General features: G+C 49.8%; 57 protein-coding genes and 3 tRNA genes (2 of these 60 cut by a window edge). 9 read left to right on the top strand and 51 right to left on the bottom strand.

Features of this window, described 5'->3' with window-relative positions:
- The 6 genes from C6I21_RS11875 to C6I21_RS11850 form a co-directional block, all read right to left on the bottom strand.
- Positions 1–354, bottom strand: partial view of a superoxide dismutase gene (locus tag C6I21_RS11875; RefSeq protein WP_105959697.1) — the 5' portion only. The gene continues 255 nt to the left of window position 1, outside the view; only the first 354 of its 609 coding nucleotides appear in the window; the start codon lies at positions 352–354; its stop codon lies off the left edge, out of view.
- A 105-nt stretch (positions 355–459) separates the two neighbouring features.
- A complete protein-coding gene (locus tag C6I21_RS11870) occupies positions 460–798 on the bottom strand; it encodes an iron-sulfur cluster biosynthesis family protein (RefSeq protein WP_105959696.1) in 339 nt (112 codons plus the stop codon).
- A gap of 101 nt (positions 799–899) precedes the next feature.
- Positions 900–992 (bottom strand) — tRNA-Ser (locus C6I21_RS11865).
- 4 nt (positions 993–996) lie between these two features.
- Positions 997–1,073, bottom strand: a tRNA-Ile gene (locus C6I21_RS11860).
- Between the two features lie 12 nt (positions 1,074–1,085).
- Positions 1,086–1,162 (bottom strand) — tRNA-Met (locus C6I21_RS11855).
- 126 nt (positions 1,163–1,288) lie between these two features.
- A complete protein-coding gene (locus C6I21_RS11850; protein WP_105959708.1) occupies positions 1,289–2,917 on the bottom strand; it encodes a Na/Pi cotransporter family protein in 1,629 nt (542 codons plus the stop codon).
- 312 nt (positions 2,918–3,229) lie between these two features.
- Between C6I21_RS11850 and C6I21_RS11845 the strand changes: the two genes are divergently transcribed.
- Positions 3,230–4,006: a DUF1189 domain-containing protein gene (locus tag C6I21_RS11845; RefSeq protein ID WP_181186228.1), complete on the top strand. Its 777-nt coding sequence runs from the start codon at positions 3,230–3,232 to the stop codon at positions 4,004–4,006.
- A 51-nt stretch (positions 4,007–4,057) separates the two neighbouring features.
- Here C6I21_RS11845 and C6I21_RS11840 read toward each other — a convergent pair whose 3' ends face one another.
- Positions 4,058–4,705, bottom strand: a complete 648-nt coding sequence (locus C6I21_RS11840) for an NfeD family protein (RefSeq protein ID WP_105959694.1) — start codon at positions 4,703–4,705, stop codon at positions 4,058–4,060.
- A gap of 101 nt (positions 4,706–4,806) precedes the next feature.
- A complete protein-coding gene (locus tag C6I21_RS11835; RefSeq protein WP_105959693.1) occupies positions 4,807–5,751 on the bottom strand; it encodes a DUF1002 domain-containing protein in 945 nt (314 codons plus the stop codon).
- A 242-nt stretch (positions 5,752–5,993) separates the two neighbouring features.
- Here C6I21_RS11835 and ispG point away from each other — a divergent pair, with 242 nt between their 5' ends.
- Both ispG and C6I21_RS11825 read left to right on the top strand, forming a co-directional pair.
- The gene (gene ispG / locus C6I21_RS11830) at positions 5,994–7,118 is read left to right on the top strand and encodes a flavodoxin-dependent (E)-4-hydroxy-3-methylbut-2-enyl-diphosphate synthase (RefSeq protein WP_105959692.1); all 1,125 of its coding nucleotides are present in this window, start codon (positions 5,994–5,996) and stop codon (positions 7,116–7,118) included.
- A gap of 126 nt (positions 7,119–7,244) precedes the next feature.
- Positions 7,245–7,829 (top strand): 5' nucleotidase, NT5C type, encoded by a 585-nt coding sequence (locus C6I21_RS11825; RefSeq protein ID WP_105959691.1) that lies wholly within the window; start codon positions 7,245–7,247, stop codon positions 7,827–7,829.
- A gap of 103 nt (positions 7,830–7,932) precedes the next feature.
- On the opposite strand, the gene C6I21_RS11820 is transcribed toward C6I21_RS11825, so the two are convergent.
- The 4 genes from C6I21_RS11820 to C6I21_RS11805 are packed head-to-tail and all read right to left on the bottom strand — an operon-like array spanning position 7,933 to position 10,867.
- Complete coding sequence (locus C6I21_RS11820; RefSeq protein WP_105959690.1) at positions 7,933–8,358, bottom strand: Fur family transcriptional regulator; 426 nt, start codon at positions 8,356–8,358, stop codon at positions 7,933–7,935.
- The gene (locus tag C6I21_RS11815; RefSeq protein ID WP_105959689.1) at positions 8,355–9,212 is read right to left on the bottom strand and encodes a metal ABC transporter permease; all 858 of its coding nucleotides are present in this window, start codon (positions 9,210–9,212) and stop codon (positions 8,355–8,357) included. Before C6I21_RS11815 ends, C6I21_RS11820 begins: the two co-directional genes overlap by 4 nt.
- On the bottom strand, positions 9,213–10,052 hold the full coding sequence (locus C6I21_RS11810; RefSeq protein ID WP_105959688.1) for a metal ABC transporter permease: 840 nt from the start codon (positions 10,050–10,052) through the stop codon (positions 9,213–9,215).
- Positions 10,049–10,867: a metal ABC transporter ATP-binding protein gene (locus C6I21_RS11805; RefSeq protein WP_105959687.1), complete on the bottom strand. Its 819-nt coding sequence runs from the start codon at positions 10,865–10,867 to the stop codon at positions 10,049–10,051. Before C6I21_RS11805 ends, C6I21_RS11810 begins: the two co-directional genes overlap by 4 nt.
- Positions 10,868–11,102: 235 nt before the next feature.
- Between C6I21_RS11805 and C6I21_RS11800 the strand changes: the two genes are divergently transcribed.
- On the top strand, positions 11,103–12,641 hold the full coding sequence (locus tag C6I21_RS11800) for a Ppx/GppA family phosphatase (protein WP_105959686.1): 1,539 nt from the start codon (positions 11,103–11,105) through the stop codon (positions 12,639–12,641).
- A gap of 138 nt (positions 12,642–12,779) precedes the next feature.
- Positions 12,780–14,846 carry an RNA degradosome polyphosphate kinase gene (locus C6I21_RS11795; RefSeq protein WP_105959685.1) on the top strand — a complete coding sequence of 689 codons (2,067 nt, stop codon included), beginning with the start codon at positions 12,780–12,782 and terminating at the stop codon, positions 14,844–14,846.
- Between the two features lie 108 nt (positions 14,847–14,954).
- Here C6I21_RS11795 and C6I21_RS11790 read toward each other — a convergent pair whose 3' ends face one another.
- The 5 genes from C6I21_RS11790 to C6I21_RS11770 all read right to left on the bottom strand — a co-directional run bounded on the left by C6I21_RS11790 (position 14,955) and on the right by C6I21_RS11770 (position 19,981).
- Entirely contained in the window at positions 14,955–15,665 is a 711-nt protein-coding gene (locus C6I21_RS11790; RefSeq protein ID WP_245411626.1) for a lytic transglycosylase domain-containing protein, read from the bottom strand.
- A 100-nt stretch (positions 15,666–15,765) separates the two neighbouring features.
- The gene (locus tag C6I21_RS11785) at positions 15,766–16,653 is read right to left on the bottom strand and encodes a metal ABC transporter permease (RefSeq protein WP_105959684.1); all 888 of its coding nucleotides are present in this window, start codon (positions 16,651–16,653) and stop codon (positions 15,766–15,768) included.
- Positions 16,650–17,402, bottom strand: a complete 753-nt coding sequence (locus tag C6I21_RS11780) for a metal ABC transporter ATP-binding protein (protein WP_245411625.1) — start codon at positions 17,400–17,402, stop codon at positions 16,650–16,652. Before C6I21_RS11780 ends, C6I21_RS11785 begins: the two co-directional genes overlap by 4 nt.
- A 349-nt stretch (positions 17,403–17,751) precedes the next feature.
- Entirely contained in the window at positions 17,752–18,654 is a 903-nt protein-coding gene (locus C6I21_RS11775; RefSeq protein WP_105959682.1) for a deoxyribonuclease IV, read from the bottom strand.
- 13 nt (positions 18,655–18,667) lie between these two features.
- Complete coding sequence (locus tag C6I21_RS11770) at positions 18,668–19,981, bottom strand: DEAD/DEAH box helicase (RefSeq protein WP_105959681.1); 1,314 nt, start codon at positions 19,979–19,981, stop codon at positions 18,668–18,670.
- A 266-nt stretch (positions 19,982–20,247) separates the two neighbouring features.
- Here C6I21_RS11770 and C6I21_RS11765 point away from each other — a divergent pair, with 266 nt between their 5' ends.
- Together C6I21_RS11765 and C6I21_RS11760 are read left to right on the top strand one after the other, a co-directional pair.
- On the top strand, positions 20,248–20,748 hold the full coding sequence (locus C6I21_RS11765; protein ID WP_105959680.1) for a CarD family transcriptional regulator: 501 nt from the start codon (positions 20,248–20,250) through the stop codon (positions 20,746–20,748).
- Between the two features lie 70 nt (positions 20,749–20,818).
- Positions 20,819–21,778 (top strand): 4-hydroxy-3-methylbut-2-enyl diphosphate reductase, encoded by a 960-nt coding sequence (locus C6I21_RS11760; RefSeq protein WP_105959679.1) that lies wholly within the window; start codon positions 20,819–20,821, stop codon positions 21,776–21,778.
- A gap of 119 nt (positions 21,779–21,897) precedes the next feature.
- On the opposite strand, the gene C6I21_RS11755 is transcribed toward C6I21_RS11760, so the two are convergent.
- The 23 genes from C6I21_RS11755 to C6I21_RS11645 form a co-directional block, all read right to left on the bottom strand.
- Positions 21,898–23,016: a Nif3-like dinuclear metal center hexameric protein gene (locus C6I21_RS11755; RefSeq protein ID WP_105959678.1), complete on the bottom strand. Its 1,119-nt coding sequence runs from the start codon at positions 23,014–23,016 to the stop codon at positions 21,898–21,900.
- A complete protein-coding gene (locus C6I21_RS11750; RefSeq protein WP_105959677.1) occupies positions 23,013–23,720 on the bottom strand; it encodes a tRNA (adenine(22)-N(1))-methyltransferase in 708 nt (235 codons plus the stop codon). The genes C6I21_RS11755 and C6I21_RS11750 overlap by 4 nt, the downstream gene beginning before the upstream one ends.
- A gap of 135 nt (positions 23,721–23,855) precedes the next feature.
- Positions 23,856–24,218, bottom strand: a complete 363-nt coding sequence (locus tag C6I21_RS11745; protein ID WP_105959676.1) for a c-type cytochrome — start codon at positions 24,216–24,218, stop codon at positions 23,856–23,858.
- A 136-nt stretch (positions 24,219–24,354) separates the two neighbouring features.
- Positions 24,355–25,065, bottom strand: a complete 711-nt coding sequence (locus tag C6I21_RS11740; RefSeq protein ID WP_181186227.1) for a glycerophosphodiester phosphodiesterase — start codon at positions 25,063–25,065, stop codon at positions 24,355–24,357.
- Between the two features lie 17 nt (positions 25,066–25,082).
- Positions 25,083–25,619 carry a hypothetical protein gene (locus C6I21_RS11735; protein WP_105959674.1) on the bottom strand — a complete coding sequence of 179 codons (537 nt, stop codon included), beginning with the start codon at positions 25,617–25,619 and terminating at the stop codon, positions 25,083–25,085.
- A gap of 394 nt (positions 25,620–26,013) precedes the next feature.
- On the bottom strand, positions 26,014–27,129 hold the full coding sequence (gene rpoD, locus C6I21_RS11730) for an RNA polymerase sigma factor RpoD (RefSeq protein WP_105959673.1): 1,116 nt from the start codon (positions 27,127–27,129) through the stop codon (positions 26,014–26,016).
- A gap of 24 nt (positions 27,130–27,153) precedes the next feature.
- The gene (gene dnaG / locus C6I21_RS11725; protein ID WP_105959672.1) at positions 27,154–28,941 is read right to left on the bottom strand and encodes a DNA primase; all 1,788 of its coding nucleotides are present in this window, start codon (positions 28,939–28,941) and stop codon (positions 27,154–27,156) included.
- Positions 28,942–29,409, bottom strand: a complete 468-nt coding sequence (locus tag C6I21_RS11720; RefSeq protein ID WP_181186226.1) for a DUF188 domain-containing protein — start codon at positions 29,407–29,409, stop codon at positions 28,942–28,944.
- 90 nt (positions 29,410–29,499) lie between these two features.
- Positions 29,500–30,312, bottom strand: coding sequence for a pyruvate, water dikinase regulatory protein (locus tag C6I21_RS11715; RefSeq protein ID WP_105959670.1), 813 nt, complete (start codon positions 30,310–30,312; stop codon positions 29,500–29,502).
- A gap of 12 nt (positions 30,313–30,324) precedes the next feature.
- Complete coding sequence (ccpN, locus tag C6I21_RS11710; protein ID WP_105959669.1) at positions 30,325–30,957, bottom strand: transcriptional regulator CcpN; 633 nt, start codon at positions 30,955–30,957, stop codon at positions 30,325–30,327.
- Between the two features lie 24 nt (positions 30,958–30,981).
- Positions 30,982–33,048, bottom strand: a complete 2,067-nt coding sequence (glyS, locus tag C6I21_RS11705; protein ID WP_105959668.1) for a glycine--tRNA ligase subunit beta — start codon at positions 33,046–33,048, stop codon at positions 30,982–30,984.
- Positions 33,041–33,925, bottom strand: a complete 885-nt coding sequence (gene glyQ / locus C6I21_RS11700; RefSeq protein WP_105959667.1) for a glycine--tRNA ligase subunit alpha — start codon at positions 33,923–33,925, stop codon at positions 33,041–33,043. Before glyQ ends, glyS begins: the two co-directional genes overlap by 8 nt.
- 282 nt (positions 33,926–34,207) lie before the next feature.
- Positions 34,208–34,963, bottom strand: coding sequence for a DNA repair protein RecO (gene recO / locus C6I21_RS11695; protein ID WP_105959666.1), 756 nt, complete (start codon positions 34,961–34,963; stop codon positions 34,208–34,210).
- A gap of 26 nt (positions 34,964–34,989) precedes the next feature.
- Positions 34,990–35,898: a GTPase Era gene (gene era / locus C6I21_RS11690; protein WP_105959665.1), complete on the bottom strand. Its 909-nt coding sequence runs from the start codon at positions 35,896–35,898 to the stop codon at positions 34,990–34,992.
- On the bottom strand, positions 35,891–36,289 hold the full coding sequence (locus tag C6I21_RS11685) for a cytidine deaminase (RefSeq protein WP_105959664.1): 399 nt from the start codon (positions 36,287–36,289) through the stop codon (positions 35,891–35,893). The genes era and C6I21_RS11685 overlap by 8 nt, the downstream gene beginning before the upstream one ends.
- Positions 36,290–36,301: 12 nt before the next feature.
- Complete coding sequence (locus C6I21_RS11680) at positions 36,302–36,697, bottom strand: diacylglycerol kinase (protein ID WP_245411624.1); 396 nt, start codon at positions 36,695–36,697, stop codon at positions 36,302–36,304.
- Entirely contained in the window at positions 36,684–37,145 is a 462-nt protein-coding gene (gene ybeY / locus C6I21_RS11675) for an rRNA maturation RNase YbeY (RefSeq protein ID WP_105959662.1), read from the bottom strand. The genes C6I21_RS11680 and ybeY overlap by 14 nt, the downstream gene beginning before the upstream one ends.
- Positions 37,146–37,147: 2 nt before the next feature.
- Positions 37,148–39,331 (bottom strand): HD family phosphohydrolase, encoded by a 2,184-nt coding sequence (locus C6I21_RS11670; protein WP_105959661.1) that lies wholly within the window; start codon positions 39,329–39,331, stop codon positions 37,148–37,150.
- Positions 39,332–39,343: 12 nt separating this feature from the next.
- Positions 39,344–40,318 (bottom strand): PhoH family protein, encoded by a 975-nt coding sequence (locus tag C6I21_RS11665; protein WP_105959660.1) that lies wholly within the window; start codon positions 40,316–40,318, stop codon positions 39,344–39,346.
- Between the two features lie 598 nt (positions 40,319–40,916).
- Positions 40,917–41,390 (bottom strand): hypothetical protein, encoded by a 474-nt coding sequence (locus C6I21_RS11660; RefSeq protein ID WP_105959659.1) that lies wholly within the window; start codon positions 41,388–41,390, stop codon positions 40,917–40,919.
- Between the two features lie 28 nt (positions 41,391–41,418).
- Positions 41,419–42,438, bottom strand: coding sequence for a flotillin-like protein FloA (floA, locus tag C6I21_RS11655; protein ID WP_105959658.1), 1,020 nt, complete (start codon positions 42,436–42,438; stop codon positions 41,419–41,421).
- A gap of 23 nt (positions 42,439–42,461) precedes the next feature.
- The gene (locus C6I21_RS11650) at positions 42,462–43,778 is read right to left on the bottom strand and encodes an NfeD family protein (protein ID WP_105959657.1); all 1,317 of its coding nucleotides are present in this window, start codon (positions 43,776–43,778) and stop codon (positions 42,462–42,464) included.
- 159 nt (positions 43,779–43,937) lie between these two features.
- Positions 43,938–44,312: a hypothetical protein gene (locus C6I21_RS11645; RefSeq protein ID WP_105959656.1), complete on the bottom strand. Its 375-nt coding sequence runs from the start codon at positions 44,310–44,312 to the stop codon at positions 43,938–43,940.
- A gap of 133 nt (positions 44,313–44,445) precedes the next feature.
- On the opposite strand from C6I21_RS11645, the gene C6I21_RS16575 reads away from it, so the two are divergent.
- The gene (locus tag C6I21_RS16575; protein ID WP_181186225.1) at positions 44,446–44,835 is read left to right on the top strand and encodes a hypothetical protein; all 390 of its coding nucleotides are present in this window, start codon (positions 44,446–44,448) and stop codon (positions 44,833–44,835) included.
- Positions 44,836–44,936: 101 nt separating this feature from the next.
- Here the strand turns inward: C6I21_RS16575 and C6I21_RS11640 are convergent, their stop codons facing one another.
- The 11 genes from C6I21_RS11640 to lepA all read right to left on the bottom strand — a co-directional run bounded on the left by C6I21_RS11640 (position 44,937) and on the right by lepA (position 56,825).
- Positions 44,937–45,383 (bottom strand): GatB/YqeY domain-containing protein, encoded by a 447-nt coding sequence (locus C6I21_RS11640; protein WP_105959655.1) that lies wholly within the window; start codon positions 45,381–45,383, stop codon positions 44,937–44,939.
- A gap of 13 nt (positions 45,384–45,396) precedes the next feature.
- Positions 45,397–45,570 (bottom strand): 30S ribosomal protein S21, encoded by a 174-nt coding sequence (rpsU, locus tag C6I21_RS11635; protein ID WP_105959654.1) that lies wholly within the window; start codon positions 45,568–45,570, stop codon positions 45,397–45,399.
- Positions 45,571–45,662: 92 nt separating this feature from the next.
- Positions 45,663–46,997: a tRNA (N(6)-L-threonylcarbamoyladenosine(37)-C(2))-methylthiotransferase MtaB gene (mtaB, locus tag C6I21_RS11630; protein ID WP_105959653.1), complete on the bottom strand. Its 1,335-nt coding sequence runs from the start codon at positions 46,995–46,997 to the stop codon at positions 45,663–45,665.
- 5 nt (positions 46,998–47,002) lie between these two features.
- Positions 47,003–47,737 carry a 16S rRNA (uracil(1498)-N(3))-methyltransferase gene (locus C6I21_RS11625; protein ID WP_105959652.1) on the bottom strand — a complete coding sequence of 245 codons (735 nt, stop codon included), beginning with the start codon at positions 47,735–47,737 and terminating at the stop codon, positions 47,003–47,005.
- Positions 47,737–48,687: a 50S ribosomal protein L11 methyltransferase gene (prmA, locus tag C6I21_RS11620; protein WP_105959651.1), complete on the bottom strand. Its 951-nt coding sequence runs from the start codon at positions 48,685–48,687 to the stop codon at positions 47,737–47,739. The genes C6I21_RS11625 and prmA overlap by 1 nt, the downstream gene beginning before the upstream one ends.
- Before the next feature lie 18 nt (positions 48,688–48,705).
- Positions 48,706–49,827 (bottom strand): molecular chaperone DnaJ, encoded by a 1,122-nt coding sequence (gene dnaJ / locus C6I21_RS11615; RefSeq protein ID WP_105959650.1) that lies wholly within the window; start codon positions 49,825–49,827, stop codon positions 48,706–48,708.
- Between the two features lie 337 nt (positions 49,828–50,164).
- Positions 50,165–51,991, bottom strand: a complete 1,827-nt coding sequence (gene dnaK, locus C6I21_RS11610) for a molecular chaperone DnaK (RefSeq protein ID WP_105959649.1) — start codon at positions 51,989–51,991, stop codon at positions 50,165–50,167.
- 32 nt (positions 51,992–52,023) lie between these two features.
- A complete protein-coding gene (grpE, locus tag C6I21_RS11605; RefSeq protein WP_105959648.1) occupies positions 52,024–52,611 on the bottom strand; it encodes a nucleotide exchange factor GrpE in 588 nt (195 codons plus the stop codon).
- Between the two features lie 17 nt (positions 52,612–52,628).
- A complete protein-coding gene (hrcA, locus tag C6I21_RS11600) occupies positions 52,629–53,657 on the bottom strand; it encodes a heat-inducible transcriptional repressor HrcA (RefSeq protein WP_105959647.1) in 1,029 nt (342 codons plus the stop codon).
- 94 nt (positions 53,658–53,751) lie between these two features.
- Complete coding sequence (hemW, locus tag C6I21_RS11595; RefSeq protein ID WP_105959646.1) at positions 53,752–54,921, bottom strand: radical SAM family heme chaperone HemW; 1,170 nt, start codon at positions 54,919–54,921, stop codon at positions 53,752–53,754.
- A 77-nt stretch (positions 54,922–54,998) separates the two neighbouring features.
- On the bottom strand, positions 54,999–56,825 hold the full coding sequence (lepA, locus tag C6I21_RS11590) for a translation elongation factor 4 (RefSeq protein ID WP_105959645.1): 1,827 nt from the start codon (positions 56,823–56,825) through the stop codon (positions 54,999–55,001).
- Between the two features lie 185 nt (positions 56,826–57,010).
- Here lepA and rpsT point away from each other — a divergent pair, with 185 nt between their 5' ends.
- Positions 57,011–57,130, top strand: the start of a protein-coding gene (gene rpsT / locus C6I21_RS11585; RefSeq protein WP_105959644.1) for a 30S ribosomal protein S20. Its footprint extends 147 nt past the window's final position; the window shows 120 of its 267 coding nt (coding positions 1–120); it begins with the start codon at positions 57,011–57,013; its stop codon lies off the right edge, out of view.

Genomic DNA, 57,130 nt, shown 5'->3' with positions numbered 1-57,130 from the left:
TTCTTCTTTAAATTTGTCAAAGCTTCCAAATTCCTGATCGATAGCTGAAGCCAGGTCTCCGGATGGAGCTCCACCGCCGTCCGGCGACATAAGCTGCCAGAACATTGTGTGGTTATAGTGACCGCCGCCGTTGTTACGGACCGGTCCGCGTACGTTTTCCGGAAGAGCGTTCAGATCGGAAAGCAGCTCTTCGATGTCTTTGTTCTGCAGATCGCTGTGACCTTCCAGTGCATCGTTAAGCTTTGTTACATACGTGTTATGGTGTTTGCCGTGGTGGATCTTCATTGTGTCCTCATCGATATGAGGCTCCAGTGCGTTGTGTGCATAAGGTAGTTCTGGTAGTGTAAAAGCCATTTCCTAATCTCCTCCTTATATTGTACGTTCACAAAAGTGTCAATGACTCCTGCGGAATCTACATTACCAAATATTCCACACCCGTTCAAACATTAAACCTCCGAATTATCCCTGAAGCCGCATCCGCGGACTGAGAATTTCATTTTTCGTCTGCAGCGAAAGTGTTCCGGAAACTTCTCTGTACGTAAGCTGAAGGGTATCTTCATAAAGCCATTCCACCCCGCCGGAAATGCAGACACGTATATCATCAAAGGGGCTCTGCAGGAAAACAGCATCTTCCGGAACATTCTCCTGCTTTATTTGGTACAATTCGTGGGAGCCACAGGAAATGCAGTCCGTTTCTTCTGTAGAATAGTAGATAAACAGGACATCATTCGTTTCTTTCCAGCGCTCTGTTACATACGCTTCGGCATCAGGCGTCATTTTCAGCTCCACGTCCATCATCCCCTCTCTTTTCCATCATAGTAAAGTTTTCTTCTGCATGCGAACATGACGCACAAAAATCCCGCCTCCTTTGTGGAAGCGGGATATGCAGTATGTAATTCTGGCGGAGGAGGGGGGATTCGAACCCCCGCGGGCCGTGAAGCCCCTATCGGTTTTCGAGACCGACCCCTTCAGCCGGACTTGGGTACTCCTCCATAATGGTGGACCCTGCAGGACTCGAACCTGCGACCGGACGGTTATGAGCCGTCAGCTCTAACCAACTGAGCTAAGGGTCCTGAACTATGTAATGGTAGCGGCGGAGGGGATCGAACCCCCGACCTCACGGGTATGAACCGTACGCTCTAGCCAGCTGAGCTACACCGCCTTATAACAGACAAATAATATCTTAGCACGCAATAAAAGAAAGCGTCAAGAAGTAATTTACATTTTGCAGAATGAGAGAAAAAAGAACACCGGAAAACGTAAATCCGGTGTTCGTGCAGCCTCCTTATCAGGAAGCTTCCTCTTCTGCCACAGCTTCTGCAATATTTACAGCATGGTCCCCGATCCGTTCAAGGTTACTGATCATATCGACAAACACGATACCGGCAGATCCGTCACAAAGACCGTCGTTCAGACGCATGATATGCTTTTTACGCAGTTCGCGCTCCATTTTATCAATCTGCTCTTCTTTGAGAATGGCCGCACGGGCTTTTGCAATGTCATCATCTTCGAGAGATTCGAGTGCTTCTTTAAACGTATTAAGTGTCAGCGTAAACATCTCCTCCAGGTCTTCCAGTGCAGAGGTGGAGAGCTTCACTTTATTGGTAATCTGGTATTCCTTCAGTTCCACGAGATTCTCCATGTGGTCACCGACGCGCTCAATATCGCGGACGGTATCCATCAGCATGGAGTGCATCCGTGAATCTCCTGCTGTCAGGGAATTTGCAGAAATCTGCGTTAAATACTCGGTAATTTTTTTATCCAGGTTGTTGATCGCATCTTCAAACTGATACGTCAGCTCTGCATGCCGCTTTTGATTCGTTTTTACAAAAGACGATGCTTCATTCAGACCCTGGAAAGACAGCTCACCCATGCGGAGCGTCTCCCGTTTCGCCTGGGAAAGCGCAATCGATGCGGACTGCTGGATAATACTCGGATCCAGATGCTGCGCTTTGTATTCGATGATCGTTTCCTTGCCGGGGATCAGCTTCGTGACGATCCAGGCAAGTGCAGCAACGAACGGCAGCTGGATAAGCACATTGGAAATGTTAAATATACCGTGTGCGTATGCGATTGTCATCCGTGGATTTAAATCCAGCAGAGAAGAAAGGTAGGCTACGAAATTCGTAAACGGCACGAGCAGGATGAGTACAAGGACCGTACCGACGACATTGAAAATAACGTGCGTCATCGCAGCGCGCTTTGCTGCTACAGAAGCACCCAGTGCCGCAATGACTGCTGTAATCGTCGTTCCGATGTTGTCACCGAACAGAACAGGCAGTGCAGCGTCCAGCGTCATGGCGCCGTCCTGGAAGAGCTGCTGCAGCATGCCGATGGCAGCTGATGAACTCTGTACACTGACGGTAAAGATTGTACCGATTAATACACCGAGGAGCGGATTGTTACTCATAGAAATCGTCAGCTCAGTAAAGGCTTCCACTTCACGCAGCGGATAAAGACCTTCACCCATCAGCTCCAGCCCGTAAAACAGGGCACCGAAGCCGAAAAATACCTGACCGAAATTGTTTATTTTTTTATTTTTGAAGAAGAAAATTAGTAATGTACCAAATGCCATAATCGGCAGTGAGTAAGCCCCAAAGTCAAGACCGATGATAAAAGCCGTCACGGTTGTCCCGATATTGGCTCCCATAATAACTCCGATCGACTGGCGGAGAGTCATGAATCCGGCATTCACGAGCCCGATAGCCAGAACAGTCGAGCCGGTGCTCGTCTGGAGCAGTACAGTGACAACAATACCGGTGAAAACACCCATTATCGGATTGCTGGTGAATTTATCCAGCAGATCCCGGAGTTTGTCTCCGGCCACCTTCTGCAGGCCGTCCCCTAAATATTTTATACCGAATAAAAAGATTCCGAGTCCCCCGAAGAAGAGGAACAGCAGCTCCTGGAGCGTCATAAATAAATCCCCCTGAATACGCAGATTTTCTTTCAAGCCGTGTTTCATCCTACACAAGGTTTGTAAATTATAAATTAATACTTTGTAAAGAAATTATTAAGATTCTATATAAGCGGTTTCTTTTTCTCAGCGCATTACGTTCAAAAAGGCTCATGAGCCTCTTTTCACTGGGTATTCAGCTATTCAAGAACATCAGGGAAAATCCAGCTGCAAAATTAACTGCATCAATTCTTCTGCTGTGAGTTGTATGGAGCAGCCGGCTCCGATAAAATGAATAAGGGTTCTACTATTTTTGAAAGGAAGCGTTCTGACATGTCTATTTTCCAGCAGCTGATTAAAAGTATTTATTCACCGGAAACCATCGCCAAATTCCGGATGGCTAAAATCGGACGCACCATCGGCTATGTATTTCTATTAATGCTCATAGCTTCCATCCCGATGATTATCTCGATCTCGATGTTTATGAGCGGACTGTTTCAGGCAGGAGACCAGTACCTTGATGACCTTCCTGACTTCAGCATTGAAAACGGCACACTTCAGTCAGACGAAGATGCTCCTGTTATCGATGATGACGATGATATGACCGTCATTTTTGATTCTACGGGAGAACTTCAGGTGGAGGATCTCGAGGAATACGGAAACCTGGTCGCGCTTCTCGAACGGGAACTTGTTTTCGTTGCAGGCGCCAACGCAGATGTGATTGCCTATCAGGATTTCGGCATTGATTTCAGCAAAAGCGACCTGACCGGATTCTACTCGACACTGAGTGACCTGTCCTTCCTTATCATCGGACTCGTTATCGTCGTTGTGTATCTGTTCAATACAGGGCTGAAATTCATCGGTATTTTCACGCTTTCTTTGATTGCCCTTGCGATGAAGTCCTCCCAGGCCCCGCAGCTAAAGTACCGTCACTGCTGGGTTCTTGCCGCTTACACGGTTACGCTGCCGACACTTTTGTTTGCGCTGCTCGAAGCGCTCGGCATACTCATTCCATTCCAGTTCGTGATCTACTGGGTCATTGCCGCTGTCATGATGAACCTTGTACTCCGGCATGTACCGAAACCGAAGGAACCACAGATGCCGCAGTAGGCAGAAACATAAACAGGCCGCTTCCGGAGATGCCGGAGGCGGCCTGTTTTATTATTCAGATGCTTTATTTTCCTGCACCGGCCGGACGAGGATACGCGTACCGTCCGCTGCATCAACGATGACACGGGTTTCCGGCTCCAGCCACTGGTTATCGGTTGTGGCACTGTAGAGTCTGCCGTCCACGTCGATCGTTCCTGTCGGCCGGAACGGTGTTTTCGTTACAGCCTCTTTACCTACGAGTTCCTTATACGTTTCATTGATTGAATTATACCCGTCTTCACTTGTCAGCCTGTCCGAGAGCATCATTTTCTTCCACATCGTGCGGGAAGGAAAGACTTTCGTAAATAAATACGAGGCGGGGGCGGCAAACACGAATGCCATCGCTGCCATAAAACCGTACGTAAAGGATGGCGCCGGAATGGCGAGACCGAAAATCATCAGAAGAATACCGACTCCTGCGATCGTGCCGTCCGTTGTTACTTTTCCATCAAAAATAATCAGTGCCAGTCCGGCTGCATACAGGATAACGATCCACATCCCGTCCGTGCCGTCAAGATGATACGAGAAGTACAGTGTCATCAGCACAATTCCTACAACACCAAATAGTCCGCGCACGCGCACCATAACTTCGCCAAAGATAAAAAGTGTAGCCAGAAATACGACAAGAAAACCAAATACCGCAGTATCAAGCAGTTCCATTGTGCAACACATCCCTTTTCTTCCGGCTTGATAATACCAGTTTACCAGAAGTGTTATTGTAATAGCACGTACGAACCACTGCGTGAAAAGGTTTCATTTTTTTACGACTTCAGACCGCCCGCATCTCTGCTGTCTGCCCGGGCTGTATTCTCAGATTCCGTATCCGTTCCGCCGAACAGACTGGTGATCCAGTCCAGAACCGCCTGGAAGAAATCGACGATGGATTGAATGATGCTCTGACCTTCATCGCTTTCCATGAAACCACTAATATTATCCCGGACGCTGTCGATCTGACCGCGGACCTGATCCCAGTCGATATTAAGCCCCCGGATCCGCTCAAACAGCGCTGTAAGGCTGTCCAGCTCCTGCTCCGTAAGCTCAATCCCCATTTCTTCAGCCAGACGCTGGATCAGTGCACGAAGATCCTCCTCGGTCTGGATATCTTCTTCTGCAATGCCTTCTTTAATCCGTGCCATCAATTCGGTCGCTTCTTCCACACCGTACTTTTCTCCAAGCTCCGCCGTGCGGACAAGCTCCTCATTCGCTGTCTGCTTCTGCTCCTCAGGAATCTCCTCGTCCGTTGACGCTTCGTATGCTTTAATGAGACCTGTCAAAGCACCGGTTCCCGAGACATCGAACGGCGCTGTAACATACACCGAAGCATCTTCCACGCCTGCGGTGATCAGCGCGTTTGCATACATTCCCTCAGAGACCCAGGTAATCCTGTTCGTCTCTACATCCATTCCTGTCCCTTCCTCCATCATCGTGATTTTGGAGGAGGAAAGTGCCCGGGTGCCGATTACTCCGGCATCAATATAGTCACCAAGGTATTGATGTTCTTCTTCATTTGTCACGGTAACTACTTCCGCTGCTTCCGCTTCCGTAATATCCATTTCCTCCAGTAAATCTTCTCTCTGAGCCGGAGTCAGGTCTTCACCGAGCGTAACGATTTCATCGCCGGGCGCAGCATCTGCGCCGGCTGCCTGCGGCAGAACACCTGCCAGAAGCGATACTGCTGTTATGGTAAGTAATCCTTTTTTCCACATTGTAATCTCTCCCTGTAAATGTCATTCGAAAAGCCCTCTCCATTATAGGCTTTTCTCTTTCTGAAATATAGACGCTTTTTCTCTGTCCAAGGTTTCATCCGCCCGAAAGAAAGCATACCTTCACATTGTTTTTACAAAAGGATAGCATGCTTGTGCTTGTAACATCAGGTGCGGGTTGTTACAATTAGCCTTGACAAACTGCGACCTATCGTTTGAATCCTATAAAGGGGCGATGATGTTACATGAACGAAATCACTCACCGTAAAAATACCCGTCCGGTCAAGGTCGGTCCACTCACGATCGGCGGCAGCGACGAAGTCATCATGCAGAGCATGACGATGACTAAGACGCATGATGTCGAAGCGACCGTGGCGGAAATCAACCGTCTGGAAGAGGCCGGCTGTCAGATTGTCCGGGTGGCCTGCCCGCACATGGAAGATGCTGAAGCTATTCCAGAAATTAAGAAGCGGATCAACATTCCGCTTGTTGTCGATATTCATTTTGACTACCGTCTGGCGCTTAAAGCGATCGAAGGCGGCGCGGATAAAATCCGGATCAACCCCGGCAATATCGGCCGGAAAGAAAAAGTGGAAGCTGTCGTCAACGCAGCGAAAGAGAAAGGTATACCGATCCGCATCGGCGTCAATGCCGGTTCTCTGGAAAAGCGGATTCTTGATAAATACGGATATCCGACTGCAGACGGCATGGTGGAAAGTGCCCTGCACCATATCAAAATTCTTGAGGATCTCGACTTCCACGACATTATCGTGTCGATGAAAGCTTCCGACGTCCACCTTGCTATTGAGGCTTACGAGAAAGCAGCACGCACATTTGATTATCCGCTCCACCTCGGCATTACCGAATCCGGAACATTGTTTGCCGGAACGGTGAAAAGCTCTGCAGGTCTCGGCGTTCTTCTGCAGAAAGGAATCGGCAGTACGATGCGTATCTCCCTGAGTGCAGATCCGGTCGAAGAAATCAAAGTTCAGAAAGAACTTCTGAAAAGCTTCGGGCTGGCAGCCAATGCCGCAACACTCGTTTCCTGCCCGACATGCGGACGAATCGAAATTGACCTGATCAGCATTGCCAACGAAGTGGAAGAGTATATCCAGAGCGTTCATGCACCGATCAAAGTTTCTGTTCTCGGATGTGCAGTAAATGGCCCGGGTGAAGCAAAAGAAGCGGATATCGGCATCGCCGGTGCCCGCGGAGAAGGCCTTCTCTTCCGTAAAGGGAAAACGATCCGGAAAGTACCGGAAGAAATCATGGTTGATGAATTGAAGAAAGAAATTGATATTCTCGCTGAAGAGCACTATAAGAAGCAGCGGGAGGAAAAAGAGAAAGCGGAAGCAGAACAAAACGCGTAACATTTCGTTCACTGCCTTCAGGCAGAAGCTGGCATAGCAGCTTCTGCCTTTTTTCTATTCCTCCCTCCCCTCTGTACGAATCGACATTTCTATGAGATAATGCTCTTTGAAATGAGGTGAGCGTAAATGAACAGATACCGCTTTGGAATTGACATCGACGGCACCGTTACCGACCCGGCGACGTTTATTCCTCACTTAAATAAACACTTTAATAAAAATTTAACGCTTGAAGATATCGTCGATTACGATCTGACGAAAGCACTTGAGGTCGATGAGAAGGAGTTCGCAGAATGGATGGAAAAGCATGAACCGATGCTCTACCGGACATCCATCATCGCGGAACGTGCGAAAGAAACACTGATGAGCTGGAGCAGACATGCCGAACTTTTTTATATCAGCGCCCGCCCTCATTCACTTTATGAAGTGACAGAGGAATGGTTTCACCGCATGGAGCTTCCCTACGATCATATCGAACTGCTTGGGCAGCACGATAAATTGAACGCGGTGGAAAAGCATGAAGTCGATATCTTCTTTGAGGATAAACACGACAATGCAGTAAATATTGCCGAAACATTCAACATCCCTGTCGTGTTAATGGAGACTCCCTACAACCAGATGGCGGTTCCTAACAATGTGCATCGGGCCCGGAACTGGAAACACGCGAGAACGCTCGTCGATTCTATCTTCTCCTCCGTGCAGCCGGAGAAATAACAAAGCGGTACGTTCCTGATTCACTTCAGGTCCGTACCGCTTTTTACGTATGAGCAGATGAACGTGGCGCGCTGAATAAGCTTATTCAGCGTGGAATATGCTACTACCCAGCCTCTGTCTGCCGGCACTCCCGGCAGTATCCGTATATTTCAAATTTATGATCCACTACTTCAAATCCCGGTGCAGAAACCGCTGCGGCCTCCATCGGACAATGGTGAATGTGGCTCGTTCTTCCGCACTCCAGACAGATAATATGATGATGGTGATGCGTTGTCGCGCAGTTGAACCGAAACCGCTTTTCTCCATCCAGCTCCGTTGCCTCGAGAATCCCGAGATCCGTAAACAGCGATAAATTCCGATAAATAGTATCAAAACTCATGCCGCCGTATGTCGGCTTCAGTGCCTCTAAGACATCTTTCGCAGCAAGATAACGGCTTTCATCTGCAAACAGCTGAAGCATATCGCGGCGCTTGTCTGTATATTTATGCCCTTCTTCTTTCATTATGGCAATGGCTTCATTGACATTCATGTGATTCTCTCCTCTCCAAGTCCGGTTCTCCCCCGCACGAAAGCAGACACGAGAGCTGCAGTAAACAGGAGGAGCCCACAGACAACAATCATTCCACCCGTAGCTACGTCGAGGTAATACGAGGCTGTAATGCCCCCCAGTACAGATGCTTCTCCGAACAGTATACCAAGCAGAAGCATGCGGCGAAAGCTTTTTGCTATGAGGTAGGCAGCCGCCGTCGGCAGAATAATCAACGCGCCGACGAGCAGAATACCGACGATTTTCATCGACAGCGCAATAACAAGCGCCAATAGAAGCGTAAACACCATATTTACACGCTGCACCGGAACACCTGTAACTGAAGCAAACTCCTGATCAAACGAAATCGCAAGAAGTTCTTTGTAGAACAGCAGCATGAGCAGAAGGGTTACGGCACCAACACCGATGGTGAACCAGACATCCTCCTGACGCACCGTTAAAATAGAACCGAACAGATAGCTGTACCACTCTGCATAGCTTGTGGGCACCAGACTCATCAATACAGCACTTGCTCCAACGGCAGCGGAAAGTAGAATGGGCACCGATACTTCCTCAAATGCACGATACATCCCCCGGAGCCGCTCAATAATGAACGCGCCGAAAATCGCTGCCAAGAGACCTGTATACAGAGGATTCAGCCAGCTGAAAACAGCTGTGACCTGCATGAGAACAAGCCCTGCTGTGATCCCTGTTAGTGTGACGTGAGACAGTCCTTCGGAAATAATGGTCATCCGGCGTACAAATAAAAATGCTCCAAGCACCGGACTTAAAAACCCAATAACCATTCCTGCAAACAGCCCGCGCTCCAGAAAGGACCAGTCCTGAATCCATTCCATTTAGACCGCCTCCTTTCCTGCCGCCTTGGATACAGCGATTGATAAAACGAGAACAAGTGTATTCAGCAGAACGATCGTCCCGCCTGGAGCCGTATCCAGATAAAAAGCAGCAAAAAGACCGGTAAGCACACATACCTCTCCGATGACAGCAGCGTAAATAAACAATTGTTTAAATGATCCTGCAAAACGCATCGCAGCTGCCACAGGAAGGGTCATTAATGCCGAGACTAACAGAATGCCGACAATCTGCATGGACAGTCCTATGACGAGCGCAGTCATCACAATAAACAACGCATGAATACGCTGTCTGGGAATGCCGGAAGCAACGGCCTGTTCTTCATCAAAGCTGAGAAAAAACAGTTCTTTATAAAAAAGAACGAGAAGAAGCAGCACAACGCTGCTCAGGATAAGAATAATGAAAAAATCCGTTCTGGAAACAGCACTCACACTGCCGAACAAATAAGAAAACAAGTCCGTGTTAAACCCGTCAGCAAGCGAAATAAATACGACACCGACGCCTATCGCTCCGGAGAGAATAATTGTAATCGCAGCTTCTTTATAATGCATGAAAATACGGCGGAGCCTGTCGATCAGCACAGACCCGCCAACGGCAAATACCATTCCCATATAGACCGGATTCCAGGCGGCCGCAGGAGGGTGCCACCGCCCGATCAGAAGACTAAAAGCGATGCCTGTGAGTGTAATATGCGACAAAGCATCCGCCATTAAAGACATCCGGCGCACGACAACAAAAACACCCATAACCGGTGCGAGGACACCGATCATCATGGACGTGAACAAGGAATAGCGGAGAAATTCATATGTCCAGAATGCACTCATCCCGGCCGCCCTCCGTGCAAGTCATCGTGATCATGATCATGGCTGTGGTGATGGTGGTCATGGTTATGCTCAATCACGTTGACCTCGTGCCCATACATCCGGTTCATTAGTTCCTCCCGGTTTTCTTCATAGTCGACAATACCGCCATGGTAATGGAGACATTTGTTGAGGCAGGCAACATCCGTTACATAACTGCTCATCGCTCCGATATCATGTGTGACCAGAATGAGCGTCATTCCCTGCTGTTCATTTAATTCTTTAAGCAGTGTATAAAAATTCTGCACGGATTCGGCATCCACACCAACGGTAGGCTCATCCAGAATCAGCAGCTCTGGATCGCTGACGAGCGCCCTGGCGATGAAAACCCGCTGCTGCTGGCCGCCGGAGAGCTGACCGATCGTTTTATTTTTATATTCACGCATCCCTACCTTCTCCAGAGCTTCCTCCACACGCTGACGGTCCTTTTTGGTAAGAAACCGAAAGAGACCCTTTTTTCCATACAGCCCCATCGATACAACTTCTTTTACCGTCGCCGGAAATCCACTATTAAAACTGGCCGCTTTCTGGGATACAAAACCAACACGGCTCCAGCCTCTGAACCGGCGGTGGTCTTCTCCGAAAAGCTGAATGGTTCCATCCTGCTGTTTGTGCAGGCCGAGCAGCAGTTTAATCAACGTCGATTTCCCGGACCCGTTCGGGCCTACCAGACCGAGAAAGGAACCTTTTTTTACATGCAGACTAATATCGTCGAGCACGTTCTGCCTTCCGTATTTAAAGGATACATGATCCATCGCTACAATTTCTTCTGTGCTCATAAGCTCTCTCCTCCTTTCGTTTCCACCCTGCTGGTACCATTACCTGCGGATGCTGCTACTATTTAAATGAAATAAATAATTTGTTTTTGAATAGTAATTATTCCGATTTGATCGTCTTATAGTATAACGGATGAAATTCGTCCTGTAAAATGTCTGATTCGCTTGACTCAAGGTCGCAGGAAAAATCATTTGCCGGTATAATGGAAACCAAAGGAAGATGAAGGAGGTTTTTTTCATGGCAATGCAGCAGATCGGTATTATCGATATGGGATCCAACTCCGTTCGGTTTGTCGTGTATGAAGTAGATGAACAGGCGTGCTTCCGGGAAGCACAGAATTTAAAAGTAACCGCGCGGCTCAGTACATATATTGATGAAGATGGAGCGATGACGGATGAAGGAATCCAGGTCATTTTGGACACACTCGACAAATTCGCCCTTGTCGCTGAAAATTATGAATTCACAAGTATCCGGGGTGTAGCGACAGCTGCGGTCCGTAATGCGTCCAATCAGGATGAAATTATGAATGCAATCGCGGCTCACTCCGACTTTCCTTTCGAAGTGCTCTCCGAAGAACAGGAAGCGTATTACGGGTATCTTGCGGTCACTAATTCCACCGATATCAATGAAGGACTGACAATTGATATCGGCGGCGGAAGTACTGAAATTACGTATTTTCAGGACAGGGAATTAAAGCATTCACACAGCTTTCCCTTCGGTGCGCTGACACTGAAAAAACAGTTTGTTGCAGGGGACACACCGACGGAAGCGGAATGGAAAAAACTGTGCCGCTTTCTTGAAGAATCGTACCGGTCACTCGATTGGGTGCCCGACCGCGAAGTCCCGGTGATCGGAATTGGAGGCTCTGCGCGGAACATTGCCCAGGTCCATCAGGATGAAATTTCCTATCCGATCTCCGGCCTCCACCAGTATAAAATGGAAGAGGACGATATGGAGGATGTTATCGAAGATCTGCGGAATATGTCGCTGAAAAAGCGGGAAAAGCTGGATGGTTTATCAAAAGACCGGGCGGATATCATCCTCCCTGCCGCCGCTGCCATGCAGGTGCTGATGGACACGTCGGACGGTGGAGCGTTCATCGTCAGCAGCCGCGGACTCCGCGATGGTCTGTTCTTTGAACAGATGCTCTCCGCGATCGAAGTCACCCACTTCCCAAACGTGAAAGAAGAAAGTTTCTATCAGCTCAGCAACTATTACCGCCTGAACACTGTTCTTCAGAAGCGGATATCGATTTTGTCGGCCTTTCTCGCGGACGAACTTAAAAAACATCAGCTGGTTGATCTGGACGATCAGGAACTGCATCTCCTGCGGCTCGGCGCCAACGTGTTCTATATCGGCGGAGCGATCCATGCTGAATCGAAAAGTCAGCATTCCTTCTACCTTCTGACAAATCAATCCATCGATGGGATGTCTCATATGGAGCGGCTGGCTGTTGCCTTTACGGCATCGTTCAAATCCCGCTCCCAATTAAAACAGTTTGCGAAGCCGTATAAGAAATGGGTGGATAAAAAAGAGTTGAAACGGTTTGAACTGCTCGGTGCGATCAACCGCATCTCCCATGCTCTGAATACATCCGAGCAGAGCGTTACGACTCGAATGGAAATCGTTCATGCCGGCCGGCACAACCTTACATTAAAAGTTTACTATACAGGCGACGCCTTCTTTGAAGAGGCCGATGCGAATAAATACAAAAAGCACCTGGAACGGCCGCTCAAACGAAGTATTGAATTTATTTTTGAAGAAGAACAATCTTAACACTGGGTTAACAACTGTCTGCTACACTGAAAAAAGCATTTCTTCCAGGCCGCCCCCGCCGCTTGATGACGGGAGCCCGGAGAAACATAGCGCCGGCTGACCGGCCAGCGCAAATTTTTAAAGAAATGAGGGCAGCAGATGACCGAACAGCCATTTCAGGATCCATCCTATTATCATAACCGGGAACTCAGCTGGCTCCGCTTTAACGAGCGGGTGCTTGAAGAAGCCGCCGATACGTCAAATCCGCTGCTGGAGCGGCTGAAATTCCTGGCCATTTTCAGCTCCAACCTGGACGAATTTTTCATGGTTCGGGTAGCAGGATTAAAAGATCAGGTGAAAGCAGGATATAACCGGCCGGAGAACAAAACGGCATTGACTCCGAAGCAGCAGCTGGAACGGATCGCCTCCTCCAATCAGACGCTCGTTGCAAGGCAGTATCACCTTCTCCAGCACCACATTCTTCCGGAGCTGAATGACAAAGGGCTGATGTTTTTAACGCCGGAGGAGCTTAATGAGGAAGAATATCACCGGATGCACGAGCATTTCAAAAATTATATTCTGCCAGTCCTCACACCGCTTGCTATCGACGCGTACAGACCTTTCCCGATGATCTCCAATAAAAGCCTGAATCTTGCAGTCGTGCTGGAGCAGGAAGGTCCGCGGAGGCTCGCGATTGTGCAGGTCCCGTCGGTGTTAAGCAGAGCAGTGCCTGTTGAAGAGGACGGCACCCGCTTTGTATTAATGGAAAATGTCATTGCCCATTTCATCGATCACCTGTTCACCGGCCACACGATTCTTTCGGTCTCCCCATTCCGTATTACCCGGAATGCGGACCTGACGATTCATGAAGAAGGAGCCCGGGACCTGCTCCGGGAGATTGAAAAAGAGCTGAAGAAACGAAAGTGGGGCGCAGCCGTTCGTTTTGAAATGGAAAAAGACCGGATGGATCCAAACGTTCTATCCCTTTTAACCGACGTCCTGGAGCTGGACCGCGATGATTTCTATGAAGTTGACGGCCCCCTTGATTTGTCCTTTTTCTTCGCCTTTTACAGTGGACTGGCTCCGCGTTTTGACGAGCTAGCTTATGAGACTGCCATCCCGCAGCCGCCGAAAGACCTCGTCGGCGAAGAAAACATCATGGATGCGATGCTGAAAAAGGATATTTTCCTTCATCACCCTTACGAGTCATTTCAGCCCGTCGTCGATTTCATCGCTCAGGCCGCAGAAGATGAGCAGGTCCTTGCGATTAAGCAGACGCTTTACCGCGTCAGCGGGGACTCTCCTATCATTGCTGCACTCGCCCGGGCAGCGGAGCTCGGCAAGCAGGTCACCGTTCTTGTCGAACTGAAAGCCCGTTTTGATGAGGAAAACAACATTCAGTGGGCCAAGCAGCTCGAGAAAGCGGGCTGTCATGTGATTTACGGTATTACGGCACTGAAAACCCACAGCAAAATTACACTCGTCGTCCGGCATGAAAATGAAAAAATTCAGCGTTTTGTCCATCTGGGCACCGGCAACTACAATGATTCTACGGCGAAACTTTACACGGATATGGGCATGCTTACGACGCGCAGCAGTTACGGCATTGATGCCACCAATTTCTTCAATTACCTGAGCGGATTCAGCTCCAAGCCGGACTGGAAAGAAATCGCCACTGCTCCCTTTGAGATCCGGGAAGCATTCCTGGATATGATTGATAAGGAAATTGCGTCGCATAATGAGAACGGAAACGGAAAAATCACGGCCAAGATGAACTCATTGACCGATAAACCGATCATTATGAAACTATACGAGGCAAGCTGCGCCGGAGTGGAAATTGAACTGATCATCCGCGGCATCTGCTGCCTGAAACCCGGTATTCCCGGTGTCAGTGAAAACATCACCGTCCGGAGTATTCTCGGCCGTTTTCTGGAGCACAGCCGTATCTTTTATTTTTACCAGAATGGAGAAGAAGCCATCTACCTTTCATCCGCTGACTGGATGACACGGAACATGGAGAAACGAATCGAAATTGTCTTCCCGGTGTATGAAACACATGTGAAAGCACGGGTGAAGGAAGTTCTGGATCTCTCTCTGGATGATAATCAAAAAGCACGTGTCATGAATACGGATGGTACGTATAACTATGTCAAAAACGAAAAGCCGCCGCTTAACAGTCAGCTGGAATTTCAGCGCCTTGCTGCAGCTCAGTCAGAAGACAGCTGATCGTCTAAAACGTTAACTAAACAGCAGGGAGATTTACGGCCTGCTGTCAAAGAAGAAGCCCTCCACCTTCGCGGCAGAGGGCTTCTTTTTTATTGGTTATTTCTAATTTCAGCGCAGTGCCGTTTCCATCGCCTCTGCTTTTTCCTGAATCTCTACAGCATACCAGCTGGCTGCATCCCCGTTTTCCTGGACATACTGCTTCATCCCGCTCATACCGCGGTGGTAGGCTGTGAGTGCTTCGTCCCAGTTTCCTTCGTATCTGTCGTGCAGGTAGGAAAGGTACGTCACTGAAAGCTGAATCGCATACTGCGGATCAAACAGAAGTTCTTTTTCATACGGAAGGCCGGCCATCTCGGCAATCCACGGCCCGGTATTCTCCATGAACTGAGCCATGCCATATGCGTGGCCATATTGCGTCTCCGGACCTACAAGTTCAGGATCAAACGTATCTCCTGTTTCGACCCGGAGCAGTTCGTATACGACAAATGGGTCGATATTCTGCTTCTCTGCTTCCAGGGCAAGCAGAAGCCCCCAGTCTTTTTCAAACGCGCCTTCACTGTCTTCATATACATGAGCAGCAAACATCCCTGCCTGCTCCCAGTCTGCATGTCCTTTTACTTCATAACCATCAGGCAGGCCGGAAATTTGTTCTTCCAGCTCTTCCATATGCTCATTCACGCGCTCCTGAGCGTCTGTTGATTCAGCAGTTTCAAGCTCGGAAATCTGCTGCTGGGTTTCCATATATCCGGATCCCAGAAGTAGCGACGCGGCCGTGAACAGCAGCGCTGTTACAGCCATCGCTGCAAACGAAAATCGCATGAAATATCCTCCTTTTACTGTATAACAAACCAAAATAATAAGTTCAGGTAGTCATACTATAGGAGAAGCGCTTGGAATGCAAGAAAAAACACCTGCCGAATTAGGCAGATCGACCCCCGGCTGCAGATGAATCTGCCTGCGGACGGCGCATGGCTTTCACGATCAGACCGTATTTAGGCCCAAATAGAAAAGCTGCAGCAAAAAAGGAAGTGGCTGCAAGAACGATCGATGCTCCTGAAGCAACATCATACAATACAGAGAAATAGAGCCCAATGACAGCAGACATGGCTCCAAAACCTGCGGAGAGAGCGATCATGACCGGAAATCGATCGGTCAGCAGGTATGCCGTCGCTCCTGGCGTAATCAGCATCGCGACGACCAGAATGATACCAACAGTCTGAAGCGAAGCGACCGTCACCAGCGACAAAAGAAGCATAAACAAGTAGTGGATCCACCGGACCGGAAGACCGGAAGCTTCCGCCATCGTTGCATCAAATGTCGTCAACAGCAGCGGACGGTAGAAAAGCGCCACGGCGATCAGTACAACGATTCCGATGACGAACGTCGTAATGACATTTGCATTGGATACAGCCAATACATTACCGAACAGATAATGCATCAGGTCAATCGAAGTACCACTCAGCGAGGTCATCGCTACGATACCAAGTGCAAACATTGCCGTAAACATAATTCCTATAGACGAATCCTCTTTAATGCGGCTGTTCTGTGAAATAAATCCAATGGCGAGAGCGGTCAGCACACCGGTGATAAACGCCCCGAGAAAGATGCTGCTTCCGATCATATAAGCAAAGACAACGCCGGGAAGAACGGCGTGGGAAATCGCATCCCCCATCAGTGCCATTCCGCGGAGAATGATAAAACAGCCGATCACGCCACAGATGATACCGACGAGAACAGCAGTTATAAGGGCAGTCTGCAGATAGCCGTAATTGGCCAGCTGGTCAAGAAATACCGTTATTCCGTTCATCTTCCTGCCACCACCAGACCGTTTTCCCCGCCGAAGACAGCAGCACTTCCTCCGTAGGCTTTTTTCATGTTTTCCTGTGAAAACACATCCTCTACGTTCCCGGAAGCAACGACAGTCTGATTCAGGAGAACCAGCTCATCAAAATATTCCTGCACTTTACTTAAGTCATGGTGAATCACGACAAGAGTTTTTCCCTGTTGTTTAAGTTCGTTTAAAATGCCGGAGATGATCTCTTCAGATGCTGCATCAATCCCTACAAACGGCTCGTCCAGAAAGAAGAGCTCTGCTTCCTGTACCAGAGCACGTGCAAGAAAAACGCGCTGCTGCTGACCGCCGGAAAGTTCTCCAATCTGACGATGTTTAAAATCCTCCATCCCCGTCTGCCGGAGCGCATACTCTGCCTTCTCCTTATCGGATGCGGACAGCTTTTTATACCAGGGAACATGGACGAAGCGCCCCATCCGCACAACGTCGATGACACGGACAGGAAAATCCCAGTCTACTGCTGACCGCTGCGGGACATAAGCAGTACGGGAACGATAGGCGTCCATCGATCCGCCGAAAATCGAAACCTCCCCCTCATATTTGGTCATCTGCAGCATCGCTTTTAGTAGCGTTGATTTACCCGCACCGTTCGGTCCGATGATGCCGATACTCTTTCCTTTGTGAACATCAAATGAAATATTCGAAAGTGCTCTGGTTCCACTGTAGTGCACGGATAGATCACGTACAGAAATAGTTTCTTCCACGATATTTTCCTCCTTTATTACCGACTTATATATGTTAAAGTTGGTCATTCGTTAAAAAGTTGTACAAGGGAAACTTTTATTCTGTCTTTTATTATACGGGAGGAAAATAAGAAATGCAATCCTTCTGCAGCCTCTCTCCTGTAAGACGTGCCCACCCTGGCAGCAGCTCGAAAATATACTATTTTCGAGCTGCTGAGAATCCGGTGAAAAAACAACGGATACCTCTTTTAAGCTTGAGGTGTCAAAGCTCTGCACAGAACACGTTTTGAATAGTATTCGTTTACATACCAAAAAAGCGGATGCTCCCTGAAAGGAACATCCGCTTTGAACGAAAGGCTGAATCGAAAAGTTAGTTTACTTCCAGGCCGGGAAAGATTTCTTCTTTCATGCCGGCATTGAACTCCCGCTTCCGGATCATGGCGATTTCTTTTTCATACGGCGGCTTTTTGTTTTTCTTATCCGTGCCGACATAAGGCGTTTCCAGAATTTTAGGGAGGTCTTCAAAAGCTTCGTGGTATAGAACATTGGTCAATGCATCGAATCCAATATGTCCAAATCCGATATTTTCATGACGGTCTTTTGAAGCCCCGCGTTCATTTTTTGAGTCATTCACATGCACGACTTTGATCCGGTCGAGTCCGACAATACGGTCGAACGCCTCAAGGGTGCCGTCCAGATCGTTAACAATATCATATCCTGCATCGTGAATGTGGCACGTATCCAGGCATACCGACAGCTTCTCATTGTGTGTAACCCCATCAATGACAGCGGCAAGCTCCTCAAACGACCGGCCGATTTCAGATCCTTTTCCGGCCATCGTTTCCAGAGCAATCTGCACATCCTGATCCTTATCGATGACTTCGTTCAGCCCTTCAATGATTCTCTTAATGCCAGCTTCCGGGCCTGCGCCGACATGTGCTCCCGGGTGAAGCACAATCTGACGGGAGCCGAGCGCTTCCGTCCGGTCAATTTCACTCCGCAGGAAATCGACGCCGAGCTGAAATGTCTCAGGTTTAGTTGTATTGGCGATATTTATAATGTAGGGAGCGTGGACGACGATATCAGACATCCCGTGCTCCTTCATGTGAGCTGTTCCCTCTTTGATATTAAGTTCTTCAATCGGGCGGCGCCGCGTGTTCTGCGGAGCTCCGGTATAAATCATAAATGTTTCCGCTCCATAGGAAGCAGCCTCTTCGCTCGCCCCAAGAAGCATCTTTTTTCCATTCATAGAAACATGTGAACCAATTTTCATGAAAAAACTCCTTTTACTTCGTTCTGCCGCGGCGCTCATCTCTGTTTTTCTGACGGCGGTTAATTCGTCTTTCGCGCTGGTGTTCCCGCTCTGCTTTTTCACGCGCTTTTTTCTTATAAGCCGGCTTTACTCTATTTTTCTTCTTTTTCGGCGGGAGCGGTGCTGCATCCTGTTTTGGACGGTTATCCGAACGTTTTTCAACCGTCACCCACTGTCCTTTTTTCCATTCTTTATAAATGAAGCGGGTGCCTTTTTTCTTCAGCTGGGCAATGGATGCATCATCGCTGCGGCCGTAAAGAGTAATCGCCTGACCACCCCACCCGGCACGTGCTGTACGGCCGACACGGTGCGTGTAATACTCAAGCTCCGTCGGAATCTCTGCATTGATAATATGGCTGACACCGGTAATATCAATACCTCTCGCGATGAGATCCGTTGCCACGAGATACTGTACTTCTGCATCCTGCAGCCGTTTCAGCACTTTCTTCCGCTTTCTCGGAGCGACACCGCCGTGAAGAAGGTCCACGTTAAGCTCTTCTTCCAGGAGAACTTCATAGATCCGGTCGGCACTTTCTTTTGTGTTGGCAAAAATAATTGCTAGAAACGGTTGAATCTGGGTCGTCAGCTTACGGATTACTTCTTCTCTTGGACGATCTTTATCCCAGACGAGCCAGTGTTCCAGGTTGGCGGGGCCCGTTTCTTTCGGCTGCACTTCCACCTGTTTCGGCTGCTTCATGTATTTTTTCAGAAATGGCATAAGCGATTCCGGAATTGTCGCAGAGAAAACGAGGAGCTGCGTATCATCATGAAGCTTGCCGGCAATGTTGTTCACCTCATCTAAAAAGCCGAGATCCAGCATCTGATCCGCTTCGTCTACAACAAAACTCTTTACCTTGGAGGCATTCACAGCCTTTTCGTTCATCATATCAAGTACCCGGCCCGGCGTACCGACAATAATCTGTGGACCCGAGGCTGCTTTTTCCAGCATTCTATCTCTGTCCAGTCCGCCGATAACAAGCTGCGCACGGACGCCGGTATGCTCTGCGTAGAGGCTGACGACTTCGAAAAGCTGTCTTGCGAGTTCTCTCGTCGGTGCTGTAATAATGACCTGTGTTTCTTTTCTCTCCGTATCTATCATCGTGAGAAGCGGCAGGACAAAAGCCAGTGTTTTTCCTGTTCCTGTCTGCGATTTACCGATAACGTCAACGCCCCGGAGTACAGATGGAATCAGCCGCTCCTGAATTTCTGTCGGTTTGGAAATGTTCTGCTCCTGAAGAGCCTGTATAAGTTCCGGACGTATCCGGAACCGTTCAAAATTGTGTTCCATTCTATCACCTTTCTTTTCTCGTACCATTAGTCTGCAACACTTTATTTTAGCACGAATCATTCTTCTGTGCTTACTGAATTAGCTGGAAGTATCACTCCGTGTCTATTTATGGTAAGATAGGGTTGGATGCGTGTCCGCTTATGAAAGTACCGCCGCCGGATGTACCGGCCGGAAAAAAACCATATTTTAAATAAGTCAGGTGTTCAGCTGTCTGCTGATCCGCGTACCGGAACAAGATCCATCAATTTTCGAATGGAGGAATGCTTATGTACAGCATTGGAGATCCGGTAGTCTATCCCGGCCAGGGTGCGGGAACGATTACAGATGTCGTGAGCAAAACGATTCTGGGAAAAAAGCAGGATTATTTTGAAGTCTACTTCCCCCTGCAGCGAGTTACACTGAGTCTGCCTGAATCCAGCGTGGATGCTTCCGGTCTGCGGCCCATAACGGACCCTCAGAAACTAAGAGACGTTTTATACTCCTATACAAAAAAAGAACCTGTCACCGAATTTAAAAAACCGTCCAGAAGACCGGATCAGCGTCTCTGCGAGAATAACTTGAATGGATGGACAGATGTCTACTTCGAACTGTGCTGCAAAGATGCTGCTGAAGGAGTGCGCCTGCACAGCGAGGAGAAAAAAGCATTCGAACTCGCTTCCCGTCTCCTCGTCAGTGAAGTTTCTCTTTCCTGCGGCTTGAACTCAGAGGAAGCTGCAACCCTTGTGCGTTCGAACATGTACAGTGCTTCCAGTACGCCCCAGACATAACTTCATTTGTCACAGCGGATGGGAGATATTATAATAGGTACGAATGATGAATGGAGGAGGATTTTCACGCATGGAAGTGAAGAAGATTTCTCCGCGCGGCTACTGCTATGGCGTTGTGGACGCAATGGTTATGGCAAAAGAAGCCGCCGCGGATCCTGAGCTGCCCCGGCCAATCTATATCCTCGGTATGATTGTCCATAATAAGCATGTAACAGATGCTTTTGAAGAAGATGGTGTCGTTACACTGGACGGCGAGAATCGTCTGGATATTCTCCGCCAGGTAGAAAAAGGCACCGTAATTTATACTGCTCACGGCGTTTCTCCGGAAGTCCGCCGCCTTGCAGATGAAAAAGGACTGACAGCAATTGATGCTACCTGCCCGGATGTCACCGTAACACATGATTTAATCCGCGGACGCAGGAGTCAGGGCTACGAATTTATTTATATCGGTAAGAAAGGCCACCCCGAACCGGAAGGTGCCATCGGCGTCGCTCCGGATATCGTTCACCTCGTTGAAAATATGGAGGATGTGGCTGCGCTTGACATCCATTCCGAAAAAATTATCATCACCAATCAGACGACGATGAGCCAGTGGGATGTGCGGCATCTGATTAAAGCTGCTTCGGATAAATACCCGCATGCAGAGATTCATAACGAGATCTGCAACGCCACACAGGTCCGTCAGGAAGCCGTTGCTGAGCAGGCAGGCGACTGCGATCTGCTTCTCGTGGTCGGTGACCCGAAAAGCAACAACTCCAACCGCCTTGCCCAGGTGTCCAAAGAAGTTGCAGGCACTCCGTCCTACCGGATCAGCAACGTAAATGACATCAACCTGGAATGGCTTCAGGGTGTCAGTAAAGTAGGTGTTACGTCTGGTGCCTCCACGCCGACACTGATTACGAAAGAAGTGATTAAATTTCTTGATCAGTTTGACGAGGACGATCCGCATACGTGGGATACGACGAGCACCGTCCGTCTGGCTAAAATCCTGCCGAAAATCCGTAAAAAGCGCCGGGAAGGTGCCAAATAACCAGCTGCAGCCGGAGAGATTATCCTCCGGCTGTTTTTTTGCGTCTGCACCACATTGGTCCGAAAGTACTCATGAAATGGAGCGCCTGCTTTCTTTTTCAGTAATACGCTTTTCAAAGCCTACCGGAAGCGGAAAGGGTCGGTATGCACCTGTGAAACAATCACGTCCGTCGCTTTTTTATGCGACTGAACTGCTTCTATCATCCAGTCTGCTACGGACTGCTTCATGATTTTTTCCACGTGATGACCGGGGTCCACCATCATCAGTCCCTCCATCCAGGCATCATGGGCAACGTGGAAATACAAATCGCCGGTGACATATACATCTGCACCCTGCTTCAGCGCCTCCATTGCATATTTATTGCCGTCGCCGCCGAGGACCGCTGCTTTGCGGACTTTTCTGCCGCCGTCACCGACGACTCGTACTCCTTCTACTCCAAACGCTTTTTTTACATGATCCGCAAAAGCATCCAGTGTCATTTCTTCCTGGAGGTAACCGATCCGGCCGAGTCCCTGACGCCGTCCCGGAGTTTCCAGCCGGTATACATCAAAAGCCGGCTCTTCATAAGGGTGGGTTTTTTTCAGCACCTGCATGATCCGGGAACGCTGAGATCCGTAAAACACAGTTTCAATCTTCTGTTCTTCAGGACGTTCCAGTTTTCCCTGTTCTCCGATAAATGGATCGGTTCCCTCACCAGGACGGAATGCGCCACGCCCCTCCGTAGTAAACGCACAGTGACTGTAATTACCGATATGACCGGCTCCAGCATCACCAAGAGCCTCTCTCACGTGATCAGCATGGCTTTCCGGCACATATACGACTAATTTAAAGACAGGATCCTCTGACACTGGCACAAGTACGTCTGTATCGGTTATACCGAGCGCATCGGCCATAAGGTCATTCACACCGCCCTCTGCAGCATCGAGATTCGTATGTGCAGCATACACGGTAATATCATGCTTGATCAGCTTTTCAATCATTCTTCCGTACGACGTATCCACGTTTAATTGTTTTATAGGACGGAACAGCAGGGGATGGTGAGCGAGAATAAAATCGACGTCATTTTCGATTGCTTCATCCACTACCGGCTCCAGAACATCCAGCGTAATCATGATTTTATTTACCGGTTTATCGAGTGAACCGACCTGGAGCCCGATCTTATCTCCATCCACCGCCAGATGTTTTGGAGATCGTCTTTCAAATTCCTGGATAATCGTCTGGACGTGCATTGGTTTCATGAAAGTACCTCCTTGATCCAATTCTGTTTCTGCAGAAGCTCTTCCTGCCTCTCCGATGCTTCCGGTACACGTGCCTGTTCCAGCTGTCTGCGGATACGTTCCAGTTGATCATATTCCTTTTTCCATTTCTGAATAAACGCCGCCGGCTTTGTTCTCATGAGGAGCGGCCCGATCCAGAGCTGCTTCTCAAGCGGCTCGTCTTCCATATAAGGATCTTCTGCTCCCCTTTCAGCAGCAAGTACTTCATAAAGCCGGCCGTCTTCTGCGATAACGGTCTCTTTCATTAGATGCCAATCGTTCTGCCTCAGCCACAACCGCACGTGGTCAGATGCGATATTCGGCTGCAGCACAAGCCGGTGTACATCGTCCAGAAAGGCTTTCCCGTCTTCTAAAATCTCTGCGATCAACGGACCGCCCATGCCTGCGATGACGACGGTGTCCGCGGTGCGGTTTTCCAGAACCTGAAGGCCATTACCAAGTCTTGCTTCCACACGGTCCTGCAGATGATTTTCCCGGATTTTTGCTCTTGCAGACTGCAGCGGGCCTTCATTGAGTTCTCCTGCAATCGCATATTCACAGAGATGATTTCCGACAAGGTAGACAGGCAGGTAGGCATGATCGGATCCAATATCTGCTACGGTACCGCCGGGCAGCACCCACTCTGCGACTTTTTCCAGACGGGTGGATAAATGTTGTTCATTCATTGCGTTTTTCTCCTTTATTTTCACGTACCTCCGGCTTTTTTTCTAACAGTACCGGTTCATACGGGAGGTATCTTTCTTTCGCAAAAACAGGTGTCTATCCCGGTTACTGACCCCCGATAGACACCTGCATTTGTATTATTCGTTTTCTGCTGCAATAAATTCTGCTACGGCATCGGCTTCTTCGCCCTGCACGATATCCGCCGGCATATCTCCAGGACCTTCAGAGATAGCTGTCGTGACATCATCAGCCGAGTAACCGCCGTCCAGTGCAGGTCCTACACCGCCGCCGAGATCGCCGCCGTGACAGGAGGCACAGTTGCCTTCATAAACACTCTGTCCAAGTTCAATTGGATCATCCGATGTTTCCTCCTGCTGCTCTTCCCCGTTCTCAGCCGCCTGTTCCGAACCAACGTTCAGTCCAACAAGGGACAACAGGAAAATGGAAAGCAGTCCGAGAACAGCGGTTGCTGCAAAAGGAAATAATGGTTTTCCGCGCATGTCGTAACCTCCTTATGTATCAATACCTATGAATAATAGCGCTGGTGCACTCTTCTTTATTGTAGCGGAAAAGCTGTGGATTGAAAAGCTATTTTCCTTTCGCGGTCACTTACGCATGGATGCGTTCACAAAATGATCACAACCGCATCATAAGTGCCGGATTATCCACGATTACACCCGACACTCCGGCGCTAGAGAGCCGCTTCAGCTGAACCAGGTTCCGGACATTGTACACTCTGATGCTCATTCCGGTTCCCGCCCAGCGGCTGTAATACCAGGCTGCCTGTGGTGTGTGCCGTATATGAATAGAATCTGCCTGAATCAGATTCGCATACGCAGGCCCTCTCCGGAAAGGAGATTTTGTCAGCAGAGCTGCTTCGATCGCCGGATTTTTCTTCTTGATTAAAGGAATATATCGGTGGCAGAACGTAGAGATAACAATGTTTTTTTCGTTCAGTGGAGACAGCGTCTCAAGTATTTGTGCCACCGTTTCTTCGTCCTTATGATAAAGCTGCTCCTTCAACTCTACATGGAGCGTGACGTTTCTCTCAGCAGCCCACGCTGCTGTTTCCTCCAGAAGGGGGACAGGTTCTCCTTCATAAATACTTGAAAAGTACGAGCCTGCATCCATACTGCTCAAGTCCCGTGCCGGGGTTTTCTCTACAGTCGAAGATATCCCTGTCGTCCGGATTGTATCCGGATCATGGATGACCACCGGTACATTATCACTGGATAAATGGACATCACATTCGATTCCACCGGCCCCTGCTGCAACTGCACGTTCAAATGACACCATCGTATTTTCCGGGCGGTCTGCCATAGAACCCCGGTGCCCTATAATAATCACGCGCTCCACCTCCATCGTTAAAACGTTTCAAATATAAATAACGCTGTTAAAAGCAGAAGCCCGCTCGCTCCTGCAATCACGAGGTAGGAAAGTTTTAATTTCCACCCAACAAACGCCCACCCGACTGATAGCAGCGCAGATGCCATTCCTATAAAAGCTCTCCCTCCATCAAGGGTCCGGCTGATAGACAATAGAAGCATAAAGGACAGTCCAGCCGATATCAAAAACGAGGGATGCGCAAAAACCGACCCCCGCCTGCGGAACAGGACTCCTGCCGCCAGCGATACTGCAGAAGCAGTGAAGAGAAGCAGAAGGCCTGCAGCGGGCGGCAGGTCCAGTATCAACTGAACGAGCAGCAGGACGGTGACAAAAAGAAAAAACAGCGCTGCCGTAAGCCAGTCTATTTTATTTGTCCGCGCAGCGGCAGAAGCCGGCTCTTCTTTTTCACCTTCTAAGTATAGACTTAATAAAAATTCACAATATGTATCCGGCAGCAGCCGGCTTTTCTGCCATTTACGGATTTCTTCAATGATTATCCGCTTCCGTTCCTCCACTGGCTTCCCTCCCTGTCCATTTCCTTCCATACTAAGTATCAGTATACCTTACATCTTTTCAGATTACAGCCTTTCCTCTCAGACCATCTGGAAAACAAGTGGCACCTTCATGAAATAAATCCGGAAGAAACCGCCTGGTTTTAAAAGAAAAGGGGGTATGTTGAATGGGTTGCCGCTTCCTGCCTGCCCTGAAGCCGTACAACTAGCGCCCGGTTGGAAGACAAGCCCGCGCAGGCTTCGCGGAGAAGCTCTATCAACAGAAACAAATAGTACATGGAACAGCATGTTGAAATGCTGCTGTCCCTGGTATGCCTGCGTAAAAAAGCATTAGGATTTTATATATTCTTATTCGTTGAAAAAACCGCCCCCGTTTAAGGGGGCGGCATAGAGTATTTTATTCGAGAAAGTCTTTCAGACGTTTACTCCGGCTTGGGTGACGCAGCTTGCGGAGTGCTTTTGCTTCAATCTGACGGATACGCTCACGCGTGACACCGAACACTTTACCTACTTCTTCGAGTGTCCGTGTCCTTCCATCATCCAGACCGAAGCGGAGACGGAGTACATTCTCTTCGCGGTCTGTCAGCGTATCCAATACATCTTCCAGCTGCTCTTTTAACAGCTCATAGGCTGCAGCATCCGAAGGTGCCAGCGCTTCCTGGTCCTCGATAAAGTCTCCAAGATGAGAATCATCTTCTTCACCGATCGGTGTTTCAAGCGAAACCGGCTCCTGGGCAATTTTTAAAATTTCCCGGACCTTATCAGGAGTCAGATCCATCTCTTTGGATACTTCCTCCGGCGTCGGCTCACGGCCGAGATCCTGCAGCAGCTGACGCTGAACACGGATCAGCTTGTTGATCGTTTCCACCATGTGAACCGGTATACGGATCGTACGTGCCTGGTCTGCAATCGCACGGGTAATGGCTTGACGAATCCACCACGTTGCGTACGTACTGAATTTATACCCTTTGTTGTAGTCGAATTTTTCGACAGCCTTGATCAGACCCATATTTCCTTCCTGAATCAGATCGAGAAAAAGCATTCCACGGCCGACATACCGCTTCGCAATACTTACGACGAGACGAAGGTTCGCTTCAGCAAGACGCCGCTTGGCCTCTTCGTCCCCTTCTTCAATCCGTTTAGCCAATTCGATTTCCTCTGTTGCGGATAAAAGCGGCACGCGGCCGATTTCTTTCAGGTACATCCGTACCGGATCGTTAATTTTAATACCAGGCGGTACACTAAGATCGTTCAGATCAAATGCTGCTTCTTTTTCCACCTGCTGGAGACTTGGGACTGTTTCGCTTTCGTTAATGATCTCTACGCCCTGCTCACCAAGATATTCAAAAAATTCATCCATCTGTTCGGAATCTTGATCAAATGCGCCGAGACGCTCGGTAATTTCTGCATATGTCAAGGAACCCCGTTTCTTACCGGATTCCAATAATTGATCTTTTACCTGATCGATGGTTAAATCTCCCTCCGCCAATGGACGGACTGGTTTTTCAGCCATACGACCCCTCCTTTCCCGCTCCCGTTACGTACCGGAACGGCCAGTTTTCAATCTTACAAGCTGCTGCATCAGCTCGGTTTGTTCCTCTTTATCCGCTGACTGCCGCATTTTCTGCATCAGTTCATCAATTTGACGTTCCATGGGGGTCCGGTGGAGTACCTGGTTAATGTAGTCCTCCATTACCTCCTCCGTCAAATCTGTTTCCACCTCTTTCATAGCGATGGCTGCGGCTTCCCGCTGCAGGTCAGGATCCGTGAGTGACTCAATGAAACGGGAGGCACTGCTCTCGTGCCCTTCTGCATAAAAACTGTACAATAATGCGGCCAGTGCCTGATAGGTTTCGTGCTGAAAGTCTGCACCGATGCGGGCCTCCACCTCTTCCGCAGTTGTGCGGGACTGCATCATAAACAGGATGAGATCCTGCTCCGCCCGCTCCCCGGCACTCATGATGCGGGATTTTGGTTTCGGCGGCGCTTCACGGCGCTCTCTTTTTCTCTGCACCTTTTCTTTATTCTGTACTTGTTCGGACATTTCCTGCCTTAAAACATCATACGATAAAGAAAATTCTTCTTCCAGCTGCCGGAGATAATGATCCCGTTCCACAGGGCTCGGCAGTGCTGCGATTTCTTTAAGCATCTGCTCCACAAACTGCAGCTGGTCGGACTCGAGTGCCATATTTTTGCCTTCTTTTAAGACACGTGACTTAAATTCCATCACGGTGAGCGGTTCCCCGATTATATGCCGGGCAAACCGCTCTGTTCCATATTCCTGAATATAATCATCCGGGTCCATTCCATCGGGCAGATATGCAATCAGCACCTGCATACCGGCCTGCAGGAGAACAGCAGCATTTTTCCACGCTGCTTTACGTCCGGCATTATCTCCGTCATAGCAGAGAACAGCCCTGTCTGCATTCCGCCGGAGCATTTTTGCCTGCTCTGCAGACAGCGCTGTTCCGAGTGAACCTACTCCATGTTCTATACCCGCACGGTAGGCAGATATAACATCAACGTAGCCTTCAAACAGCACCGCTTCATTTTTCCGGCGCATGACCTGCCTGGCTCCGTGAAAATAATAGAGCAGACGGCTCTTATTGAATACACTGGATTCCGGGCTGTTCAAATATTTCGGAGATTGGCTGCTGTCGAGAACTCTTCCTCCAAAAGCAATGACTTCCCCACGCTTATCCCAGATCGGAAACATGATCCGGTCCCGGAACTGATCGTACGGCTTCCCATCTGAATTTCTTCGGCCGAGCAGACCACAGTCTGCCATTTCTTCAAGGTTCATGCCCCTTTTATCAAGAAATTCACTGAGGTAGTGCCAGGAATCCGGCGCATAGCCGATTTGAAACCGCTCAATCATATCACGTGTAAATCCCCGTGCACGCAGGTATTCTCTTGCTGCACGTCCTTCCGGTGCCTGAAGCAGCAGATGATGATACAGTTTTGCCGACAAAGAATGACCTTCTCTCCATTGATCCTCCCCGTTTTGAGAGGTTTCCGGCTGGTCGGGAATATCGACATCGATGCCTGATTTTCCGGCAAGCATCTGCGCCGCTTCCGTAAAGGTCATGTCATGATATTTCATAAGGAAACTAAAGACATTTCCACCTTCTGTACATCCAAAGCAGTAAAACACCTGCTTTTCCTGAGAGACAGAGAACGAAGGCGTTTTTTCCCCATGAAAGGGGCAGAGGCCGCTGAAATTGCGCCCCTGCTTTTTTAGGTTGACGTATTCAGAAATGACGTCGACGATATCGACACTCCGGCGGATCTGATCCACCGTTTCTTCAGGAATCTGTCCACTCATTTACACATCACCATCCCCTTTGGACCATGCTTCCGTAAGCGTTTGAAGCATGCGGGCAAAACGGTCATCATCGTCACGGCTCCGCGCTGACGGTCCGCGGCCATACTTTCCGCGCCGGCGGGCCTTTTGTGTTTCATAGCGGAGTGCCAGCAGCATGTCCAGTTCCTCGGGGCGTATCCGGTCTCCTTTAAACTGCAGCACCTCGGCACCACGGCCGATACAGAGCGCTGCAAGACCGATATCTCCCGTAATAACAAGATCGCCACGCCTGCATTCAGCGAGCAGCTGAAAGTCGGCTGCATCCGGCCCTGCTTCGACAATATGGACATCCACCCAGTCCGGCCATCCATCCCGGGGAACATGATCCCTTGAGTGAACAACTGTGAGAGGAATGGACATCGCTTCACAATGGGATAGAACCAGCTTCGTCACAGGGGATGCATCTGCATCCAGTAAGATTTTTTTCATACTCCTCCTGCTCATTCGACAATTATCGATTTTCACAATAGCACATTATAATTCATTCTGCACGAAAATGCTATAGGCAGATCCTCGTATTCAGCGCCTCGGCTGCACGATCTGATAAATAATGTTGGCCGTTTCCTCCACTGCTTTATCCGATACATCAATAACGTGGCAGCCGAGACGCTTCATAATGTCTGTGGAATAGGACAGTTCCTCTTCAATTCGTGAAAAAGCAGCGTAGTTTGCCTCCGCTTTTAAACCGAGCGCCTTCAGCCGCTCTGTCCGGATGCCATTGAGCTTCTGCGGACTGATTTTCAATCCGATCACGCGTTCCGGAGAAATTGAGAAAAGTTCTTCCGGCGGCTCGACTTCCGGTACGAGAGGGACGTTCGCCACTTTCAGACGTTTATGGGCGAGGTATTGGGAAAGAGGTGTTTTCGATGTCCGGGACACGCCGACAAGAACAACATCTGCACGCAGAATTCCTCTTGGATCACGGCCGTCGTCATACTTTACAGCAAACTCAATTGCCTCCACCTTACGGAAATAATCCTCGTCCAAAGTATGAATCAGACCGGATTCATTTTTAGGCTTCTCTTCCAGCTGATTTTCCATCATCGTCAGAAGCGGGCTCAAAATATCGTAAACCGGGACCCCTTCCTCCACACACCGTTCAGAGATGTGCTGACGGATTTCGGGAAGTACAACGGTAAATGCAATCATTCCGCCGCCGGCTTTCGCCTCAGCGACAACTTCGTCCACTGTACCGGCATCTTCCACATACGGAATCCGCCGGATTTTTGTTTTTCCTTCTGTGAACTGGCTGATGGCCGCTTTCACTACGAGTTCTGCCGTTTCACCGACAGAGTCAGATAAAACGTATACCGTTACTGGTCGCTGTGCCATATACCGGACCTCCTATTCATTCGGTTCCTGCCCCATATAGGTAAACGCTTTGGTAATGTTCGTTTTTGTCATTCTGCCGATCACCTGATGACGTCCATTTTCGTCCATTTTCACGACCGGGAGGCCGTCGATCTGTTTGCTTATCAGCTGATTAGCTACAGACAGTACGGAATCTTCCGGGGAGCAGACCGTTACATTGGGCATCCGGGTCATGATAATGCTGACCGGTATGCTTTCCAGATCCTGCTTTCCCATGCTCGCCCGAAGAAGATCTTTCCTTGATACGATACCGACGAGCTCCTGATTATCTTTTACAACAAAAAGCGTTCCAACATCTTCCAGGAACATCGTGCATATCGCATCATAGACAGATGCTCCCTCTCCGGTGACCACAGGAATCGACTGAAACTCTCTTACTTTCAGCTTCACAAGTCTTTCCTGAAATAATTCACTTCCGGTTTTCCCCGTGTAGTAGTAGCCGACACGTGGTCTCGCATCAAGATAGCCCGACATCGTCAATACTGTCAGATCAGGACGGAGTGTCGCTCTCGTAAGGCTCAGCATTTCCGCGATCTTTTCGCCGGTGATCGGGCCCCGTTCTTTCACGATTTCAACAATACGCTGCTGACGCTGGGACAATTCCATTCCATCACCGCCTTTATATCCTGCTTACGAATGAAAGACGACCGCCTGATAATCAGCGAGTCTGGTTAAGAATGCACTCGTCTGCTTCATCTGGGCGAGCCGGTTGGAGCGGACGGACGGATCATCCGCCATTACCATTGTTTCATCAAAGTACCGGTTGATAAGCGGAACGAGCGCAGTCTGCTGCGCATACATTTCTGCTGTATCTGCACCCGCTGCCGTTTCTGCCTGAAGCATGGCTTCATACAGGTTCTTTTCCGCTTCGTTTTCAAACAAGGATGGATCGACTGCTGCTTCGTTCTCTGCTTTTGAGGCAATGTTTGTCACACGTGAGAAAGCTTCTACGTCCTCCTTGAAAGAAGGATCAGCTAATTTCTGCATGAAGAAATCGGCCCGTGCAGCAACTTCTGCAGGATACGCTGTTCCGGCGGCCATAACGGCATCTGCAACATCGTAGCGGACGCCGCGCTCCTTAAGGAGGTTTTTCCAGCGGAGATCAAAGAAATTGTGCAGATCCCGGAGCACTTCAGCAGCCGGACGCTTCAAAAGGCCATCCTTCTCGAGACGGGATGCCTGCTTCTCCAATACTTCATGAAGGGAAAAACTCCATCCTGCTTTCAAATACACGTAAAGTACCGCCTGGGCCTGCCTGCGAAGGCCGTAAGGATCCTGTGAACCCGTAGGCACTGCACCGATACCGAAGCTGGTCACCAGCGTGTCCAGTTTATCCGCAGCACTTACAAGACGTCCTGCTTCACCGTGCGGCGGTTCATCGCCGGACTGTTTTGGAAGGTAATGTTCACGAATCGCGGCAGCTGTCTCCGCATCCTCACCATCATGCAGTGCATAATATTCTCCCATCAGACCTTCCAGTTCCGGGAACTCATCCACCATGTGCGTTACCAGATCTGCTTTGGACAGAGCGGCTGCCCGGTCTGCTTTTGCACGGGTACGTTCGTCTGTACCTGCAGCCTGTGCCAGTTCCGCAGCAGCTGTGCGGATCCGCGCCGTTTTCTCTGCAAGCGTACCGAGTTCTTCATGGTAAACGATGGAAGAAAGCTTTGGCAGACGGGCTTCGAGTGGCTGCTTTTTATCCTCCTGATAGAAAAACTCCGCATCAGCAAGACGTGCACGAAGCACTTTTTCATTTCCACGGCGTACATTGTCCAGATGGCGGTGATCGCCATTTCGGACCGTGACGAAGTGAGGGAGAATCACGTTGTTTTTATCCATTACAGGGAAATATCGCTGATGTTCACGCATAGACGTAATCAATACTTCCTCGGGCACCTGCAGGAAACTTTCATCAAATGTGCCAAAGAGCGCTGTCGGATATTCGACGAGGTTATTTACTTCATCGAGAAGACCTTCCTGCATCGGCACCTGCCAGCCTTCGTCCTCTGCAATCTGCTCTATCTGTTTGACGATCGCTCGTTTTCGTTCGCTGCTGTCTGCAATGACAAACTCCTGCTTCAATGCAGTTTCGTAATCCTCCGCAGAAGAAAGCGATGCTGTTCCTCCAAGGAAGCGGTGACCCCGGCTCGTTCTTCCGCTTGTCACTCCTGCAGCTTCCATCGGAATGATGTCTTCGCCGAAAAGAGCCGTGATCCATTTTATCGGACGGACATAGCGGATATCCCGGTCTGCCCAGCGCATGTTTTTAGGAAATGGAATGGAGAGAAGGACATCTTTCAGCTCCGGAAGCAGCGCTGCCGTTTCAGCTCCCTTAATATGTTTTTCGGCAAAAAGATACGATTCTCCTTTGATTTCTTTCACATACAGATCATCTGTTGTAACACCCTGGCCGCGTGCAAAACCTTCCGCTGCTTTCGTCCACTGGCCGTCTTTTCTGCCGATTTTTTCTGCCGGCCCCTTCGCTTCTTCTTTTATGTCCGGCTGGACGGTGTCAACACCGCTTACCTGAACCGCAAGGCGCCGCGGGGTGGAAAAACCGCGGACCGTGTCAAAAGAAATACGATTTTCCTTCAGCCATGCCGCTGCCCGGCTCGTCCATTCATTTTCTGCATTTGGTACAAAGCGCGCCGGCATTTCCTCCAGGCCGATTTCAATAAGAAGTGTCTGTTTATTCATCGCCGGAATCCTCCTTCAGAAGCGGGAAACCAAGCGCTTCCCGTGATTCGTAATACGTTTTCGCACAGCTGCGTGCCAGCGTCCGTACACGGCTGATATAACCCGCACGCTCCGTTACTGATATAGCACCCTGGGCATCGAGTAAATTGAATACGTGGGAACACTTCAGAACGTAGTCATACGAAGGCAGAACCAGCTGCTCTTCCAGAGCCCGTGCGGCTTCTTTCTCATAGGTGGCGAAGAGGTCGAACAGCATACGGCGGTCTGCCGTTTGAAATGCATATTTGGACTGTTCATATTCGTTCTGACGAAAAACATCGCCGTATGAGAATCCTTCCACCCATTCCAGGTCATACACGTCCTCCTTATCCTGAATATAAGAAGCCAGGCGCTCCAGCCCGTACGTAATTTCTACGGATACCGGCTTTGCGTCCAGTCCGCCGACCTGCTGGAAATACGTGAACTGCGTAATTTCCATGCCATCGAGCCATACTTCCCAGCCAAGACCCCAGGCTGCAAGCGTCGGGGCCTCCCAGTTGTCTTCGACAAAACGGATGTCGTGCTCGTCGGGATTAATGCCGAGCTGCTTCAGACTTTCCAGGTAAAGCTCCTGAATATTGTCCGGTGAAGGCTTCATGATCACTTGAAATTGATGATGCTGGTACAGGCGGTTCGGATTTTCGCCGTACCGGCCGTCAGCCGGGCGTCTGGATGGTTCTACATACGCAGTATTCCATGGCTCAGGACCGATGCTTCGTAAAAACGTCATTGGATTCATCGTTCCTGCACCTTTTTCTACATCATACGGCTGCAGAAGGATACAGTTCTGTTCCCCCCAGAACCGCTGCAGCGTCAAAATCATATCCTGTACATTCATATAATTCCCTCCAGATCATAAAGTAGACTTACAGGCACAAAGAAACTCCCGTCTCTGTACCCTCGCTGGATACAGGGACGGGAGCACCCGCGGTTCCACCCTGCTTGCCTGTAATTGTACAGGCCACTTTCACGTTCTGCTGCTCCAAAGCGCCTTCCATACCATGATTCCGTTCCGGCTTCCACTGTCCCGGATTCGCTGTCGGCCTTCTGATATGTACTCCTCTTTTTCTCTGCAGCACTCTTGTATAGACTATCATTGTACGAAAAGGACCGCCTTCTGTCAATCTTCAGGATTTTCCATCGCTTCCATCTGCTCCAGAAACCGCCGTGCTTTTAACCGGACGCCGACATACGTATCGTAGTATGTCTCCAGAAGAAGCTTCATTTCTTTTTTCGTTTCCGGTTTGACGCGTATCTCCCCGATCCGGTCCGGCGGCATCTGTTGAAACAGGCGGAGAAGCTTAATGGTTTTGGGACCAACGGGCATGAGCCGTTCCGCGTCGTATTGATGATCAGGGCATAACACTCCTCCATGCTGCATGGAAAAACGAAACGGTCCTTCTGCACTGCCGCATTCACGGCACGCATGCAGAAGCGGTGCAGAGCCGGTAAATGCCAGCATTTTTGTTTCGGCAAGCCGCACCAGCACTTCCGGATCCGCGCCTTCCTCCATCGCAAGAAGGACGAAGTAGGCCAGATCATAAAGAGGTCTGGACGGGGTCCGGTCCTCTGTCAGGCGGTCGATAAGCTCCAGCGTATAGGTGGCGTACGCAGTCAAAAGAAGGTCTGTTCTGAGCTTTCGGAAACTCGTAACAATGTCAGCCTGATTCAGGCTTCCCATCCCCCGGCCCTGGTAGTAAACGAAAACGGCGTGAATCAAAGGCTGACAAGCAGAAGCGAAAGGACTTTTCGGTTTTTTTGCCCCCCGGGCCATCAGTGCTGTTTTTCCTTCTTCCGGGGTAAGAATAGTGACCACCTTATTGGACTCTCCGTAATCAGTCGTCCGCAGGACAATTCCATCCAGTCGATGCAGCATTCAGATTCCCTCTTTCCCGGAACACCTTAATATTCTTCGTCGTCGTAGCCGTAGGATCGGAGCTGTTTTGGTTTGTTCCGCCAGTCTTCCTCCACCTTCACGAAAATCTCCAGAAAGATTTTTGTTCCGAGCATCCGCTCAATATCCTCCCGGGCTTTTTGTCCGATCTCTTTGAGCATCTTGCCCTGCTTTCCGATAATAATGCCTTTCTGCGACTTTCTTTCCACTGCAATGACCGCACTGACATAAACGGTATCAGAATTCTCCCGTTTTTTAATTTGTTCAATATCAACCGCTATAGAGTGAGGGACTTCTTCGTGCGTTAAATGAAGCACTTTTTCACGGATCATTTCGGCCATTAAAAACCGCTCCGGATGGTCCGTAATCTGATCTTCCGGGTAAAACTGCGGCCCTTCCTCCATTTTTGCAAACACTTGATCCAGAAGAACGGGAACATTGTTTCCGTTCAGTGCAGATACCGGTATGACTTCATCAAACGGCATAATCTCCTGATAGGCGGCAATAATCGGAAGGAGTTTATCCGGATGGACCCGGTCAATCTTGTTCACAATGAGAAACACCGGCGTCTCTGTCTGGGACAGCCGCTCCATGATAAATTTATCACCGCTTCCCATTCCCTCTTCTGCGTCGACTAAAAATAGAATGAGATCCACTTCCCGGAGTGTGGTGACAGCTGTGCGGGTCATAAAATCGCCGAGCCGGTGCTTCGGCTTATGAATGCCCGGGGTATCGATAAATACAACCTGGCCCCGCTCTTCTGTGTAAACGCCCTGAACACGATTTCTCGTCGTCTGCGGCTTATCGCTCATGATCGCTATTTTTTGTCCAAGAAGCTGGTTCAACAGCGTGGATTTACCGGTATTCGGACGTCCGACAAGTGCAGCAAAGCCTGATTTAAACGGATTATCAGCCATGAAGATCCTCTTTTCGGAATGCACCAGGAAGCAGCTCCTGAACATTCGTCTCCTCCACAGCCCCTTTTAAATTGGTAAGATACACTTTTGTCTCAGGCTGCAGAAGTTCGGACATAACCTGGCGGCAGGCACCGCATGGAGAGACCGGCCCTTCTGTATCGGCTGCTACTGCAATGGCGGAAAATGAGCGAAAGCCTTCGGATACCGCTTTAAATATCGCTGTTCTCTCTCCGCAGTTGCACATGGAGTATGCGGCATTCTCAATATTGCACCCAGTAAAAACGGTTCCATCTTCCGCGAGGAGCGCAGCTCCCACCGGAAACTTGGAATAAGGAACGTAGGCTTGTTCCCGTGACTCTACTGCCAGTTTCAGTAATGATTCTTTTTCCATAACGAGCACCACCTAAAATAGAATATGTACGATCCGTGGGATAAATATCATACCGCCGACTACAGCGGCTGTCAATGCAAAGACGAGCACACCGCCGGCAGCAGTATCTTTAATAATTTTTGCCCGTTCGTCGTACGTTTGTATCAGCACGTCAGTAATATGTTCCAGCGCTGTATTAACGAGTTCCAGACAAAGCACTGCTCCGACAGCAACCGCAAGAACTGCCTGTTCAATAAGTGGAACGCGGAGGACCTGGGCCAGAAGGAAGGCAGCGGCGGCAGCGACCGTATGAATGCGGAAATTCTGTTCATTCTTCCAGGTGAACACGACACCTGCCGCTGCATAGACAAAACTTTTTTTCAGCCGCGGGAAAGAGACAAAGCGGCTGGAGGATTTATTTGGAGACACCGTGTTTCTCCAGAATCTGTTCCTGACGAAGGAACATTTCTTTTTCCTCATCTTCAGTATTATGAGTATACCCGAGCAGATGAAGGAGACCGTGTACAGCTAAAAAAGCCGTCTCCCGCTCGATCGAATGGCCATAGGTTTCTGCCTGCTGAGCGGCGGTTTCTGTTGAAATAACAATATCCCCCAGAAGTTCAGGCACCCCTGCCACCGGGATATCCTCCTCTTCTTTAAGGGCGAAAGATAATACATCAGTCGATTTATCTTTCCCACGCCATTCGAGATTCAATGAATGAATCTCCTTATCTGTTACAAATGTAACGGATACTTCTGCGCCTTCCGGGGCTTCTTCCTCTTTCAGCCCTGTTTCCAGGACGCTTTCCACGAGCTGAATCAGCTCCTCTTTCACCGTATTCGTCTCATCCTGAATGACAATCTCATACGGATTCATCGTTATTCCCCCTCTGCCGGCTTCAGCGGCTTTTCTTCCGGATAATCGATCCGGGAATGGAACGTGCCTTTCAATGTTTCGCAGATTGAGCCGTAAACCTGACTGAGCTCTTTCAGCGTGATATCACATTCATCAAACTGGCCATCTTCCAGGCGATCGTTCATTATTTTCCGGACGAGCGATTCAATTTTTTCCTGTGTCGGCGACTCCATCGAACGGACGGCAGCCTCCACACTGTCTGCAATACCGACGACAGCACTTTCTTTAAAGCGGGCTCTCGGTCCGGGGTAGCGGTATTCCATCTCTTCTACAGACCCGGAATGTTCCTTGGCTTTAAAATAAAAATATTTCAGCAGCGTTGTTCCGTGGTGCTGCTCGGCGATATCGATAATCTCTTTAGGCAGCCTAGCTTTTCGGAGCATTTCTGCACCATCGTAAGGATGCGCGATAATAATCTCTGCGCTCGTCCGCGGTGCCAGCCGGTCATGGGGGTTTTCCATTCGAACCTGATTTTCGATAAAGTACTGCGGGCGGAGCGTCTTGCCGGCGTCATGATAATACGCCCCCACCCTTGCCAGAAGACCATCAGCCCCAATTGCTTCACAGGCCGCCTCAGCCAGATTAGCCACGACTACGCTGTGATGATACGTACCCGGCGCCTCCAGCAGAATTTTCCGCAGAAGCGGGTGATTCGGGTTGGAGAGTTCAATGAGCCGGCTTCGTGATAATATGCCGAACCCGGCCTCAAAAAATGGCAGCAGGCCGACAGCCAGGATAATAGAAATATATCCCCCGGCAAAGGCAAAGCCTGCATACATCGGCAGTTCCACCGCTGTCAGCGGCATTCCCTTAAGCACATTCATAGCCGTAATGACCACTGCGCTGATTCCGGCAATCCATGTCCCTGTCTGAAGCATATGTGCAAGACGGTTTGTCGGATTGAGAAAGAGAACTCCGGCAAGTCCCGAGAAGAATACGTATACCGCATGGGTGTAATCCATGACCGAAGTGGATTCCTGATTGAACATCAGTCCTGCAGAAATAGCGAATAAAAAGCTTAAAAAGACACCGATCCGTGCCTGCAGAAGCATGCCGCTGAGCAGCGTTCCTACTGCAGCCGGTACCAGGTACGTCGCCCCGGGGATTCCGAGCGGCTGGATGAGACTGGTTAAAAACATTAAAAAGATCGTCAATGTAAAGATTAATACGAGCAGAAGCAGATGTGTATTGTTTTCTCTTACGGTCGTTTTAGCTAAGTAGAAATAACGGGCCAGTACGAATACCATCAGCGACGTTATAATACCCAGACCGACAAGCGGCGTCAGTGTTGTCGTATCATCAGTAAGGCCGGCAAGCCTCATCTGTTCATACATTTCCGATGTAATGACCTGTCCCTCTTCGGCGATAAGCTGACCTTCCCTGACAACGGAGGGCTCCACCATCTCTGCGGCTGCACGCCGAGCATCAGCGGTCGCTTCATCATCGATCATATAGTTGGCTGTAATACCATTCCGTGATAGATCCACCATTGCCTCTTCCAATGAAGATCTGACGGAAGCCTGGCGGACTCTGTTCTCCACCTGTGTACGCGCTTCTTCCACTTCATCCAGACTCACTTCGTCACTCATCACATCCGCGACGGCACTTGCAGTCGTTTCCTCTGCTGTTTCGAGTTCTTCCTGGGAAGAGGAAAGCAGGGTGAACAGCGTTTCATCTGTCAGGGATTCCGCCATTTCCGGGGAGAGCCGGCTGCGGATCTCCTCCAGCTGCTCTTCCTCTGTCCATGGCTCCCCGCCGGCAGCTTCCGGCTCCTCCGTGTAAGTCGTAAGTTCACCGTTCTGCTCTCGGACTTCCAGGTTGATAAGCCGGACGAGCTGGAACACTTCCCGCATGCGCTGAATTTGATTCTCGGTGTACCGCGGGTTAATCGAGTAAACCGGGTCGACACTGTCTATTGCTTCCTGCCGCAGCCGTTCCGTTTCTTCCGTATTCTCCACCGTAACCGGTGAGCGGACATCCTGAGGTGCAATGCCGCCTGCCTCTACGTCCAGTTCTTCCTGCAGAAGAGAGGGTACGAGAGCAAGAAAAAGCAGAAGCGCCAGGGCTGAGTAAAGGCCGAGACGAATAAACCGGTGCTGCTTTACTTTTTCCCACCAGGGTTGGTCTTCGATCGGTCTTGCCGCCATGGCGCTGCCTCCTTATCTCTTTTCACTGTTGTCCGTTCCGGGTTCTGTATCGTAGGCATCAATAATTTTTTGAACGAGAGAGTGACGTACTACATCGGCACCCTGAAGATATACAAAGGAAATGCCGTGGACCGGACTGAGAATACGTTCTGCCGCTTTCAAACCGGACTGCTGTCCTTTTGGCAGGTCAATCTGGGTGACATCCCCTGTAACGACCATGCGGGAGCCAAACCCAAGACGTGTTAAGAACATTTTCATCTGGGCGGGCGTCGTATTCTGTGCTTCGTCAAGGATGACAAAAGCATCGTCAAGCGTCCGTCCGCGCATGTAGGCAAGCGGAGCGATTTCAATCGTTCCCCGCTCCATCAGCCTTGCTGTATGCTCTGTACCGAAGAGGTCATGAAGTGCATCGTAGAGCGGCCGCAGGTATGGATCCACCTTCTCCTTTAAATCGCCGGGGAGGAAACCGAGGCTTTCCCCTGCCTCCACTGCCGGGCGAGTCAGTATAATCTTCTTTACATGCCCTTCCTTCAGGGCGTGCACGGCAAGTACAACGGCCAGATACGTTTTTCCGGTACCTGCCGGACCGATGCCGAAAACGATGTCGTTTTTCCGGATCGCCGACACGTAATGCCGCTGTCCGAGTGTTTTCGCTAAAATAGGTTTCCCTTTTGAAGTAACGGTAATTTTATCGTCATAAAGGTCAATCATTTCTCCAAGCAGATTTTTCTCTGCAAGCTGAGCAGCGTAGAGGACATCCCGCTCGTGGATATGAATTCCCCGCCGGATCAGCTGGAGAAGTGTCATCATCAGACGCTCAATTTTATCTGCGGTTTCCTCATCCGTATCCACCTGGATTTCCTGGCCCCGCGTTACAAAATGAACGTCGAAAGAGTCCTCCAGCCGTTCCAGGTGTTTATCATTCGGGCCGAAAAGCGCCTGTACTTCATTAGCGCCCTCTGCCGGGATCGCAATCGTCCGGTTCATGTATGCAAATCTCCCTACTATAAACTAATATTTTTTGCGTATTTCTGTCATGCGGAAGCTGTATCCTGCATACCCTTACTTTACCATTCCACGCGCGGCGGTGCAAAGGCTCTAAATAAGAGAAAAAGCGCCATGGCAGCCCTGCAGCAGAAATGCCTTAGCCGATGACTTTATAAGATAAATCGACCGACCCTAAAAGAAAAGTGAGATTTGCTGTATAGATTCCCGCTTCCTGCCTGCATCTGCAGCCGTACCCGTTCTGAAGGGAATCTGAAAAACGGAAGCGCCCTGGTCACGAGCGAGCCGTCCTGGAAGCCCTGCCGGCGAAAGCAGATTTTCGCTTTCTTCGGCAGGGGTGAAGAAACCAGAGCGGGGGCTCCAGCCGCGCAAATACCGCCCGGCTGAAAGACAAGCCCACGCAGGCTTCTGCCGAGGAGCGTAGAAGCTCCATCAATAGAGACAAACGGTGTATGTAACAGCGGTTTGAATTGCCGTATCCCTTGGCACACCTGCTTGGAAGAAGCTTCGAATTATATACATTGGTATTAGTTAAGAAAAGCGCCTTTTCCCGGATCACCGGAAAAAGGCGCTTAGGCGGTTAACGCCTGGACTTCGGTTTGCTTAACACTTCCGACCAGACAAAGCCTTTCACAATATCATCTTTTTTCATGGATCGGAAATCCAGATCCACACCGTCGGAGCGGGTAATATCCCCGCGGGTGATCGGAGACGTATCCCTCTTGGCGGTCTGTTTTTCCGCTTCTTTCTTCCGGCGCTGAACTGCTTCATACCGTTCTTCCAGCTCCTGCTGCGCCCTGGAAGGTTCAATCTCTGGAGCAGAAGTATTCCGTTGTTCTCTGTCTTTCTCTTCCTCCGTCTCAAAAAGGAGATCACGCCAGTCGAAGTCTTTCTCCCCCTGATCCGGAGACGAGGAAGATTCCTGCGGCTGCCGGCTCCCGCCGGGGTCCGGCTCCTCCGAACGAAGCCGTGACTGTATAAAGCTGAAAACGGCTGCGAGAATGAGAAACAGGAAAAACGGTGAGTCCAGGAGCAGTGAAATAAATCCAGTCATCACAAACGCCCCTTTCCAGGCTCAATCATCAGCGCTGCGGCGGCCGCGGTGTGATTGTACCTTGTTCTTCGTCATCCTCGTCCCCACGGGTGGCACGGCCGATGGAATCACGCATATCCGTATCTGCCTTTACGTTGTTGAAATTCAGGTAATCCATCACTCCGAGGTTTCCGGAACGGAGAGCTTCAGACATAGCCAATGGTACTTCGGCTTCTGCCTCGACCACTTTCGCGCGCATCTCTTCGACACGGGCTTTCATTTCCTGCTCCTGAGCAACGGCCATAGCACGGCGCTCTTCGGCTTTCGCCTGGGCAATTTTCTTATCTGCCTCTGCCTGATCCGTCTGGAGACCGGCACCGATGTTCTTACCGATGTCAATATCCGCAATATCAATGGAGAGAATTTCAAATGCCGTACCGGCATCCAGACCCTTTTTAAGTACAGTCTGGGAAATCATATCCGGATTCTCAAGCACTTCTTTATGGTTTTTAGCGGAACCGATGGTCGATACAATACCTTCGCCGACCCGGGCAATAACAGTGTCTTCCCCGGCACCACCGACGAGGCGGTCAATGTTCGCGCGCACCGTAATACGTGCTTTTGCTTTTACTTCAATACCATCCATCGCTACACCGGCGATGAACGGCGTTTCAATAACTTTCGGGTTAACGCTCATCTGAACGGCTTCAAGTACGTCACGTCCTGCAAGGTCAATAGCGGCACAGCGTTCAAATGTGAGGTCAATATTGGCGCGCTGCGCGGCGATCAGCGCGTTGACCACACGGTCCACGTTACCTCCTGCCAGGTAATGCCCTTCCAGTTTGTTCGTGTTGATATCCAGTCCTGCTTTTACCGCTTTAATCAGCGGATTGACGACACGGTGCGGGATAACTCTCCGCAGACGCATACCGACAAGCTGGAAAATACCGACTTTAACGCCTGCAGCCCAGGCGGAAATCCAAAGCGCCACTGGAACGAAAGTGAATAGAACCACAACCGCAATCAGAATGACGCCGATAAGAATGTAAATACCGATTTGATCTGTCATAATGTCGTTCTTCCTCCTTTAATTTAATCGATTTCCCGTACAACAACCCGCGATCCCCGGGATGAGATCACCTTAATTTTCCTGCCTTGTTCAATATATCCTCCCTCGGATACCACGTCAAGGCGTTCTTCGCCGAACTGACCGGTTCCTGCCGGCCTCAGTACAGTAACTGCAGTGCCCTCCGCCCCATCCAGATCGGTACGGGTTTCATTGGACAGATATCCCTGCTCGCTCGTTGTCGCATCCTGAAGCACAACCCGCTTCATCGGTCCGGCTCTGTCGGCGTACTTCATCAACAGCACCATTCCGGCAATTGTCACGAGCAGCGCAACAACGAAAGAGATGAGAATATTGACCGTGGAAAACGAGCTCAGGATCAGACTTGTCAGCACAGCGCCAATGCCGAGAATTCCGAAGATACCAAAACTCGGCGAAAACACTTCGAGCGCGAGAAGTCCGGCCCCCACAATGAATAAAATGAGCGCTTCCCAGCCTGCAAAACCAGCTACGGTATGGCCGAAGAAAAAGAGAAACAGCGAACCGGCTCCAAGAATCCCCGGAATGCCGAACCCAGGTGAATAGAGCTCCAGTACGAGCCCCAGCCCTCCAATCGAAAGCAGAATGGGAATAATCACAGGATGGGTGACGATCCTTGCGATCTGTTCCGCAGGACTTAATTCAAATTCAACGACCTCAGCATCTTCCAGTCCCAGAAAAGAAAGAACCTCCTCCCGCGAATCAAGAACGGCTTCTGCATAGCCGACCTCCTCTGCTTCTGCTGCGGTCAGCGTCAAAAGTTCTCCTTCTCCGACATTCAATTCCTCAATGACAACGGAAGGATCTGCCATCGCTTCTGCATAGACCGGATCCCGGTCATTCTGCGAAGCGGCATTTCTCATGTTGGCAAGCCAGGCAGACTGTGCTTTCGTTTCTGCCGCATTGCCTGAACCGTCAATGACCTGGGCAGAGCCCATCTCTGTTCCTGGTTCCATAATGATCTGATCCGCATTCAGTGAAATATAGGCACCTGCTGACAATGCTTCCTGGACGACAAAAGCAGTCGTATCAATTTCTGATTCTCGGATGGTTCTGGCGATGTCACCGGCAGCATCCACCCGCCCCCCGGGCGTATTCATTTCGAAAATAATATGATCCGCACCGGCTTCTTCCGCTTCTTCCACCGCACGTTCCAAAAATGCCGACAGTCCCCGCTCCACCGTTTCTTCCACGGGCACTGTATAAACAACAGAGTTGTGTGTATCTGCAGCGCCTGCCGGAAGAAGCATAAAAATCCCGGCAGCCATCAAAATAAAGTAAATGAGGACACGAACCTGCTTCATCAACGACGTCCCCCTTTCCTGTTTACCTGTATTATACGGTACGAGAGAGGGGTACGGAAAGTTTCACGATTCTTGATTTTTCCGCAGATGGAAATGAAAAAAACCACAGAAGGACAATTCCCTCTGTGGCATCACCGTATCTTTTGTTTGTAAACCATTCTACAAATAGTCACTGTTGCCCGGCACCTGTCCCGATGAACCGGATTGACGGCTGTCGTTTTCATCGTACAGTTCCTGAAGCCGGCGTTTTGTCCGCTCTGTTCCATAGCGGTAAATTAAGTGAAACAGATCATCTTCTTTTTCGCCAAGGCGCATTTTATCACGTTCATCTTTCGTTTCGTCAAACGGGGATTGAAAGACGTGCTCAGGCATAACGTCTCCTTCATCCACATCGTTCATCAGTGCTTCCAGCTGCAGGCGTTCCCGTTCGTTCACATCAACGGAATAGTGAATCAGCTGGGAGTCAGGAAGAATCGGAGAAAGCTGCAGTGAGGTGCCCGATTCCCAGATAACATAATACGTTTCTCGTTCCATACAGTAGAACCTCCTCTTTACGGGGTTATCAAAGTGATTCCCGTTTACAGCTGAATATATGCAGGGAATTCGATCTTCACTTCTCTCAGGGCATTGTGCATTTAATATGTATTAATAAAAAAAGGGAAGTTTATTGAATAGGTTCCCGCTTTCTGCCTGCACCTGCAGCCGTGCGCGTTCCGGGGGGAATCTGAAAAGCGGAAGCGCCCTGCTTACGAGCGACCAGTCCTGGAGGCCCTGCCGACGAAAGCTGCTCTTTGCTTTCTTCGGCAGGGGTGAAGGAACCTCGAGCGAGCGGGTGCTGCAGCTGGACAATGCTTCAATTGAAGAAGCATGGCTCCGCGCGGCCGCGCCGCATGGCAGAAGTTCGCTGCCCTGCGGCTCAAACCATAGGCCGGCTCCGCTCATGCTATACAGCCGTGCAGATAGCGCCCGGCTGGAAGACAAGCCCACGGCAAGCTTCTGCCGAGTAGCGGAGAAGCTCCTTCAACAGAAAGTAACTATGGATGTAACAACGGTTTGAAATGCTGCAGCCCTTGGCATACCTAAGTAAAAAAGCTTTTAGATTTTATACATTCTTAATAGCAAAAAAACCGCCCCCAAATAGGGGGCGGCTTCATGTTGTTACAAGGACTGCTGTACAAGACGACGTACGTCGGAACCGTCTGCCCGGCCTTTTACCTTTGGCATGACTGCTCCCATAACGCGGCCCATATCCGATTTTCCGGATGCGCCGGTTTCTGCAATCGTCTCGTTTACTATCTGCTGCAGCTCTTCTTCCGAGAGCTGCTCGGGCAGATAGTCTTTCAGCACGTCGATTTCCGCCTGTGTCTTGTCGACAAGATCCTGGCGTCCAGCCTTGTCAAATTCCTGGAGGGATTCGCGGCGCTGTTTCATTTCCCTGTTCAGCACGGTTAGCGCTTCTTCATCAGAGAGCTCGTGACCGGCGTTGATCTGTTCATTCTGGATGGCGTTCTTCACAGAACGAATGACCTGCAGGCGCTGCTTTTCTTTCTGCTTCATCGCCTGCTTCATATCCTGATTTAACTGATCAAGAAGTGGTAACGACACGGCAATCCTCTCCTTAGAACTTGCGCTTACGGGCTTCTTCGGACTTTTTCTTACGGCGGATGCTCGGCTTTTCGTAATGCTTACGCTTACGCACCTCCGCTAGAGTCCCTTCTTTAGACATCGTTTTCTTGAAACGACGAAGAGCAGCATCCAGGTTCTCATTTTTGCGAACTCGTGTTTCTGCCATTCTGTATCCCTCCCTCCGGACAACCAATCGACATGCGGAAAACATGTCTTTTTCAATTATAGCGAATGATTGTGTAATGGTCAACGTCTGATTTACAGTGCTTCTGCTTTCTCCCGTGAGACCGTACGCACATAGGATCCGCGGTTGTAAGGATAACCCGCTTCATCAATATGCACTTCCACGATACTGCCGATATAGGAAGCATCCAGCTTCACTTTCACTTTCATGTAGTTATCGGTATAGCCGACGAGGAGGCCTTCTTCTTCTTTGTCTTCCTCCTCAGGAATCATTTCAAGCAGAGTGCCTTCGTGCTTCGCAGCATATTCTTTCGCCTGTTGATCCGAAAGGGCAATAAGCCGGCGCACACGTGCATGCTTGATTTCATCCTCAACCTGATCATCCATCCGCGCAGCGGGCGTTCCCGTACGTTTCGAATAAGGAAAGACGTGGAGTTCGGAAAAGCCGATGTCCTGCACTGCCTGATACGTTTCAGCAAACTCTTCTTCTGTCTCTCCAGGAAAACCGACGATAACATCTGATGTTACCGCAAGTCCCGGAAGCGCAAGCTTCAGCCGTTCTACACGCTCTTTATAAAACGCCATTGTATATTTGCGGCGCATCCGTTTTAACACCGTATCCGAGCCGGACTGCATCGGTACGTGAAGGTGCCGGACAATTTTTTCTGAACGGTCGATTACTTGAATAACATCATCTGTAATCTGACTGCCTTCTATCGACGAGATGCGGATACGTTTCAATCCATCAATCGTTTCCAGATCTGTTAACAGCCGCGCGAGAGAATAGTCTTTCATATCTTCTCCGTACCCGCCTGTATGAATACCGGTAAGCACGATTTCTTTATATCCTGCCTCCACAAGCTGCTCTGCCTGGCGGAGCACTTCTTCCGGGTCCCGGGAACGCATCAGCCCGCGCGCCCACGGAATAATACAGAAGGTGCAGAAATTGTTGCACCCTTCCTGAATTTTTAAGGAAGCACGTGTGCGGTCAGTGAATGCCGGAACATCCAGCTCTTCATACACCCTTGTTTTCATAATGTTACCGACGCCGTTGATCGGCTCACGGCTCTCACGGAATTCTTCAATGTACGGAATCATTTTATGTCTGTCCTGCGTGCCGACAACGACATCCACACCCGGGATCGCCATGATTTCAGCCGGGGACGTCTGCGCGTAGCACCCTGTTACACAGATAACCGCATCCGGATTTTTCCGGATGGCCCGGCGGATCACCTGACGGCTCTTTTTATCACCGGTGTTCGTCACGGTGCACGTATTGATCACGTAGACATCCGCCGTTTCATCAAAGGATGATTTTTCATAGCCGTCCTGCTTAAACAGCTGCCAGATCGCTTCCGTTTCGTAATGGTTTACTTTGCACCCAAGCGTATGAAACGCTACTTTCTTCATATGGGTCACCTCATTAACTCAAAATAATAGCTGAAGACAGAAAGAAGATACAGCGGCGCTGTTTCTGTCCGGAGAATTCTCGGACCGAGGGAAACCGGCGCTGCATAGGGAGAGAATGCTTCTGCTTCTTCCGGCGTCAGTCCGCCTTCCGGTCCAAGTACGATGACAACGTCTGCCCCCGGCTCCACTGTTTCCAAAAAGCGGTGGAGCCCCTCGTGATCCCCTGACTTCGCATTTTCCTCATAGGCTATGATACCATAATCTGCTTCCTGCAGTCGTTGAATGAGCGCATTTTTTGACTGCAGCTGAAACACATACGGCACCCTGCTCCGGTGGGACTGCTCGGCTGCTTCACGGGCAATTTTCTGCCAGCGTTCCTGTTTCTTCACGGCTTTTTTCTCGTCAAGACGGACGACCGACCGTGAGGCTTCAAAAGGAAAAAAAGCATCCGCTCCAAGCTCGGTGCCTTTTTGAATGACGAGTTCCAGTTTATCGGCTTTCGGAAGTCCGTGAGCAATCGTTACCGATACCGGCAGCTCCGGATCATTCTCCAGCAGTCCTTTCACTTGTGCTTCGTTTTCAGAAAGAAGTTCTGCCTCGACACAGGTTCCTCCGCTGCAGAGAATGAAGGAGTCTCCCTCCTCCATCCGCATAACCCGGTTCACATGGTGCTGCACGTCTTCAGGCAGCGGAACCGTTCCGCGGGAAAAGTCAGCGGTGTCAATAAAATAACGCTGCATCAGTTCTCCTCCACCGGCCGGCGTGACGTGATGGCCACCCAGTCTTCCATTTCTGTAATGGACTCAATGACTAAGCCTGCTTCAAGCAGTGCATCTTTGACGAGCTCCCGCTTTGTCTCGATAATTCCTGAAACGATCAGCTTTCCGCCCGGCCGGAGAGCACGGAAGGCATCGTGTGTCATACCGGTAATGACTTCAGCCAGAATGTTGGCGGCAATCAGGTCATAGCCTTCTGCCGCATTCTCAAGAAGGTTTCCGTGGTGAACCGTGATACGGGACTCTTCGTTGTTGATTGCGACATTCTCCTCTGCACTTTTCACAGCAACATCGTCCAGATCCACTGCATCAACTTGTGCTGCGCCCAGTTTTGCCGCTGCAATCGCCAGAACCCCGGAGCCGGTACCTACATCAAGCATACGGATGCCGTCGCCCGTTTCCTTTTCCAGTGCCTGAATGCAGAGCACAGTGGTCGGATGCGTGCCTGTCCCGAACGCCATGCCGGGATCCAGCTCTACTACAATTTCTTCGTCCCGTACAGGTGTATACAATTCCCAGCTTGGCGAGATCGTGATCCTGCTGCCGATTTTCGCCGGTTTATAATACTTTTTCCACGCGGTGGCCCACTCTTCTTCATCCACTTCCGAGATCGAGACACTGCCGGAGCCGGCATCAATACCGTACTGCTTCAGCTGCTTCACAGATTGGCGGATTTCCTCCACAGCATCACCGAGAAAGCTGTTCACTGGCAGATAGGCTTTAATAAGTACTCCCGCATCCGGATAATCATCGGCGGACAGGTCATATATTTCTCCATACACATTTTCCCTCTCACGCAGGAAATCGGCGCGGTCTTCAATGACCACGCCGCCCGCGCCGGCTTCATGCAGAATATGACTGACAGGCTCGACTGCTTCCTGCGTCGTATGAATACTGATTTCCGACCACTTCACGAATCGTTCAGCTCCTTTTTATTCACCAAAGTTTTTAAATGCGCGCTTTACTTTCGCAAAGAAGTTCTGGCTCTGCTCATCCGGCATATCACTTCCGCCTTCTTCGTTGAATTCGCGGAGAAGCTCTTTCTGACGGTCCGTCAGCTTTTTCGGTGTGACGATACGCATTTGAATATGCTGGTCACCCTGTCCGGCACCGCGCACGTTCGGGGCGCCTTTGCCGCGCAGACGGAAATGGGTGCCGCTCTGCGTTCCTGCGGGCACTTTCAGTTTCACTTTTCCGTTCAATGTCGGCACTTCCACCTCATCGCCGAGCGCAGCCTGAACAAACGTAATCGGCATTTCACAGAAGATATCGTCCCCGTCACGCTGGAAAAATTCATGTTCTTTTACGTTAAACACAACGAACAGGTCTCCTGGAGGCCCTCCGTTAATTCCGGGCTCACCCTGTCCCGGTACACGGAGCTGCTGTCCGGTGTCGACACCTGCTGGAATGGTGACGCTGATTTTTTTGCGTTTTTTGATTTTTCCGCGTCCGCCGCACGTGCGGCATTTATCTTTCACCGTCTGGCCTGTACCATCACACTGATCACATACACGGCGGTTCACTACGCGACCGAACGGCGTATTCTGCTCCACGTTCAACTGGCCGGCACCGCCGCATTTCGAACAGGTTTCCGGGCTCGTACCCGGCTTTGCACCGTCGCCTCCGCACGTTTCGCAGTTCTCTTCACGCGGAATTTCAATCTCTGTCTCTTTACCAAATACGGCTTCTTTAAATTCGAGTATCATGGTGTACTGCAGATCCTGCCCCTGACGCGGAGCATTTGGATCACGCTGCCGGCCGCCGCCGAAGAACATATCAAAAATATCGCTGAAGCCGCCGAAGTCACCCGCTCCGGCTCCCCCGAATCCCTGGTTCGGATCGGCATGGCCGAACTGATCATAATGGGCACGCTTCTGGCCGTCAGAAAGCGTATCGTATGCTTCTTTGACCTCTTTGAATTTCTCTTCTGCATCTGCTTCTTTATTTACGTCCGGATGGTATTTTCGTGCAAGTTTCCGGTATGCTTTTTTTATTTCCTGCTCATCTGCGCCTTTTTCGACGCCTAATACGTCATAATAGTCTCGCTTGCTCATCATTTACCACTCCCGAGTTTACTCATAACGACAATGTTATCACCTGGTACCGGTGCCGTAAAGCGGATTTCCTTCCGGCCGGCATGTCGATTGTTTCTCAGAAAAAAAGCGCAGATCAAAAGAATACACGGCTCCGGCTGCATGATTCTGCATCAGATCATCGTCTTTTCAGTCTGCGCTTTTTTTCCATTCATCATCATAAAACACAGCAAAACGCATGGGGTGTGCAGTCCGGAGCCGCGGTTCACTGCCGCGGCGGCCGGACCGGCGCTCCTCATGCGTATGCAAGCCGCTGGTTGGAAAGAGTGAAGTCTTGTCCTTCCGGCGCTGGTCTTGTTTATTCTTTCTTTTCGTCGTCGTTTACTTCTTCATAATCGGCATCGACAACATCATCTTCCGGCTGTGCACTGTCCTGAGCACCGTCAGCCTGCTGCTGAGCTGCCTGCTCATACAGCTTCGTCGTAAGCTGCGTAACTATTTCCTGCAGCTCGTCTTTCGCCGTACGGATCGCTTCAAGGTCTTCTCCTTCAAGCGCGGATTTCAGTTTTTCTTTTGCAGCCTCTGCTTTTTCTTTCTCTTCTGCATCCACGTTATCCTCGAGGTCTTTAAGCGTTTTTTCAGTAGTAAAGACGAGCTGATCAGCTTCGTTACGGAGGTCGACTTCTTCACGGCGCTGCTTGTCCGCTTCAGCATTTTCCTCTGCATCTTTTACCATCTGCTCGACTTCCTCATCGGACAGGCCGGAGCTCGACGTGATCGTAATCGACTGTTCTTTATTCGTGCCCAGATCTTTCGCGCCGACATTTACAATACCGTTCGCATCGATATCAAACGTTACTTCGATCTGTGGTACACCGCGTGGTGCCGGTGGAATATCAGCCAGCTGGAAACGGCCGAGTGTTTTGTTGTCTGCTGCCATTTCACGCTCACCCTGCAGCACATGAATATCAACCGAAGGCTGGTTATCTGCAGCGGTGGAGAATGTCTGCGATTTCGACGTCGGAATCGTCGTGTTGCGTTCGATCAGCTTTGTAAATACGCCGCCCATCGTTTCGATTCCGAGCGAAAGTGGTGTGACGTCCAGAAGAACAACGTCTTTGACATCCCCTGTCAAAACACCTGCCTGAATTGCTGCACCGAGTGCTACAACCTCATCCGGGTTTACACCTTTGTGAGGGTCTTTGCCGGTAACTTTCTTGATTGCTTCCTGAACCGCTGGAATCCGTGTGGAACCGCCGACGAGAACTACTTTGTCAACTTCTCCTGCAGAAAGACCTGCGTCCTTCAGTGCACGGCGTGTCGGCTCCATCGTCTTCTCCACAAGCTGGGAGGAAAGATCTTCAAATTTTGCACGCGTCAAGTTCAGCTCCAGGTGCTTCGGACCAGACTGATCTGCCGTAATAAATGGAAGGCTGATCTGCGTCTGTGTCACACCGGAGAGATCTTTTTTCGCTTTTTCTGCAGCATCTTTCAGACGCTGAAGGGCCATTTTATCCTGGCTCAGATCAATGCCGTTCTCTTTTTTGAATTCATTTACAAGGTGATCAATGATGACCTGGTCAAAATCATCTCCGCCGAGTTTGTTGTCGCCGGACGTTGATTTTACTTCAAAGAAGCCATCGCCAAGTTCCAGAATCGACACGTCAAACGTACCGCCGCCGAGGTCATAAACGAGAATCGTCTGATCCTCTTCTTTATCCAGACCGTAGGCAAGCGCTGCTGCTGTCGGCTCATTGACGATCCGCTCTACTTCAAGGCCTGCGATTTTACCTGCATCTTTTGTTGCCTGACGCTGGGAATCATTGAAGTAGGCAGGCACAGTGATAACTGCCTTCGTGACCGTTTCCCCGAGGTATGCTTCCGCATCGGACTTCAGTTTCTGCAGCGTGATAGCGGAAATTTCCTGAGGTGTGTACGTTTTGCCTTCTGCTTCTACTTTATAGTCTGTACCCATGTGGCGTTTAATTGAAGTGATTGTATTCGGGTTCGTGATCATCTGACGCTTTGCCACTTCACCCACCTGGCGTTCGCCGTCTTTAAATGAAACGACGGACGGCGTAGTGCGGGCACCTTCTGCGTTTGTAATAACTGTTGCTTCGCCGCCTTCCATAACGGCAACACATGAATTCGTTGTACCAAGGTCGATACCGATTACTTTACTCATGATTGAACTCCTCCTTCACTGCTTCTATAAATTTATCCATTTACTTTAACCATTGCTGGACGGATGACTTTGTCTTTAAGCATGTAGCCTTTCTGCAGCTCTTCTACAACTACATTGCTGTCAAAGCCTTCTTCCTCCACCTGCATAACGGCTTCATGCAGGTGCGGGTCGAATTCCTGTCCTTTTACCTCCATCGGCTCTACGCCTTCCGAGCGGAGAGCTTCCAGCATCTGCTGATGGACCATTTTCATGCCCTGATAAAGGTTCTTCGCTTCTTCCGATTCCGGCTCCATGTTCAGTGCCCGCTCAAAGTTATCAAGCGCGGGCAGGAGACTCTCAGCGAGCTGCTGTGATTTATATTTAGCTGCCGCCTCTTTTTCCTGACGGGTGCGGCGGCGGAAGTTGTCATAATCAGCCTGAATCCGCAGAACCCGGTCCTGCGCCTCCTGAACTTTCTTCTCAAGCTCGGAGTCTGCTGCTTCTGAACTTTCAGGACTTGCCTCTTCTTCTGTTTGTTCCCCGGAATCAGAATCGACGATTTTCACCTCTTCGGCTTCCACCGTTTCAACCTCTTCCTGTTCTTCCGGGGATACGTTGTTTTCCTTATCTGCCACGAACATTCACCTCCTTGAACTGATCAGTCCGACTGTCTGCGGCTGAGCATCTGTGTCATATCTTTTGCAAAGTAATCCATTAAGCTGATCACGCGCGGATATTCCATCCGTGTTGGTCCAAGCAGACCGATCGTGCCGACGTATTTACCTTCCAGTGTATATGTCGCAGTGACGATGGATAAATCGGAAAATGGTTCAAAATCATTTTCTGCTCCGATCCGGATCGTCAACCCTTCATCTTCTGAACGGATGAGCCTGGAAATCAGCGCATCTTCCTCAAACAGATTCAGAATACTGCGGACGCGGTCAACGTCGTGAAACTCCGGCTGGCTTAAGATATTCGTTTTTCCGCCGTAATATACTTTTTCCTGCTGCTGGTCAGCGAAAACCTGACCAATGGTGTGAAGCATCGTCTCATACTTCGTTACGTACTTCTTCAGCACATCCGCAATTTCCTGAGAAAGTTTCTGCTGCAGCCGGTAGATCGGCACACCGCGGAGCCGGTCATTCAGTATATTGACAACACGCTCCACATCCTGGGCCGATACCGATTCCGGAAAGTGGACCGTCTGATTTTCAACGTGGCCGGAATCGGTCACGATAATCATAACTGCCTGATCGCCGGAGATCGGAATAAGCTGAATCTGGGACAGCCGGGACTCGAATACTTCCGGACCGAGAACGATCGAAGTATACGAGGTAAGCTGGGAGAGCACTTTGGCTGACTGCTGAATCACCTGCTCCGATTCCCGGAACTGAAGCGCAAGCCGTGAATGGATGTCTGCCATATCCCGGCTGGACAATTTCGAAGGAGAAAGCAGGTGGTCTACGTAATACCTGTATCCTTTCTGTGAAGGGATTCTCCCGGCAGAACTGTGAGGTTTCTCAAGAAACCCGAGCTCTTCGAGATCCGACATCTCATTCCGGATCGTTGCCGGACTGAAAGCCATATCATTCCTTTTAGAAATTGTACGGGAGCCAACGGGTTCAGCATGAACAATATAGTCATCGACAATCGCTTTTAAGATCGCGAGCTGGCGTTCTGTCAGCATCGTTCATCCCCTCCTGTTAGCACTCTTGTTATCCGAGTGCTAAATCTAATATATAAAGTACCAAAGGAGCGGCGATGTTGTCAACGGAATGAATTTAATTCTCTTCTTCTGCCGGCACCGGATCTGCTGCAAGAAGAAATTGTTCAAATACGTCGTTTCCGAGAAGTTTTCCTTCTTCCGTCAAGAAAAGACGGTCACCGTTTGAAGCGAGGAGGCCCCGGCTGGTCAATGCTTCAACAACGCCCGGGAACACCTCGCCGATGCTGCGGTTGTACCGATGCTGAAATTGTTTCCTCGATACTCCTAACCGTTTCCGGAGCCCCATAAACATTTCTTCTTCCATTTTTTCCTGAACCGGCACGGTATGCTGTTCGAGGTAAGGCAGACTGCCGGTTTCCACTGCTTTTAAATACTGCGGAAGCGGTCCGAAATTCCGGCGGCGGATGCTGTCTGTATAGCTGTGGGCGCCGGCGCCGATTCCATAGTATTCATCATTATTCCAGTACGCCAGGTTGTGCATACTCTCGAACCCTTCAGCTGCGAAATTGCTGATTTCGTACTGAGTCATGCCGGCATCTGCTGCGGCCTGCTTCAGCTCCTCATACATATCGGCTTCCAGCTCCACCGTTGGAAGTACGAGCTGACCCCGTTTTTCCATTTGATAAAATACTGTTTTCGGCTCAACCTTCAAAGCATAGGCACTGATATGGGTGATTGGGAGGGACACTGCCCTTTTCAGTGTATCCTTCCACTGCCCCATCGTCTGTGTCGGTAGACCAAACATAAGGTCAATAGACAAATTCGTCAGTCCGTGCTCCCGCGCCAGATGAATCGTTTCTTCCACCTGACCCGCTTTATGATCCCGGTTGATTGCGCGTAAAAGTCCTTCATCAAACGTCTGGGCTCCGATACTGAGCCGGTTCACCCCTTCTTCTTTCAACATGCGCATCATGGAGGCATCCGCACTTCCCGGGTTGACTTCCACGGTGAATTCCACTTCGTTGGATACAGGGAAATACGTCCTTACAGCGCGGAGCATTTTCCTCAGCTGCTCAGGCGTCACTGCTGTCGGTGTTCCCCCGCCGACATAAATCGTTTCGATCGGATCCGGAGGCGGCAGGGCTTCTGCCGTTTCTTTCAACTCTTTCTCCACTGCCTGAACATACCGGTCCACCGGCTGGTTGTGCAGAAAAAATTTATTGAAATCGCAGTAGTGGCAGATCTGCCCGCAGAACGGTACATGCAGATAAAGCGATCTTCTCATCTGATGATGCTCCTTTCGTTATCAAACAAACAGAAAGGGAGGCCCGGCCTGAAGCCGGACCTGCCCAAAACTATAGCTTATTTGTTATCATCCATACTAAGAACGGACATGAACGCTTCCTGGGGTACTTCTACGTTCCCTACGCTCTTCATCCGCTTCTTTCCTTCTTTCTGTTTTTCCAGAAGCTTCCGCTTACGGGATACATCCCCGCCGTAACATTTAGCAAGTACGTTTTTACGCATCGCTTTGATCGTGGAGCGGGCCACGACTTTCTGACCGATACTTGCCTGTACAGGCACTTCGAACTGCTGACGCGGGATCAGATTCTTCAGTTTTTCTGCTATATGCTTTCCGCGGTCATAGGCGCTGTCGCGGTGGACAATGATCGAAAGGGCGTCGATTTTTTCTCCGTTTAAGAGAATATCCATTTTTACCAGGTTGCTTTCTTTGTAGCCGATCAGCTCGTAATCGAACGAGGCGTAGCCCTTCGTACTGGACTTCAGCGTATCAAAGAAATCATAGACGATCTCTGAAAGCGGAATGTTGTAAACAATGTTCACCCGGTTTTCATCCAGGTATTTCATGTCAACATAATCCCCGCGCTTTTTCTGGCACAATTCCATCACAGGCCCAACGTATTCATTCGGCACCATAACCTCTGCTTTGACGTATGGTTCACGGATATGGTCCACCGTCTGCGCATCCGGCATTTCAGACGGATTATCAATCTCCAGTTCCGTACCATCTGTCAGCGTGACCCCGTAAATAACACTTGGCGCAGTCGTGATGAGATCAATATTAAATTCCCGCTCGATCCGCTCCTGAATAATTTCCATATGCAGAAGACCGAGAAAACCGCAGCGGAACCCGAATCCGAGCGCCTGCGACGTTTCTGCCTCAAACTGCAGAGACGAATCATTCAGTTCCAGTTTTTCCAGCGCTTCCCGGAGGCCGTTGTAGTCGTTCGTGTCCACCGGATACAATCCGCAGAAAACCATCGGATTCAGTTTACGGTAGCCGGGAAGCGGCTCTGGTGTCGGTTTAGCCGCATGAGTAATCGTATCCCCTACCTGGCTGTCTCCGACCTGCTTGATGTTTGCAATCATAAAACCGACGTCGCCGACAGTCAGCTCATCTTTCGGTGTCGGCTTCGGCGTAAACACTCCGAGCTCCGCGACTTCAAATTCCTTGCCGTTTGCCATCATGCGGATTTTCTGTTTTGGCTTTACCGTCCCCTCCATAATACGGACATAGACGATAACGCCGCGGTATGGATCGTAGAGTGAATCGAAGATCATCGCTTTCAGCGGTGCCTCCGGATCACCCTGTGGTGCCGGTATTTTTTCCACAATGGATTCGATAATTTCATCAATTCCGACGCCGTCTTTAGCAGAAGCCGGAATGCAGTCCTCTCCCGGAAGGCCGATGACGTCTTCTACTTCCTGACGTACACGGTCCGGTTCAGCACCCGGCAGATCAATTTTGTTAATAATCGGGATGATTTCCAGATCATTATCAAGGGCAAGGTAGACATTCGCAAGTGTCTGTGCCTCAATTCCCTGTGCTGCATCGACGATCAGAAGCGCCCCTTCACATGCCGCAAGGCTGCGGGAGACTTCATAGGCAAAATCGACATGCCCCGGTGTGTCAATCAAATGGAAAATGTACTCTTCCCCGTCTTTTGCTGTATAAGTCAGCTGGACTGCATTTAATTTAATCGTAATTCCACGTTCACGCTCCAGATCCATTGCATCGAGCATCTGGTCCTGCATCTCCCGCTGGGTCAATGCACTCGTTTTTTCTAAAATCCGGTCAGCAAGCGTCGATTTGCCGTGGTCAATATGGGCAATGATCGAAAAATTACGGATTCGGTCTCTTCGTTTAATTCTATCTTCTGGTTTCATCGGTCCAATTCACTCCTATTCCTGCTTCCGAACGTACACCGCTCCCCATTATAGCAACAAGCAGCATAAGGATTCAATGACAGTCAGCAGGTAAAATCTTATTGCTTTTCTAAAACGCATTTGATAAAATCCATAGTGTTGCAAATCAGCGAGCGGACACCGCTGAATACAAGGAGGTGACACCATTGGCTAACATTAAATCTGCAAAAAAGCGTGTTATCGTAAACGAAATTTCACGTAAAAAGAATTTTGCGTTCAAATCCGACCTGCGTAACTCCATTAAAGGCTTCTACGCAAAAGTAGAA

Origin of the sequence: Alkalicoccus urumqiensis (assembly GCF_002993335.1) — a bacterium.
In the GTDB taxonomy this organism is placed as follows: Bacteria; Bacillota; Bacilli; order Bacillales; family Salisediminibacteriaceae; genus Alkalicoccus; species Alkalicoccus urumqiensis.
Note: the sequence above shows the minus strand (reverse complement) of the source record. Positions and strands in the feature narration are given on the sequence as shown.

What these genes read in the sequence shown, in the direction of transcription:
- C6I21_RS11870 (WP_105959696.1), bottom strand. Translation starts at nt 798, where the DNA reads ATGATGGACGTGGAGCTGAAAATGACGCCTGATGCCGAAGCGTATGTA.
- C6I21_RS11850 (WP_105959708.1), bottom strand. Translation starts at nt 2,917, where the DNA reads ATGACGCTCCAGGAGCTGCTGTTCCTCTTCTTCGGGGGACTCGGAATC.
- C6I21_RS11845 (WP_181186228.1), top strand. Translation starts at nt 3,230, where the DNA reads ATGTCTATTTTCCAGCAGCTGATTAAAAGTATTTATTCACCGGAAACC.
- C6I21_RS11840 (WP_105959694.1), bottom strand. Translation starts at nt 4,705, where the DNA reads ATGGAACTGCTTGATACTGCGGTATTTGGTTTTCTTGTCGTATTTCTG.
- C6I21_RS11835 (WP_105959693.1), bottom strand. Translation starts at nt 5,751, where the DNA reads ATGTGGAAAAAAGGATTACTTACCATAACAGCAGTATCGCTTCTGGCA.
- ispG (WP_105959692.1), top strand. Translation starts at nt 5,994, where the DNA reads ATGAACGAAATCACTCACCGTAAAAATACCCGTCCGGTCAAGGTCGGT.
- C6I21_RS11825 (WP_105959691.1), top strand. Translation starts at nt 7,245, where the DNA reads ATGAACAGATACCGCTTTGGAATTGACATCGACGGCACCGTTACCGAC.
- C6I21_RS11820 (WP_105959690.1), bottom strand. Translation starts at nt 8,358, where the DNA reads ATGAATGTCAATGAAGCCATTGCCATAATGAAAGAAGAAGGGCATAAA.
- C6I21_RS11815 (WP_105959689.1), bottom strand. Translation starts at nt 9,212, where the DNA reads ATGGAATGGATTCAGGACTGGTCCTTTCTGGAGCGCGGGCTGTTTGCA.
- C6I21_RS11810 (WP_105959688.1), bottom strand. Translation starts at nt 10,052, where the DNA reads ATGAGTGCATTCTGGACATATGAATTTCTCCGCTATTCCTTGTTCACG.
- C6I21_RS11805 (WP_105959687.1), bottom strand. Translation starts at nt 10,867, where the DNA reads ATGAGCACAGAAGAAATTGTAGCGATGGATCATGTATCCTTTAAATAC.
- C6I21_RS11800 (WP_105959686.1), top strand. Translation starts at nt 11,103, where the DNA reads ATGGCAATGCAGCAGATCGGTATTATCGATATGGGATCCAACTCCGTT.
- C6I21_RS11795 (WP_105959685.1), top strand. Translation starts at nt 12,780, where the DNA reads ATGACCGAACAGCCATTTCAGGATCCATCCTATTATCATAACCGGGAA.
- C6I21_RS11790 (WP_245411626.1), bottom strand. Translation starts at nt 15,665, where the DNA reads ATGCGATTTTCGTTTGCAGCGATGGCTGTAACAGCGCTGCTGTTCACG.
- C6I21_RS11785 (WP_105959684.1), bottom strand. Translation starts at nt 16,653, where the DNA reads ATGAACGGAATAACGGTATTTCTTGACCAGCTGGCCAATTACGGCTAT.
- C6I21_RS11775 (WP_105959682.1), bottom strand. Translation starts at nt 18,654, where the DNA reads ATGAAAATTGGTTCACATGTTTCTATGAATGGAAAAAAGATGCTTCTT.
- C6I21_RS11770 (WP_105959681.1), bottom strand. Translation starts at nt 19,981, where the DNA reads ATGGAACACAATTTTGAACGGTTCCGGATACGTCCGGAACTTATACAG.
- C6I21_RS11765 (WP_105959680.1), top strand. Translation starts at nt 20,248, where the DNA reads ATGTACAGCATTGGAGATCCGGTAGTCTATCCCGGCCAGGGTGCGGGA.
- C6I21_RS11760 (WP_105959679.1), top strand. Translation starts at nt 20,819, where the DNA reads ATGGAAGTGAAGAAGATTTCTCCGCGCGGCTACTGCTATGGCGTTGTG.
- C6I21_RS11755 (WP_105959678.1), bottom strand. Translation starts at nt 23,016, where the DNA reads ATGAAACCAATGCACGTCCAGACGATTATCCAGGAATTTGAAAGACGA.
- C6I21_RS11750 (WP_105959677.1), bottom strand. Translation starts at nt 23,720, where the DNA reads ATGAATGAACAACATTTATCCACCCGTCTGGAAAAAGTCGCAGAGTGG.
- C6I21_RS11745 (WP_105959676.1), bottom strand. Translation starts at nt 24,218, where the DNA reads ATGCGCGGAAAACCATTATTTCCTTTTGCAGCAACCGCTGTTCTCGGA.
- rpoD (WP_105959673.1), bottom strand. Translation starts at nt 27,129, where the DNA reads ATGGCTGAAAAACCAGTCCGTCCATTGGCGGAGGGAGATTTAACCATC.
- dnaG (WP_105959672.1), bottom strand. Translation starts at nt 28,941, where the DNA reads ATGAGTGGACAGATTCCTGAAGAAACGGTGGATCAGATCCGCCGGAGT.
- C6I21_RS11720 (WP_181186226.1), bottom strand. Translation starts at nt 29,409, where the DNA reads ATGAAAAAAATCTTACTGGATGCAGATGCATCCCCTGTGACGAAGCTG.
- C6I21_RS11715 (WP_105959670.1), bottom strand. Translation starts at nt 30,312, where the DNA reads ATGGCACAGCGACCAGTAACGGTATACGTTTTATCTGACTCTGTCGGT.
- ccpN (WP_105959669.1), bottom strand. Translation starts at nt 30,957, where the DNA reads ATGGAATTGTCCCAGCGTCAGCAGCGTATTGTTGAAATCGTGAAAGAA.
- glyS (WP_105959668.1), bottom strand. Translation starts at nt 33,048, where the DNA reads ATGAATAAACAGACACTTCTTATTGAAATCGGCCTGGAGGAAATGCCG.
- glyQ (WP_105959667.1), bottom strand. Translation starts at nt 33,925, where the DNA reads ATGAATGTACAGGATATGATTTTGACGCTGCAGCGGTTCTGGGGGGAA.
- recO (WP_105959666.1), bottom strand. Translation starts at nt 34,963, where the DNA reads ATGCTGCATCGACTGGATGGAATTGTCCTGCGGACGACTGATTACGGA.
- era (WP_105959665.1), bottom strand. Translation starts at nt 35,898, where the DNA reads ATGGCTGATAATCCGTTTAAATCAGGCTTTGCTGCACTTGTCGGACGT.
- C6I21_RS11685 (WP_105959664.1), bottom strand. Translation starts at nt 36,289, where the DNA reads ATGGAAAAAGAATCATTACTGAAACTGGCAGTAGAGTCACGGGAACAA.
- ybeY (WP_105959662.1), bottom strand. Translation starts at nt 37,145, where the DNA reads ATGAATCCGTATGAGATTGTCATTCAGGATGAGACGAATACGGTGAAA.
- C6I21_RS11670 (WP_105959661.1), bottom strand. Translation starts at nt 39,331, where the DNA reads ATGGCGGCAAGACCGATCGAAGACCAACCCTGGTGGGAAAAAGTAAAG.
- C6I21_RS11665 (WP_105959660.1), bottom strand. Translation starts at nt 40,318, where the DNA reads ATGAACCGGACGATTGCGATCCCGGCAGAGGGCGCTAATGAAGTACAG.
- C6I21_RS11660 (WP_105959659.1), bottom strand. Translation starts at nt 41,390, where the DNA reads ATGACTGGATTTATTTCACTGCTCCTGGACTCACCGTTTTTCCTGTTT.
- floA (WP_105959658.1), bottom strand. Translation starts at nt 42,438, where the DNA reads ATGACAGATCAAATCGGTATTTACATTCTTATCGGCGTCATTCTGATT.
- C6I21_RS11650 (WP_105959657.1), bottom strand. Translation starts at nt 43,778, where the DNA reads ATGAAGCAGGTTCGTGTCCTCATTTACTTTATTTTGATGGCTGCCGGG.
- C6I21_RS11645 (WP_105959656.1), bottom strand. Translation starts at nt 44,312, where the DNA reads ATGGAACGAGAAACGTATTATGTTATCTGGGAATCGGGCACCTCACTG.
- rpsU (WP_105959654.1), bottom strand. Translation starts at nt 45,570, where the DNA reads ATGGCAGAAACACGAGTTCGCAAAAATGAGAACCTGGATGCTGCTCTT.
- mtaB (WP_105959653.1), bottom strand. Translation starts at nt 46,997, where the DNA reads ATGAAGAAAGTAGCGTTTCATACGCTTGGGTGCAAAGTAAACCATTAC.
- C6I21_RS11625 (WP_105959652.1), bottom strand. Translation starts at nt 47,737, where the DNA reads ATGCAGCGTTATTTTATTGACACCGCTGACTTTTCCCGCGGAACGGTT.
- dnaJ (WP_105959650.1), bottom strand. Translation starts at nt 49,827, where the DNA reads ATGAGCAAGCGAGACTATTATGACGTATTAGGCGTCGAAAAAGGCGCA.
- dnaK (WP_105959649.1), bottom strand. Translation starts at nt 51,991, where the DNA reads ATGAGTAAAGTAATCGGTATCGACCTTGGTACAACGAATTCATGTGTT.
- grpE (WP_105959648.1), bottom strand. Translation starts at nt 52,611, where the DNA reads ATGTTCGTGGCAGATAAGGAAAACAACGTATCCCCGGAAGAACAGGAA.
- hrcA (WP_105959647.1), bottom strand. Translation starts at nt 53,657, where the DNA reads ATGCTGACAGAACGCCAGCTCGCGATCTTAAAAGCGATTGTCGATGAC.
- hemW (WP_105959646.1), bottom strand. Translation starts at nt 54,921, where the DNA reads ATGAGAAGATCGCTTTATCTGCATGTACCGTTCTGCGGGCAGATCTGC.
- lepA (WP_105959645.1), bottom strand. Translation starts at nt 56,825, where the DNA reads ATGAAACCAGAAGATAGAATTAAACGAAGAGACCGAATCCGTAATTTT.